Source organism: Hydrogenophaga sp. (assembly GCF_028698005.1).
GTDB lineage: Bacteria > Pseudomonadota > Gammaproteobacteria > Burkholderiales > Burkholderiaceae_C > Hydrogenophaga.
This window is the reverse complement of the sequence record NZ_JAQVEJ010000007.1, coordinates 1-40,566: the sequence shown is the minus strand read 5'-3', so window position 1 is coordinate 40,566 and position 40,566 is coordinate 1. Positions and strand designations below refer to the sequence as shown.

Genomic DNA, 40,566 nt, shown 5'->3' with positions numbered 1-40,566 from the left:
TGGTGCTGCCCGATCCGCCGCCGATGGACATGGGCGGCCATGGCCTGTACGCCACGGTGGGCGAGTACATGAAGTTCATCCGCATGATCCTGAATGACGGCGCCGGGCCGAACGGCCGTGTGCTCAAGGCCGAGACCGTGCAGCAGATGTCGCAGGACGGCCTCGCCGCCCTCGGGCTGTCGGTTGGCGGGTGGACCACGTCGATCCCGTCGCTCAGCAACACCGGCGAGTTCTTCCCGGGCACCGCCAAGGGATGGGCCTACACCTTCATGACCAACCGCGAGCGCACGCCCTCGGGCCGCCCCGCCAACTCGCTGATGTGGGCCGGTCTGGCCAACTGCTTCTACTGGATCGACCGCAGCAGCGGGATCGGCGGCTACTGGGCGACCCAGATCCTGCCGTTCCAGGACACGGCGTCGTACCCAGGCTTTGTGGAGTTCGAGACGGCCGTCTATCATCACCGGTGAGCCGCTGACTTCCGCGGCGCACGCCGTGAGGAGTACACCGGCATGGAAGCGATCCGCAACGTCCTGGTCACCGACGTCACCGGTGCCCCCAGCACCCGCCACCGTCTGGTGGCGTCGACGGATTGGGACGAGGTGCAGCACTGGTGCAAGCAGGTCTACATGCCGTATGACGCGGCGCCGGTCGGGCTCGTGCGGCAGCCCGACTCGGTGCTCGACGCCATCCGCATCGGGCACTTCACGCTCAGCCGCTTCAGCTACGGCGTGCCAGTGCACCTGACCGGTTTTGCCGCGGAGGCCGGCACCGGCCTGGTCCTCACGACCCTGCGTGGCGCCATTCGGCACTGGTCGAGCGGGCGGGAGTATGCGGACACGGGGGTTGGCGAAGCCTTCCTCGTGGACAACTCGCGCACCCACTACTGGCTCGATGCCGATCCGCATCATCTGCAGGTCAACCTGACCTTCCAGCATGATGCGATGGCCGCGCTCCACGAACGCTGGTTCGGCGCGCCGGCTGATGAGCGGATGTGGGCCCGCAAGTTCCGCTTCGGCGGTGCGCAGTCCAGCTGGATCAGCCTGTTGTCCTACGTGTGCCGCTGCATCACCGAGATGCCGGACGCGGTGGAGCAGGGTCCGCTGGGGCGACACCTGGAGGAGATGATCGGGCTGCACCTGTTGACGTTGTGGCGACAGCAGCTGGAGAGCCCTCAGGAGCCGACTGTGCACCGACTGGTGCCTCGCCATGTGCTGCTGGCCGAACAGCACATGCGAGACCATGCTCAGCACGCGCCCACCTTGAGCGAACTGGCGCGGAGTGCCGGCGTCAGCGTGCGCACCCTCAATGCCGCGTTTCGGGAGTTCAGGGGCTGCACGCCGATGCAGTGCCTGCGCGACATCCGCCTGAACGGCGTGCGCGCAGAGCTGCTGGTGGCCTCTCCACAGACCAAGGTTCGAGACGTGGCCGAAGCCTGGGGCTACGCCAACCTCGGCATGTTTGCCGCCAGCTACCGCAACCGGTTCGGCGAATCGCCCTCGACGACGCTTTCTCGGCGCTGAACGCATTCGGGGCGATGTCTGTGAGACGGAGCAGTTCGGCGGTAGAAGGTCGACGAGCCGACGGCAGGTCCCCGGGCAGGTAACTGCCGAGTGGCCGTTGTTCGGCAACCAGCCGGCCGTCCGCTCGTGGCCGAGCGCGGTCTTGCGGCGTGAGTGACTGACCGGCCGCTCCCGCTGCACTGCCGGCGCTGGGCCAGAAATTCTGAGCGGCTCTTGAGGGTCGTCCTGCGTCGATCAGGGTGGCGCTGGGCCTCCTACTTCAACGACTCAGAGCGTGCTCGAATTGAGCCTTATTACGTACAAAACTGTTAGTCTTGATTCTTGTTGAAGAATCAACGACTAAATACCTACTAACAGTTAGGGTCATTCAGAAACAACGATGGCTGTGCCATTGCCCGCTCGAACGAGGCCAAGGACCTCGGCATCCGCATGGGCGCACCCTGGTTCCAGATCCGCCATCTGGAGCAGCAAGCGGGACTGGTGGCCTTGTCGGCCAACTTCACCCTGTATGGGGACATGAGCGACCGGATGATGAGCCTGGCCGCCGGCCTGGGTCCCACCCAGGAGATCTACAGCATCGACGAGAGCTTCATCGGTCTGCAAGGGGTGCCGGGTGACCTGGTGCTCAGGGCACACAAGATCCGAGCCCGGATCCTGCAGTGGATCGGCATCCCGACCTGTATTGGCATTGCACCGACCAAGACCTTGGCCAAGCTGGCCAACCACATCGCCAAGACCGCCGAGCGCAAGCCGGGCAGCTATCCGGCGGAACTGGCGCAGGTGTGCAACCTGGCCGCGTTGCCGGCACAGGATCTGGATGATGTACTCAAAGCCACCGATGTCGGCGAGGTGTGGGGCGTGGGCCGGCGAATCGGCAAGCAGCTCAAGGAGCACGGCATCCAGACGGTGCTGGACCTGGTGCGCATGGATCCGGCCACCATCCGCCGTGGCTGGAACGTGACGCTGGAGAAGACGGTTCGGGAGCTGCAGGGGCAGCCCTACGTGGATCTGGACGATGCCCCAGAACCCAAGCAGCAGATTGCCTGCACCCGCTCCTTCGGCAAGCCGGTGACCGAACTGGAGCCGCTGATCGAAGCGGTCAGCGAGTTCGCCAGCCGGGCGGGAGAGAAGCTGAGGAAGCAGAACAGCCTAGCCCGTGAACTGCTGGTGTTCATGCACACCTCACCGCATCGGCAAGGACCCCAGCTCTCGCGCAGTGTGGTGGTGCCACTGCGCAGACCCACGGATGACAGCCGGCTGCTCGCAGGCGCCGCAGCCGATGCCATGCGACGGATGTACCTGCCGGGCTACCGGTTCATCAAGGCCGGGGTCATCCTCGTGGATCTTCAGCCAACAAGCGTCCAGCAGCAGGAGCTGGACTTGGAGCCTGAGCATGAGGCTGAGACACCACGGAACCGGTCACGGCTGATGGTGGCCATGGATGTCATCAACCAGCGCTACGGAAAAGGAACCGTCCATGTGGGGTCCACCGGGCAGACAGCACCGGTGCGGGCATGGGGCATGAAGCAGGAGAGGCGGACACCGCAGTACACGACGCGGCTGGAGGATGTGCCGGCGGTCAGGGCTTAGGACCGTCAATGGCCTCAAATCCCCTTGTGACGAGGTAGGGTCGACACAGCTTCAGCGCAAAAAGAGATGCCCAACGGTCACTAAATCTGCGACCTGTATCCATCTGCCCAAAGGTCACAAACCAAAACGGGCCTCTTGTGACGGCACAGACCTCGTCACAAACCTCGACACAGAAACAAAAAACCCGCCTTGCGGCGGGTTTTAAGACAAGCTAAGTGCTTGATTTTATTGGTTGCGGAGGCAAGATTTGAACTTGCGACCTTTGGGTTATGAGCCCAACGAGCTACCAGGCTGCTCCACTCCGCGTCAAGACTGAAATTATATCACGCTTTTTCGCCGTCTTCCGCCGGCGTTTCCTCTGCCGCACGATCGACCAGCTCGACCAGGGCCATCGGGGCATTGTCGCCCACGCGGAAGCCCATCTTCAGGATGCGGGTGTAGCCACCCGGACGGGCCTTGAAGCGCGGGCCCAGTTCGTCGAACAGCTTGACCACGACGTCGCGGTCGCGCAGGCGGTCAAACGCCAGGCGGCGGTTGGCCACGGTGGGCTCCTTGGCCAGGGTGATCATGGGTTCCACCACGCGCCGCAGCTCCTTGGCCTTGGGCAGGGTGGTCTTGATGACCTCGTGCGTGAGCAGCGAGTTCATCATGTTGCGCAGCATCGCCTGGCGGTGCTCGCTGGTGCGGTTCAGTTTGCGCAGACCGTGTCCGTGACGCATTTTCAGTTTCCTTTCAGTGTTTTGCCCCCAGCCGTGTCAGGTACTGGGAGGGGTCGTCAGACGTATTGACGGAGGGTTGACAATCGGCGGATCAGTGCTTGTCCAGACCGGCGGGCGGCCAGTTTTCCAGCTTCATGCCCAGGGTCAGACCGCGCGAAGCCAGCACTTCCTTGATTTCGTTGAGCGACTTGCGACCCAGGTTCGGGGTCTTGAGCAGCTCGTTCTCGGTGCGCTGGATCAGGTCACCGATGTAGTAGATGTTCTCGGCCTTGAGGCAGTTGGCCGAGCGCACGGTGAGTTCGAGTTCGTCCACCGGGCGCAGCAGGATCGGATCGAACTTCTCTACCGGGCGGGACGCCTGGTTATCGAAGTCGAGTTCGGCACCTTCAAGCTGCGCGAACACCGCCAGTTGCTCGACCAGGATCTTGGCCGAGGCGCGCACGGCCTCTTCCGGGCCGATGGAGCCATTGGTCTCGATTTCCAGCACCAGCTTGTCCAGATCGGTACGCTGCTCGACGCGCGCGCTTTCGACGGTGTAGCTCACGCGCTTGATCGGCGAGAACGAGGCGTCCAGCACGATGCGGCCCAGCGAACGGGTGTCGTCGCTGCGACGCAGGTTGCCCGGCACATAGCCACGACCCTTTTCCACCTTGATCTGCATGTCCAGCTTGGCGCCCTGCGACAGGGTGGCAATGACGTGCTCGGGATTGCCGATTTCGACGTCATGCGGCGTCTGGATGTCGGCTGCGGTGACGACACCCTCACCGTCCTTGCGCAGGCTCAGCGTGACCTCATCGCGGTTGTGGAGCTTGAACACCACGCCCTTGAGGTTCAACAGCATGTTGACGACGTCTTCCTGCACACCGTCGATCGACGAGTACTCGTGCACAACGCCCGCAATGGTCACCTCGGTGGGGGCATGCCCGACCATCGAGGAGAGCAGCACACGGCGCAGCGCGTTGCCCAGGGTGTGACCATACCCGCGCTCGAACGGCTCCAGGGTCACCTTCGCACGGTTGGCCGAGATTTGCTCGACATTGATGGTTTTGGGCTTGAGCAGATTGTTCAACATTCAGACTTCCTTCAGTTCCCTCGGCTCGTTACACCGATAAGGCAGACGGAGCATGGCCCGGACGCGCGGCGGCCGCGCGTGCCGGGAACGGAATTAACGCGAATACAACTCGACAATCAGCGATTCGTTGATGTCGGCACCGAACTCGTCGCGATCAGGCGTCTTCTTGAAGACACCCTCGGCCTTGTCGGCCGACACTTCCACCCAGCCCGGGAAACCGATCTGCTTGGCCAGATCCAGTGCCTCGATCACGCGGGTCTGCTTCTTGGCCTTCTCGCGCACGGCGACCACATCGCCCGCCTTGACTGCATAGGAGGGAATGTTGACGGGGTTGCCGTTGACCGTGATGGCCTTGTGCGACACCATCTGGCGTGCTTCGGCGCGGGTCGAGGCGAAGCCCATGCGGAACACCACGTTGTCCAGACGCGACTCCAGCAGGAACAGCAGGTTGGCACCGGTGTTGCCACGGCGGCGGTCGGCCTCGGCAAAGTAACGGCGGAACTGCTTTTCCAGCACGCCGTACATGCGCTTGACCTTCTGCTTCTCACGCAGCTGCAGACCGTAATCGGACGTGCGCTGGCCAGACGTGCGGCCATGCTGGCCGGGCTTGGAGTCGAACTTGGCCTTGTCGCTGATAGAGCGGCGGGCGCTCTTGAGCAGCAGGTCGGTGCCTTCACGGCGGGAAAGTTTGGCCTTGGGGCCGAGATAACGTGCCACGTTGGGTTCCTTGTCGTTTCTGCCGCGACCCGGGTCCGGCCAGCAGGCGGGACACCATCGCGGGAGCCTTCCGATGTCTCGGGGGCAGTGGGCTTAGCAAAAATGCCACCGCAGCGTGACTGCGGTGGCGCTCGAAAAAGCTTTTGATTTTACCGCGGGGGAATCCTCCACGGCAAGTGTCGCTTCAGATCAGATGCGGCGGCGCTTTTGCGGACGGCAGCCGTTGTGTGGCACCGGGGTCACGTCGGAGATGGACGTGATGCGGATGCCCAGGGCGCCCAGGGCGCGCACGGACGACTCGCGACCCGGGCCAGGACCCTTGATCTCGACGTCCAGGTTCTTGATCCCTTGTTCCATGGCGGCGCGGCCAGCCATTTCGGATGCCACCTGGGCAGCGAAGGGGGTCGATTTGCGCGAACCCTTGAAGCCCTGGCCACCCGACGACGCCCAGGACAGAGCGTTGCCCTGGCGGTCGGTGATGGTGATGATGGTGTTGTTGAACGAGGCGTGCACGTGGGCAATGCCGTCCGCAATGTTCTTGCGGACCTTCTTGCGGACACGGGCGGCGGCGCTGGATTGTTGCTTAGCCATGGAAATCCTTCAAACCCTTTTATTTCTTCAGCGACTGGGCAGCCTTGCGCGGACCCTTGCGCGTGCGCGCATTGGTCTTGGTGCGCTGGCCACGCACCGGCAAGCCGCGGCGATGGCGGAAGCCGCGGTAGCAGCCGATGTCCATCAGGCGCTTGATGTTCATCGTCGTTTCGCGGCGCAGGTCACCTTCGATGGTGAACTGGCCAACCTGGTCGCGCACCTTTTCGAGCTCGGCGTCGGTCAGGTCCTTGATCTTCCGGCTGTACTCGATGCCGGCAGCTTCGCAGATCTTGCGAGCACGGGTACGCCCGATGCCGAAGATGGCGGTCAGGCCGATCTCAGCATGCTTGTGTGGCGGAATGTTGATACCTGCAATACGTGCCATGTGGGTCCTCTAAAGGCTCAGCCTTGACGCTGTTTGTGACGCGGGTCGGTGCAGATGATGCGCACCACGCCCTTGCGACGGATGATCTTACAGTTGCGGCACATTTTTTTGACCGAAGCCGAAACTCTCATAGTCTTCTCCTAAATACTTCCAGATACGTTCGACAGATGACCTGTCACTTGGTGCGGAACACAATCCGCGCCCGGGTGAGGTCATAAGGCGTGAGCTCCACTTTGACCTTGTCCCCCGGCAGGATCCGGATGTAGTGCATCCGCATCTTGCCGGAAATGTGCCCCAGGACCACGTGCCCGTTTTCGAGCTTGACCCTGAAGGTGGCGTTGGGGAGGTTTTCGATCACCTCGCCCTGCATTTCGATAACGTCGTCCTTGGCCATGATGGCACTCAGAGGGTGGTTTTGAAATTCGCCTTCTTCAACAGTGATTCGTACTGTTGGGACATCATGTAATTTTGCACCTGGGACATGAAGTCCATCGTCACCACCACAATGATCAGCAGCGAGGTGCCACCGAAATAGAAGGGAACGTTGTACTTCAGGATCAGGAACTCGGGCAACAGACAGACAGCGGTGATGTAGATGGCACCAGCCAGCGTCAGCCGCAGCAGGATCTTGTCGATGTAGCGTGCCGTCTGGTCTCCCGGCCGAATACCGGGGATGAACGCGCCGCTCTTCTTCAGGTTGTCGGCTGTCTCCCGGCTGTTGAACACCAGGGCCGTGTAGAAGAAGCAGAAGAAAATGATCGCTGCAGCATAGAGGCCGACATAGATCGGCTGGCCAGGCGACAGCGCCGAGGCGATGTCACGCAACCACCGGGTCGAGTCACCGGAGCTCACCCAGCTGACGATGGTGGTCGGCAACAGGATGATGGACGAGGCAAAGATCGGCGGAATCACGCCAGCCATGTTCAACTTCAGCGGCAGGTGGGACGACTGGCCACCATAGACCTTGTTGCCCACCTGGCGGCGTGCGTAATTCACCAGAATCTTGCGCTGACCGCGTTCCACGTACACCACGAACCAGGTCACCACCGCCACCAGGACGATGATGAACAGGGCCACCAGGATGTTCATGGCACCGGTGCGCACCAGCTCCAGCAGACCACCGACGGCGCTCGGCAGACCGGCCGCGATACCCGCGAAGATCAGCAGCGAGATGCCGTTGCCCAGACCACGCTCGGTGATCTGTTCACCCAGCCACATCAGAAACATGGTGCCTGCCACCAGGCTGACCACCGCAGTGATACGAAAGCCCAGGCCGGGACTGATGACCAGGCCCGCCTGACCTTCGAGAGCCAGGGCGATGCCCATGGCCTGGAAGATCGCCAGTGCCAGCGTACCGTAGCGCGTGTAGGAGGTGATCTTGCGGCGCCCGGCTTCCCCTTCCTTTTTCAACTGCTCGAACGTGGGCACCACGTAGGTCATCAACTGCATGATGATCGATGCCGAGATGTACGGCATGATGCCCAGCGCAAAGACGGTGAAGCGCGAGAGCGCACCGCCCGAGAACATGTTGAACAGACTGAGGATGCCGCCCTGCTGCCCCTTGAAGAGCTGCTCGAGCTGGGCCGGGTCGATTCCCGGCACCGGGATATGCGCCCCGATGCGGTAGACGACCATCGCCATCAGCAGGAAGATCAACCGGCGACGCAGGTCGCCGTACTTGCCCGCCTTGGCCAGAGTCGTGGAGCCGGTTGCCACAGAGTGCCTTTGCGTCGTTAAGCCGATCAGGCAGCCACGGAGCCACCAGCCGCCTCGATGGCAGCCTTGGCACCTGCCGTCGCGGCGATGTCCTTGAGGGTGACGGCGCGGGTGATCTCACCGGTCTTGACGACCTTCACGCGCTTGGCCAGCTGGCCGACCAGGCCTGCCTGCTTGAGCGCCAGCACGTCGACCTCGGCCACGTCCAGGGCGTTCAATTGCGCCAGGGTCACCTCGGCGTTGAAGCGCAGGGTCTGCGACTTGAAGCCGCGCTTGGGCAGACGACGCTGCAGCGGCATCTGGCCGCCTTCGAAGCCCACCTTGTGGTAGCCACCGGAGCGCGACTTCTGGCCCTTGTGACCGCGGCCGGCGGTCTTGCCCAGGCCGGAGCCGATGCCGCGGCCGACACGGCGCGCAGCGTGCTTGGCGCCGGCTGCGGGTTGAATGGTGTTGAGTTCCATGGCTTGTGTGTCCTTACCGGGTGCCGTGTTCACAGCACCTTGACGAGGTAGCTGACCTTGTTGATCATGCCGCGCACGGCCGGGGTGTCCTGCAGCTCGCTCACGCTGTTGAGCTTGCGCAGGCCCAGGCCGCGAATGGTGTCGCGGTGCGACTGCTTGCAGCCGATGGGGCTGCGAACCAGCTGGATCTTGACGGTGGTTGGGGTGGTCATGGTCGCTCCAATCAGCCCAGAATTTCCTCGACCGACTTGCCGCGCTTGGCAGCGATCTCGGCAGGCGTGGTCGAATTCTTCAGTGCGTCCATCGTGGCGCGCACCAGGTTGTAGGGGTTGCTCGAGCCGTGGCTCTTGGCCACGACGTCGGTCACGCCCAGCACTTCGAAGACGGCGCGCATCGGGCCGCCGGCAATGATGCCGGTACCCTTGGAGGCGGGCAACATCATGACGCGCGAGGCACCATGCTCACCGTGAACGGCGTGGTGCAGGGAACCGCTCTTGAGCGACACCTTGATCATGTTGCGGCGGGCCTGCTCCATGGCCTTTTGCACGGCCACGGGCACTTCGCGGGCCTTGCCCTTGCCCATGCCGACACGGCCGTCGCCATCGCCGACCACGGTCAGCGCGGCGAAACCGAGGATACGACCACCCTTGACCACCTTGGTCACGCGGTTGATCGCGATCATCTTTTCGCGCAGACCGTCGTCGTTCGCTTCGTTCTTCACGTTAGCCTGAAATTTAGCCATTTTGTGTATCCCGTCTGATCAGAACTGCAGACCGGCTTCACGAGCCGCATCGGCGAGGGCCTTGACACGGCCGTGGTAGGCAAAACCGGCGCGATCGAAGGCGACCTTCTCGATGCCGGCGGCCTTGGCCTTCTCGGCAATGCGCTTGCCGATCAGGGCAGCGGCGGCGGTGTTGCCGCCCTTGCCGGCGGCGCCAATCTGGCTGCGCACCTCGGCTTCGACGGTGGAGGCAGTGGCCAGCACCTTGGTGCCATCGCCGGAGATGACGCTGGCATAGATGTGCAGGTTGGTGCGGTTCACGGTCAGGCGAACAGCTCCCTGCTGCCCGATACGGATACGCGTCTGGCGGGCACGGCGCAGGCGTTGCTCTTTTTTCGTCAGCATGATCCTGATCCTTACTTCTTCTTGGTTTCCTTGATCACGACCTTCTCATCCGCATAGCGGATGCCCTTGCCCTTGTAGGGCTCCGGGGGGCGCACGCCGCGCACTTCGGAAGCGATCTGGCCCACGCGCTGACGATCAGCGCCCTTGATGACGACCTCGGTCGGCGTCGGGGTCTCGGCCTTGATGCCGGCGGGCATCTCGATTTCGACCGGATGCGAGAAGCCGACGTTCAGGTTCAGCTTGTTGCCTTGAGCCTGGGCCCTGAAGCCCACGCCCAGCAGGGTCAGCTTCTTCTCGAAACCCTTGCTCACGCCCGTGACCATGTTGTTCACCAGCTGGCGCATGGTGCCCGACATGGCGTTGGCCTCACGCGATTCGTCGGCCGGCGTGAACGTGAGCACGCCAGCGTTGTTCTCGATCTTGACCAGGGCATTTTCGGCCAGGCTCAATGCGCCCAGCGAACCCTTGACGTTGACCAGCCCGTCCTTGACGGCTACCTCGACCCCGGCGGGGACGGCAACCGGTTGCTTACCAATACGTGACATTTCAGTTTCTCCTCAATGCCCGCATCAGGCGACGTAGCACAGCACTTCGCCACCGACGCCGTCGGCACGGGCCTTGCGATCGGTCATCACGCCCTTGGGGGTGGTGACGATGGCCACGCCCAGACCGTTCATGACCTGGGGCAGGGCGTCACGGCCGCGGTAGACGCGCAGGCCCGGCTTGCTCACGCGCTCGATGCGCTCGATCACGGGGCGGCCGGCATAGTACTTCAGGGCAATCTCGAGTTCGCTCTTGCCGCCCTCGTTCTTCACCTTGAAGCCATCGATGTAGCCTTCGTCCTGCAGGACCTTGGCAATCGCAGCCTTGAGTTTGGATGCCGGCATCGACACGGTGGTCTTCTCGACCATCTGCGCGTTGCGGATGCGGGTCAACATGTCAGCGATAGGATCACTCATGCTCATTTGTGGTTCTCCTAGGGCTTACCAGCTGGCCTTGGTCACACCGGGGATCTCGCCGGCGAAGGCCATTTCACGGACCTTGGCACGGCCGAGGCCGAAGTGGTTGAACGTGCCACGCGGACGACCGGTGATCTCGCAGCGGTTGCGCTGGCGGGTCGGGTTTGCGTTGCGGGGCAGCTTCTGCAGCGCCAGACGGGCGGCGTCGCGCTCTTCATCAGAACGCTTGGCATCGTTGGCGGTAGCCTTGAGTTCGGCGTATTTCTTGGCGAACTTGGCGGCGAGCTTTTCGCGCTTGAGTTCACGTTGGAGTAGTGCTTGCTTAGCCACGCGCCACCTCAGTTCTTGAACGGGAAACGGAAACCCGCCAGGAGTGCCTTGCACTCGTCATCGGTCTTGGCGGTCGTCGTGATGGAGATGTTCAGGCCACGCAGGGCGTCGACCTTGTCGTACTCGATCTCGGGGAAGATGATCTGTTCCTTGACACCGATGTTGTAGTTGCCACGGCCATCGAATGCCTTGCCGGAAATACCACGGAAGTCACGCACCCGCGGCAGGGCCACGGTGACGAAACGGTCCAGGAATTCATACATGCGGGCGCCACGCAGCGTCACCATGCAGCCGATGGGCTGCTGTTCGCGGATCTTGAAACCGGCGATGGCCTTCTTGGCCTTGGTGACGACAGGCTTCTGACCGGCGATCTTGGTCAGGTCGGCGACGGCGTTGTCCATCACCTTCTTGTCGGCCACGGCTTCGCTCACACCCATGTTCAGGGTGATCTTGGTGATGCGCGGCACCTCCATGGGCGACTTGTAGCCGAACTTCTCGGTCAGCGCGGGAGCGATCTTGTCGCGGTAGATGTCTTGAAAGCGTGCCATGGTCATGCCACCTTGATTTCTTCGCCGCTGGACTTGTAGACGCGGACCTTCTTGCCATCGGCCAGCGCCTTGATACCCACGCGATCAGCCTTGCCGGTGGCCGCATTGAAGATGGCCACGTTGGACTGGTGGATGGGCATGGTCTTCTCGACGATGCCACCGGTCACACCCTTCATGGGATTGGGCTTGGCGTGCTTCTTGACGATGTTCACGCCTTCGACGACCACACGGTCTTCGGCTGCACGCAGCAGCACCTTGCCGCGCTTGCCTTTGTCGCGGCCGGCGATCACGATGACTTCATCGCCCTTACGAATCTTGTTCATGATGATTCCTCAGAGAACCTCGGGGGCCAGGGACACGATCTTCATGAACTTCTCGGTACGCAGTTCGCGCGTGACCGGGCCGAAGATGCGGGTGCCAATGGGCTCCAGCTTGGCGTTGAGCAACACAGCGGCGTTGCCATCGAACTTGATCAGGGCACCATCGGGGCGACGCAGGCCCTTGGCGGTGCGCACCACCACCGCGTTGTAGACCTCGCCCTTCTTGACGCGGCCACGCGGCGCTGCTTCCTTGATGCTGACCTTGATGATGTCGCCCACGCTGGCATAGCGGCGCTTGGAACCACCCAGCACCTTGATGCACATCACGGACTTCGCACCCGTGTTGTCAGCAACATCGAGTCGAGATTGCGTTTGAATCATTTGATTTAAGTCCCAACTTGAATCCACCCGGCCACCACGGCCGGGAGCGATCAGTCTTGGGCCCGTCGTCGCAACCCGGATGCACGCTCCGGCTTGACGCCGGCCCGTTGACATTCCTGGCCACTTCGGTGGGCAGATAACTTCACTTTTGACAGCGAAGCCTGCTATTGTTGCGCAAAGAAACCGCCAAGTCAAGCGCTTTGTTTCAACCGCCCGTCGGGATCTGGTGGCCGCGGTAGTGTTCGCACAGGTCCAGGAAGGCATCGAGCCCCACCTGCGACAGGCCTTCGTCGACCAGAATGTCGGCCACTGCGGGTGCCATGGCGGCGGCTTCCCCGGCATCAAGGAAGAGTGAGCGCCAACGTCGCGCCAGCACATCCTCCACCGTGCAGGCGTATTCGGCACGCACCGCATGGCGCACCATCGCTTCGGTCAGACCCATGCCCAGTTCGCGCCCGGCACCCGCAAGGGCGCGCACGGCTCCCGCCTCGGTGCCGTACAGGTGCAGGCCCGGCGCCTGATGAATCGGCACCGCTTCCTGTCCGGCCGGTGGCGCACCGACCAGGCGGTGCCGCGCCGTCGTGCCACCGGCCCGGCGCGGCAGCAGGCCGGCCTCGAAGCAGCGCTCGAGCACGTCTTCGGCCATGGCACGGTAGGTCGTCCATTTGCCGCCCGTGACCGTGACCAGCCCGCCCGGATCGACCACGATGGTGTGTTCCCGCGACAGCGACTGGGTGCCGCCCTCGGCCGGGGTCGGCGCCGCCACCAGCGGCCGCAGGCCGACCCAGACGCTGCGGATGTCGGCACGGGTGACCGGTCGGGCCAGCACCTGGCCCGCCTCGCGCAGGATGAAGGCCAGCTCGCCGGCGAAGGCCTGCGGCTCGCGCGGCAGATCGTCGCGCGGCGTGTCGGTCGTGCCCAGCACCAGCTTGCCCAGCCAGGGCACGGCGAACAGCACGCGCCCGTCGCGCGTGCGGGGCACCAGCAGCGCGCTGTGGCCGGCCAGGAACGCGCGGTCAACAACCACGTGCACCCCCTGGCTGGGGCTGACCATGCGGGCCGGCGCCTGGCCACCGCCCGCCGCCTGCGCCCGCACATCGTCCACCCAGACGCCGGCGGCATTGACCACGCAGCGCGCCCGCAGGGCCAGGACCTCACCGGAAAAGCGGTCCTGCACCGTCACGACATGCCCCTGGCCGGGCGAAGCCACATCGGGCCGGATGGCCTGTACCGGCAGGTGGTTGAGAACCCGGGCCCCCGCAGCCTCGGCCGTGCGTGCCAGCGCCAGGGCCAGGCGGGCATCGTCGAACTGGCCGTCCCAGTACTGGACGCCGCCGCGCAGACCATCGGCACGCACGCCGGGCAGTGCCGCCATGGCCTGCGCCTTGTTCAGCCAGCGTGTGCGGCCCAGCCCGGCCCGGCCCGCCAGCAGGTCGTACATCGCCAGGCCAGCCCCGTAGAACGGGCTCTGCCAGCACGCATACGAGGGCATGACGAAGGGCAGCGGCTGCGCCAGGTGGGGTGCCAGGTGCAGCACGGTCGCGCGCTCGGCCAGGGCCTCGCGCACCAGCGCGATATTGCCCTGGGCCAGATAACGCACACCGCCATGCAGCAGCTTGGTCGAGCGCGACGAGGTGCCGCTGGCGAAGTCGTTCGCCTCGAACAGGGCCACGGAAAAGCCGCGCAGCGCGGCATCGAGCGCCACGCCCAGCCCGGTGGCACCTCCGCCGACCACCACCAGGTCGAGGCAGTCGGATGACCGGAGCGAAGCAAGCAGGTCCTGACGGGTCATGGCGATGGGTGGAAACGTGCCGGCACGACACGGCGACAACGGCCGGTGTTGTTGGCTATTATCCCGCCAGGCCCTCCACGGAGACAGGGGACAGACCATGAGTTACCTGCTGGCCCTCGACCAGGGCACGTCCAGCTCGCGCAGCATCGTCTTTGATGCCACCGGCCGCATCGTGGCCATGGCCCAGCGCGAGCTCCGCCAGATCTACCCCCAGCCGGGCTGGGTCGAGCACGACCCGCTGGAGATCTGGAACAGCCAGTTGGCCACCGCACGCGAGGCCCTGCACCGGGCCGGCCTGGCGGCGGCCAGCATCCGCGCCATCGGCATCACCAACCAGCGCGAGACCACGGTGGTGTGGGAGCGCCGCACGGGCCGGCCGGTCCACAACGCCATCGTCTGGCAGGACCGGCGCACTGCCCAGGCCTGCGCGGCACTGCGCGAGCAGGGTCTGGCCGAGACCGTGTTGCACAAGACCGGCCTGCGCATCGACCCCTATTTTTCCGGCACCAAGATCGCCTGGATCCTGGACCATGTGCCGGGCGCACGCGCGCGCGCCGAAGCGGGCGAGCTGGCGTTCGGCACCATCGACAGCTGGCTGATCTGGCAGTTGACCGGGGGCGCGGTCCATGCCACCGACCACAGCAACGCCTCGCGCACCCTGCTGCTGGACCTGCAGACACGCCAGTGGGACAGCGGGCTGCTGGCGGCGCTGCGGGTACCGGCGGCGATGATGCCCGAGGTACTGCCCTCCAGCACCCTGTTCGGCGACACCCTGCCCGAGCTGCTGGGCACGAGCCTGCCCATCGCGGGCGTGGCGGGCGACCAGCAAAGCGCGCTGTTCGGCCAGGCCTGCTTCAAGGCCGGCATGGCCAAGAACACCTATGGCACGGGCTGCTTCCTGCTCAGCCACACGGGCGAGCGCTTCCAGACGAGCAGCAACGGGCTGATCACCACGGCGGTAGCGCAGGTGGGTGCCGCTGCGCGTGGCTCGCTCCCCCCCGGGGGGGCTGGCCCCGCCTTGGGGCGGCCCGGCGGCGGGGCCGGTGCCCCCACGCTCCCCGCCACGGGGCTGGCCTCCCCGCCGCAGTTCGCGCTGGAGGGCAGCGTTTTCATGGGAGGGGCGGTGGTGCAGTGGCTGCGCGACGGCCTGAAGGCGATCCGCTCCAGCAGCGAGGCGCAGGCCCTGGCCGAGAGCGTGCCGGACGCCGGGGGGGTGGTGCTGGTCCCCGCCTTCACCGGCCTGGGCGCGCCGTACTGGCAGCCCGAGGCGCGTGCCGCCATCGTCGGCCTGAGCCGGGGCAGCACCATGGCCCACATCGCCCGCGCCGCGCTGGAAAGCATCGCGTTCCAGAGCGCGGCCCTGCTGCAGGCGATGAACCGCGACGCCATGGCCGCCGGCGGCGTACCGGTGTCCGAATTGCGGGTGGATGGCGGTGCCAGCGTCAACGACCTGCTGATGCAGATCCAGGCCGACCTGCTGGGCATTCCGGTGGTGCGCCCGGCGGTGACCGAGACCACCGCGCTGGGTGCGGCCTACCTGGCCGGCCTGCAGTGCGGCCTCTATACCGGGCTGCAGGAACTGGCCGGCCAGTGGCGTGCCGACCGCACGTTCTACCCCACGCTTTCGCGCGATCGCGCGGCCGAACGCATGGCCGAGTGGGAGCATGCCGTGCGCCAGACGGTGGCCGCCTGAGCAAACGCCACAATAGCGACCTCATCTGACCCGCAACACCCGCGCTCCCTCTTTCATGGCACCTTCCCACACCCCCCACCCCCTCATCACCTTCATCGGCGGCGGCAACATGGCCAGCGCCATCATCGGCGGCCTGGTCCGCCAAGGCCACCCGGGCAGCGCGCTGCAAGTGGTTGAACCCTGGGACGAGCAACGGGCCAGGCTGCAGGCGCAGTTCGAGGGCATCCGGGTGCAGGCGGTGGCCGACGCCGCGCTCGCGCCCGGCGCACTGGTGGTGTGGGCCGTCAAGCCCCAGGTCTTCAGGGAGGCGGCCACCGCCGCCGCGCCGTTCCTCGGGCAGCCGCTGCACCTGAGCGTGGCCGCCGGCATCACCAGCGACAGCCTGGCCGACTGGCTGGGCAGCCAGCGCATCGTGCGCGCCATGCCCAACACCCCGGCGCTGGTCGGGCTGGGCATGACCGGGTTGATGGCCCGCGCCGGCGTCTCGGACGAAGACCGCGCCCTGGTCGAACAGGTGATCCGCACCACCGGCGACCTGGTCTGGGTCGGCGCCGAGACCGACCTCGATGCGGTGACGGCGATTTCGGGCTCGGGTCCGGCCTATGTGTTCTATTTCCTGGAGGCGATGCGCGACACGGGTATCGCCATGGGACTGACGCCCGACGTGGCGCACCGGCTGGCCGTCGGCACTTTCGTCGGTGCCTCGACACTGGCCCAGCGTTCGGCCGAACCGCCGCAGGTGCTGCGCGAGCGGGTCACCTCCAAGGGCGGCACCACCCACGCGGCCATCACCTCGATGGACGCCTCGGGCATGAAGGAGCACTTCGCCCGGGCACTGAGGGCCGCACAGGCGCGCGCGGCCGAGCTGGGACGCGAGTTCGGTGCCTGAGTGCGGGAGCGCCTGACCTCAGGCCAGGCCGGCCACCACGCCGACAAAGACGGTAAAGCCGAGCCAGTGGTTGAGGCGAAAGGCCTTGAAGCAGTCGTCGCGGGCACGCCCCCGGATCAGGCGCCAGTGCCAGGCGACCTGGACCAGCGCCACCGCCAGCGTGGCCAGCCAGATGCCGTGATGCACCCGGCTCCAGAGGGCCGCGGTCCAGATGGCCAGAAACACGAGATAGAAGCCCACGATGGCGGGCACGTCGGCATCACCCAGGGTGATCGCCGCGGTCTTCATGCCGATCTTCAGATCGTCGTCGCGATCGACCATTGCGTACTCGGTGTCGTAGGCCAGCACCCAGAACAGGTTGCCCAGCAGCAGCGCCCAGGCCATGGCAGGGACGCTGTCCAGCAGGCCCGCACCGGCCCCGGCACGGGTCGGCGCAGTGGCGAACAGCTCCCATGCAGGGCCGCCCTGCACGGCCGAGAACGCCATCGGTATGCCGAAACTGAAGGCCACCCCCAGCACCGCCTGCGGCATCGACACATGGCGCTTGGCGTAGGGATAGACCAGCGACAGGAGCAGACCAACGACCGACCAGGCGATGGTCGCCAGGTTGGTGGTCAGCACCAGCACAAAGGCCACCAGGGCCAGCACGCCGCCCACGGACAAGGCTTCCCGGACACCGATGCGACCGCTGGTGACCGGACGCGCCACGGTGCGTTTGACGTGGCGGTCGAACTCGCGGTCGGCCACGTCGTTGACGCAGCAGCCGGCGCTGCGCATGAGGATGGTGCCGGCGACGAACACCAGCAGCAGGTGCCAGCCGGGGAAGCCGTCCGCCGCGATCCACAGCGCCGACAGCGAAGGCCACAACAGCAACAGCCAGCCGGCCGGCCGGTTCCAGCGGATCAGATCCAGGTACAGATTCAGGCGCGAAGGCGCCGTCATGGCAGCAGCATTCATCTTCAGGACAAGCGTTTGACGCCCGGCAGTTCGCAGGCATAGATGGCGTTGCGCAGCTCGGCGATGGCCTCGTAGCGCGTGAAGCTGCGGCGCCAGGCCAGCACCACGCGACGCGTGGGCGGATCGCCCCGGAAGGGCACGTAGCGCACGAAGGACGAGTCCCCGTAGTCCTGCTCGGCCGCGGCGGCGCCGTCCAGTGCGGAGTTCGGTACCGACAGCCGTGGCACCAGCGTCACGCCCATGCCGGCGGCCACCATGTGCTTGATGGTCTCCAGCGACGAGCCCTCGAAGCTCTTGCGGATGCCCTCGGCGTCGTTGGAAAAGCGCGCGAACTCGGGGCAGACCTCCAGCACATGGTCGCGGAAGCAGTGCCCGGTGCCCAGCAGCAGCATGGTCTCGCGCTTGAGCTCATCGGCCGTGACCGATCCCGCCTGGGCCAGCGGATGGCTGGCCGGCACGGCGGCCAGGAAGGGCTCATCGTACAGGGGCGCGATCGCCAGGTTGGTGTCGGGGAACGGCTCGGCCAGGATGGCGCAGTCGATTTCGCCCAGGCGCAGTTGCTCCAGCAGCTTGGTGGTGAAGTTCTCCTGCAGCATCAGCGGCATCTGGGGCGTGCGCTCGATCACCTGGCGCACCAGATTGGGCAGCAGGTAGGGGCCGATGGTGTAGATGACCCCCACGCGCAACGGCCCCGCCAGCGGATCCTTGCCGCGCTTGGCGATCTCCTTGATCGCCGCCGCCTCTTCCAGCACGATCTGCGCCTGACGCACGATCTCCTCGCCCAGCGGCGTCACGGTGATCTCGCTGGCGTTGCGCTCGAAGATCTTGAGCTCCAGCTCCTCTTCCAGCTTCTTGATCGCCACGGACAGCGTGGGCTGGGACACGAAGCAGGCCTCGGCCGCCTTGCCGAAATGCCGCTCGCGCGCCACGGCGACGATGTACTTGAGTTCTGTGAGCGTCATGAGCCGGATTATTACCCCCTGCCTAGGCTTTGAGGTATTCGGCCTTGCCACCGAGCCAGCGGGCGACGTGCTGGTCGGCCCGCGCAGGGTGGTGGTCGAGCAGTGCGCGGGCGGCGTCCCGCGCCCACCCGAGCAAGTGGGCATCGGTCGCCAGGTCGGCGAAACGCAGCAGGGGGGCGCCCGACTGGCGGGCGCCCAGAAACTCACCCGGGCCGCGAATCTCCAGGTCGCGGCGGGCGATTTCGAAGCCGTCGCTGGTGTCGACCATGGCACGCAGACGCGCGCGCGCCGTCTCGCCCAGGCGCCCGCCCTCGGGTGGCGTGTACATGAGCACACAGGCCGAGGCCGCAGCGCCGCGCCCGACACGGCCACGCAACTGGTGCAGTTGCGACAGGCCGAAGCGCTCGGCGTGCTCGATGACCATCAGCGAGGCATTGGGCACGTCCACCCCCACCTCGATCACGGTGGTGGAAACCAGCACCCCCATCACGCCTTCGCTGAACAGGGTCATCACCGCCTTCTTCTCGGCCGCGGGCATGCGCGAATGCAGCAGCCCGACCATCGCCTCGGGCAAGGCGGTGCTTAACTCGGCATGCGTGGCGGTGGCATTGGACAGGTCCAGTGCCTCGCTCTCCTCGATCAGCGGACAGACCCAGTAGACCTGCCTGCCCTGCGCCACCTGCGCGCGGATGCGCTCGATCACCTCGGCGCGCCGGCTGTCGGCCACCACCTTGGTGACGATGGGCGTGCGCCCGGGCGGCAGCTCGTCGATGGTGGAGACATCCAGATCGGCGTAGTAGCTCATGGCGAGCGTGCGCGGGATGGGCGTGGCGGTCATCATCAGCAGGTGCGGCTCGCCGGCCTGTGCCGGCGCGTCATCGCCCGTCTTGCTGCGCAACGCCAACCGCTGCGCCACGCCGAAGCGGTGCTGCTCGTCGATGATGGCCAGCGCCAGGCGCTGGAACCGCACCTGGTCCTGGATCACGGCATGCGTGCCCACGACCAGCGCCGCCTCGCCACTGGCGATGAGCGCCAGCATCTCGGTGCGCTGTTTCTTCTTCTGGCTGCCCGTGAGCCAGGCCACGCGCTTGCCCAGCGGTGCGAGCAGGGGTTCGAGCCAGCCCACCAGCTTGGCGAAGTGCTGCTCGGCCAGGATCTCGGTCGGCGCCATCAGCGCACACTGCCAGCCCGCCCCGATGGCGACCGCGGCCGCCAGCGCCGCCACCACCGTCTTGCCCGAGCCGACGTCGCCCTGCAGCAGCCGGTGCATGGGCACGGGCCGCGCCAGGTCGTGCGCGATCTCCTCCACCACACGGCGCTGGGCGGCGGTCAGGGCAAAAGGCAGGGCCGCCAGCAGCTGCTCGTGCAAACCGCCCGCCGGCGCGCCCAGCCGCGGCGCGCGCAGCGCGTCGCGCTCGCGCCGCGACATCTGCTGCGACAGCTGCTGGGCCAGCAACTCCTCGGCCTTGAGCCGCTGCCAGGCCGGATGGCTGCGGTCCTCCAGCGCCGCCAGCGACACGTCCGGTCCGGGGTGGTGCAGGAAATGCAGCGCCTCGCGCAAGCTCATCACCGGCGCGTGCTGCCCCTGGAGGGCCTGGCGCAGCGATGGCAGCAGCTCGGGTGGCAGCGTCTCCGACAGGTCGGCTCGCCGCAGACCGCTCGCCACCGCTTTGCGCAGATAGGCCTGCGGCAGCTGGGCGCTGCTCGGGTACACCGGTGTCAGCGCGTCCGGCAGCTCGCCGCCCGCCGCGTGGAAGCTCGGGTGCATGATGCTGCGCCCGAGGAAGCCCCCGCGGATCTCGCCGCGCACCCGCACGCGGGCGCCCACGGCCAGCGCCTTCTGGTGCGAGGGATAGAAAGTGAAAAAGCGCAGCGTGCAGGTGTCGGTCCCGTCATCCAGCGTCACCAGCAACTGGCGGCGCGGGCGGTAGGTGATCTCCTGCTGGGTGACCACGCCTTCGAGCTGCACCACCTCGCCCTCGCGGGCCTGCGCCAGCGTCGTGATGCGCGTCTCGTCCTCGTAACGCAGTGGCAGGTGCAGCGCCAGGTCGATGTCGCGCAGCAGGCCCAGCTTGCGCAAGGCCTTCTGGGCGGCCGACAGGGGCTTGTGGGGCGGGGCGGGTGCGGCGTCGGCGGACATGGGACAATTCTGCCTGCAAACGCTGTATTTCCATCCACCCTGTCCCCTCTTGGAACGGGCCCCGTCCGGCCCTCAAGCACCATGTCCCTCGCCACCTCCCGCGCATTCACCGTCGCGGATTTCGACTTCGAGCTGCCCCCGGAACTCATCGCCCAGCACCCGGCCGCCGAACGCAGCGCTTCGCGCCTGCTCGACGGTACCGGCGCCGCGCCGGCCGATCGCGTGTTCCGCGACCTGCCCGACCTGCTGCAACCCGGTGACCTGCTGGTGTTCAACGATACCCAGGTGGTCAAGGCGCGTCTGTTCGGCGAGAAGGCCACAGGCGGCAAGCTGGAGTTGCTGATCGAGCGCGTGCTGCTGCCGCACGAGGCCAGCGACGGCGCCAGCGCGCACGAAGTGGTGGGCCACCTGCGCGTGAGCAAGAAACCCCTGCCCGGCGGCCGTCTGCACCTGGCCGGCGGCCTGCGCGGGGGCGGGTTCGACGCGGTGTTCCTCGGCCGCTGGCCCGACGAACAGGGCCAGTTGTTCCGCCTGCGCCTTGAAGGCCCCGCCGGCGAAGACCCTTACACCCTGATGGAGCGCCATGGCCACGTGCCGCTGCCGCCCTACATCACGCACGGCGATACCGAGGACGACGCGCGCCGCTACCAGACCGTGTTTGCGCGCGTGCCGGGCGCCGTGGCCGCGCCGACCGCGGCGCTGCATTTCGACGGCGGCGTGCTGGCCGCACTGGAGCGGCGCGGCGTGCAGCGCGCCAGCGTCACGCTGCACGTGGGCGCCGGCACGTTCGCCCCCATGAAGACGGAGCGCATCGCCGACCATGTGATGCACCACGAGCGCTATGCCATCCCGCCGGCCACGCTGCAGGCCATCGCCGCATGCCGCGCGCGCGGCGGCCGGGTCGTGGCCGTGGGCACGACGACGGTGCGCACCCTGGAGAGCTGGGCGCACCGTGGCGAGACGGCCGGCGATACCAACATCTTCATCACCCCGGGCTTCGACTTCCGCGTGGTGGACGTGCTGGTGACCAACTTCCACCTGCCCAAGAGCACGCTGATGATGCTGGTCAGCGCCTTCGCCGGCCATGAGCGCGTGATGGCCCTGTACCGCCACGCGGTGGCGCAGCGCTACCGCTTCTTCAGCTACGGCGATGCCATGCTGCTGACGCGCTCACCCACCGCCGCTCACACCGACAGGTCGAGGTAAACCCGCCCCGCCTGCACCTTCACCGGCCAGCTCCTGACGGGCTCGGTGCAGGGCGCGCCGGTGGGCGCACCGGTGCGGATGTCGAAGCGGCCCTGGTGGAACGGGCACTCGATCTCGAAGCCCTCCAGGAAGCCGTCGCACAGCTTGGCGGCGCCGTGCGTGCACAGGTTGTCGGTGGCGTACACCTGCCCATCCTGCAGGTACAGCGCGATGTCGTGACCGCCGGGGGTCACGGGAATCCCCGCGCCCTCGAACAGATCGGCCTCGGCGGCCACGTCGGTCCAGTTGCTCATGGCGGTTTTCTCGTTCAGATCGGGTAGATGATGGAGTTGGGCACCATCTCGCTGTCGTAGATGCACAGACGCTGTGCGAACTTCAGACCGTCGGGCGTGCGCACGACGATGTCCAGGTAACGGCCGACGTTGAACACGGTGCTCGGGCCGTCCAGCTTGGTGCGGAACACCGCGTAGTTGGCCTCGCAGTGCAGCCGGCCCTGCACGTCCACCTGGCGCACGATGGGCGCGCCCACCACGTGACGCTGGTAGTACGGGTCGTGGAACAGCGTTTCCTTGATGCCGTAGACGCGGTCGCGCAGCATGGCCCGGCTGTCGAAGGCCAGCGTGGCCAGCGGCAGGCCGCGCTCGTGGTTCTCGCGCGGCTGCAGCTTGTAAACGCCGTCGGCGGTAAAGAAGTCCGGCCACAGGTCCCAGTTGCCGCTGTCAACGGCCGAGGCGTAGTCGCTGTTCAGCGCGAGCAGTGCCTGAAAGGTCTCGTTGTCCAGCACGTTCATTGCCCTGCCTCCGGCTGTTCCATCACCTGGCGCCAGTATGCGTACATGCCGCGGATCAGGGTCTCGGTCACCATGTGGTCGGTATTGCCCACGTCGCGCCCGCCCAGCTCCGCCAGCGCGCGGTGCTGCGGCTTGCTGTCGAAGGCCTGCTGCGAGAACTCGATCACCTCTCCATCGTCGGCACTGACAAAGCCGGCCGGGCCGAACAGGTTGGCCTGGCGCAGGCGGCGCTGCGTCATCTCCTCGGTGTCGTCCTCGAAGCCGAAGTGCGTCCAGACAAAATCGAAGGCGCCATGGCCGTCGGGCTGGATGTGGCGCGTGCTCACGCTGTTGACCTGCTGCTGCAGGATCACGCTGGGGAACAGCGTCATCATCACCGCGGTCGGCATCTCCTCGCCCATGCGCCACCAGGGCTCGGGCACGATGTCGAGAAAGCGCGGGTCCTCCAGTTGCATGCGGTCCTTGAAGCTGGACACCTGCGTCACCTGCGCCGCCGGACCGCTGGCCTGGCCGGCGCTGCCACGGGTGGAGATCATCGCCGCGTGCCGGTGGCGCGCATCCATGACCAGCCGGCTCTTGTTGTCCGCACGCCAGAGGCCGAAGGTCACGAACCAGGTGTGCAGCAGGCCCGGGTGATAGGGGTCCTTGATGTTCTCCTGCATCAGCTTCCAGTTGCCCGGGATGCGCTGGCGGTTGTAGCCCAGGATGGTGAGCTTGCGGCCGTTGAACAGGCGATCGAAGCAGGCGAGGATGGCCGGCCCCATGTAGTCCTCCAGCGACTCGACCTCGTGGTCGAAGCTGGCGAACACCACGCCGCCGCGCGTGGCCACCTTGAGCCGGGTCAGCGCGTGGTCCCCGGGGTCGAAGTCGGCCGGCATGCCCCCGTTGACCTTGCCGTCCTGGCGCACGCCGCGCCGGAAGGGCACGCCCTGCAGCGTGCCGTCGAGCTGGTAGCTCCACTGGTGGTAGGGGCAGACGAACGCCTTCGCGTTGCCATGGCGCTGGCGACAGAAGCGCATGCCCCGGTGCGCGCAGACGTTCTCCACCACATGGATGGCGCCGTCGGCCGCGCGCGTCATGATGACCGAGCGCTCGCCCACCACGGTGCGCTTGAAGTCGCCCGGGTTCGGGATCTCGGCCTCCAGGCCGACGTAGCACCAGTGGCCCCGGTAGAAGAACCGTTCCAGTTCGCGCCGGTGGCGTTCCTCGTCGGTGTAGACGGCAAAGGGAATGCGGCTGGTGCCACCCAGCTCCCATGCCAGGGCATCCGGGCCGGCGCCGGCCGTCGGGGCCTCAGGGTTCATGTCTCGTCTCCGTTGTTGTGCATCGCGGGGCCCATCATGGCGTCCTGGTGCATATCGCACAACGGAATTCCCGTGATAATTCAAATTCATATCATGAATATCGATGCATGGACCTCGGCGACATCGACCTGAACCTGCTGGTGGTGTTCGACCGCCTGATGCGCGAGCGCAGCGTCTCGCGCAGCGCCGACAGCCTGGGCCTGAGCCAGCCCGCCATCAGCAACGCGCTGCGGCGTCTGCGCACGCTGCTGGGTGACGAGCTGTTCCTGCGCACCCCCGCCGGCATGGCGCCCACGCCCTATGCCCTGCAACTGGCCGAACCGGTGGCCCAGGCGCTGGATACCTTGCACGGCGCGCTCAACGTGCGCGCCTCGTTCGACCCGACCGGCAGCGAGCGGCGCTTCACCGCCGCGATGACCGATGTGGGCGAAACCTATTTTTTGCCCGTGCTGATGGAACTGCTGGCGCGTGAGGCGCCGGGCGTGACGCTGCGCTGCGTGACGGTGGCCGAACCCGACCTGCGCGAGGCCATGGCCACCGGCCGCGTGGACCTGGCCCTGGGCTCCCTGCCGCAACTGCAGGCGGGCTTTTTCCAGCAGGCACTGTTCCGCCAGCGCTACGTGCTGCTGATGCGGCAAGGGCATCCACTCGCCAGGGCGCGTCAGATCACTGCCGCGCTGTTCCGGCAGGCGCAGCACGTTCAGGTCGAGTCCATCGGCACCGCGCACCAGCGCGTGGAAGAATCCCTGGCCCGTCTGGGCATCCGGCGTGCGGTGTGCCTGACCGTACCCCACTACGTGGCGCTGGGCCATGTGCTGGCCGGCACCGACCTGGTCGCCACCGTGCCCGAGCGCTTCGCCGACCGCGTCACCGGCCCGCTGCAACTGGTCAGCCGCCCGCTGACGCTGCGGCTACCCACCAGCACCATCTGCCAGTACTGGCACGCCCATCTGCACCGCGACCCGGGGCACCAGTGGCTCCGGGAACTGATCGCCCGCCACTTCGGCCGCCCCGGCCAGCCCGAGCGGGGCCCATAGGACCGTCGGCGAAAGGCCACACCGCCCGGCGGATTGGCACATCCGTTCAGCTTTCGTAACAATTTGGGCGATCCGTGCGCGGGACCGGCGCCGGAATTCCCGCACAATCGGCGGCGTTCCTGCCACCCGCCAGACTGCCAACGTGATCGAAATCCTCACCCGCCTCGGCTTCGCCCTCCTGCTGTCCGTCGGCCTGGCCCTGCTGCTCGCCTGGGGGTGGGACCATTCGGACGGCGCACCGGCCCAGCCGCTGCCCGTGGCCGGCAGCACCATCAGCGCATAAGGGTCTTCGCCGACGGCGCCTGCGCGCTCAGCCGGTCGGGCCAATACCCCGGGCCAGAAACACCGCCGCCAGCGGAATCAGCATCAGCAGGTGCGCCTCGATCATCACCAGTCGGCGCGTGCTGCGCACCTGGGCCTCGGGCGGCAGGGCCCCGGTCTGGCGCAAGGCCCGGCGCCAGCGCACGAAGCGCATGGTGGGCCCGATCGACAGCAACCCGATCACCACGAACAGGGTGAGCTTGATGTGCAGCATCGGCTGCAGCCAGTACCAGACCGGCCCCTTCATGCCCCACCAGGTGCGCGCCAGACCGGTCAGCAGCACCGCCACGGCCGAGAGGCCGTAGATCAGGTCCACGCGCGCCAGCCGCTCCACCACGGCCGCGCTCATCCATTCCTGGCGACACAGCGCCGCTTCGCTGGACAGGAACACGACCATCGCCAGGATGGCGGTGAAATGGGCATAGGCCAACAGGGCTTCGGTGGTCATCGGCATCTCCTTGTGCGCCAGCCAGGGCGGTAGCGCCATTGTGCCCCGGGCGCCACCCGCGCGGCCACTTTGAGACAATGCGCCCCATGCTCCAATTCGACCTGCTCAAGACCGACGGCCATGCGCGCCGCGGCCGGCTCACGCTCAACCACGGTGTGGTCGAGACGCCCATCTTCATGCCCGTGGGCACCTACGGCACCGTCAAGGGCGTGATGCCCGCCAGCCTGCAGGACATGGGCGCCCAGATCATCCTGGGCAACACCTTCCACCTGTGGATGCGCCCGGGCCTGGACATCATGAAGGGCTTCGGCGGCCTGCACGGCTTCGAGCAGTGGCACAAGCCCATCCTCACCGACTCCGGGGGTTTCCAGGTCTGGAGCCTGGGCGAGATGCGCAAGATCACCGAGGAGGGGGTGCACTTCGCTTCCCCCGTCAACGGCGACAAGCTGTTCATGTCGCCCGAGGTGAGCATGCAGATCCAGACCATCCTCAACTCCGACATCGTGATGCAGCTCGACGAATGCACACCCTACTGGCAGGGTGCCAGGGGCAGTGGCCACATCACGACCGAGGCCGAGGCACGCCAGAGCATGGAAATGAGCCGGCGCTGGGCGGTCCGCTCCCAGGCCGAATTCGAACGCCTGGGCAACCCCAATGCCTTGTTCGGCATCGTGCAGGGCGGCATGTTCGAGCACCTGCGCCAGGAATCGCTGGAAGCGCTGGTGGAGATGGACTTCCCCGGCTACGCCATCGGCGGCGTCAGCGTGGGCGAACCGAAGGAAGAGATGCTGCGCATCATGGCGCACACCCCGCACCGGCTGCCGGCCCACAAGCCGCGCTACCTCATGGGCGTGGGCACACCGGAAGACCTGGTCGAGGGCGTGGCCTGCGGCGTGGACATGTTCGACTGCGTCATGCCCACGCGCAACGCGCGCAACGGCCACCTGTTCACGCGATACGGCGACCTGAAGATCCGCAACGCCCGCCACAAAAACGACCACCGGCCCCTGGACGAGACCTGCACCTGCTACACCTGCGCCGGACGCTCGGGCGTGGCCTGGGCCGATGGCGGGCGCGACGGTTTTTCCCGCGCCTACCTGCACCACCTGGACCGCTGCGGCGAAATGCTCGGCCCCATGCTGGCCAGCATCCACAACCTGCACTACTACCTGAACCTGATGCAGGAAGTGCGCCATGCGCTCGATGCCGGCGAATTCGCCGCCTTCCGCGCCCGCTTCAAGGCCGACCGCGCCCGCGGCGTGTGAGCGATCAACCCGACACCATGACCTCCGACAACACCCCCTCGAAAGCCCGCCAGCGCCAGCGGCGGCCCCAGGCAGCGCGCCCGGGCAACCAGCCGGCCCGACAACACCCCGTGCTGACGCGCCTGGCCGAGCTTTACCCTGCGCTGTTCGGTGAAACGCTGCGACCGCTCAAGCGCGGCATCTACCAGGATCTGCTGGCCGCCCACGGCAGCGAACTGGACAAGGACGGCCTGAAGGCGGCCCTGGCCCTGCACACGCGCTCCACCCGCTACCTGAATGCCGTCGCCAGCGGTGCGCAGCGCCACGACCTGAACGGGCAGCCGGTGGAAGCCGTGGCCCCCGAGCACGTGCACCACGCCCTGGTCGAGGTGTTCCGCCGCCGCCAGCAGCGCAGCGCCGAAGACCTGCGCCCCAAATTGCTGCGGCGCCTGGCGCAGGCCTTCGAGGCCTCGGGTCTGAGCCGCGAGGCCTATGTCGAGAAGGTGCTGGGCCGCGACGAGGCGATCAACACCCTCACGCTCGAGGCACTGGCCGAGGCGGGCAGCCGTGCCGCCCGCGCCGAAGCGCTGCGGCGTGCCTTCGCCGCCAGCGGCATGAGCGTCGAGGACTTCGCCGGCAGCTACGGCCTGCCCCTGGACGAGGTGCGACGCACCCTGGCCTGACCAGGGCGACACCGGCGAAGGCGTTCTTCGCCGCACAATGCGCGGGTGACGACGACACCTCCACCCACCTCCGCCGCCGCCCCTGCCCGCGTTCTGCCGGTGCTGGTCATCGCGCAGTTCGCCGGTACCTCGCTGTGGTTCGCGGTCAATGCCGTCATGCCCGACCTGCAGCGCGCCTTCGGCTGGCCGGCCACGGCGGTGGGCACCCTCACCTCCACGCTGCAGACCGGCTTCATCGCCGGCACGCTGTTCTTCGCGCTGCTGGCCATCGCCGACCGATTCCCGGCCCGTGCCGTGTTCCTCGTCTGCACGCTGGCCGGCGCCGCGTGCACCGTCGGGGCCTGGGCCACCATCTCGCACTATGGTGCCCTGCTGGCCTGGCGCTTTGCCTCCGGCTTCTTCCTGGCCGGCATCTATCCGGTGGGCATGAAAATCGCATCGCAATGGTTTCCGCGCGGGCTGGGCCCGGCCCTGGGCATGCTGATCGGCGCGCTGATCCTGGGCTCGGCCAGCGCCCATGCGCTGCGCGCGATCGGCGGCGACACCCTGCCCTGGCAGTCGATCATGATCGGCGTGGCCGCCCTGGTGGCGGCCGGCGGCATCCTGCTCTACGCCGCGCTGCCCGAGCCGCCACACGCCGTCGCCCACGTCAGCACGCTGCAGTGGCGGGCACTGGCCGCCATCGGCACCGACGCACGCGTGCGCAGCTCGGTGCTGGGCTACTTCGGACACATGTGGGAGCTCTACACCATGTGGGTGCTGGTGCCCATGGTCCTGGCCACGCGGCTGGAAGGGCTTGCCCTCTCGTGGACCGCGTTTGCCGTGCTCGGCGGCGGCGCCATCGGCTGCGTGGTGGGCGGCGCCCTGGCGCCGCGCTGGGGCAGCGCCCGCGTGGCCGGCACGCAACTGGCGATCAGCGGCCTGTGCTGCCTGCTGGCGCCCTGGCTCATCCAGGCGACCGACGTCCTGTTCTACGCCTGGCTGCTGCTGTGGGGCATCACCGTCTCGGGCGATTCACCCCAGTTCTCGGCTCTCACGGCCCGCAACGCACCGCCGCACGCCGTCGGCAGTGTGCTGACCCTCACCAACAGCATCGGCTTCGCCATCAGCAGCCTCAGCATCGTGCTGTTCGTGCAGTTGAGCGAACACATGCCGCTGGGCTGGCTGATCACAGGCCTGGCCATCGGCCCGGCACTGGGGCTGTGGGCCCTGCGCCCGCTGTGGCGCGAACGCGCCTGAGCGCGTTCAGTCCCGCGCGTCCGCGGCCGTGCCGCACGAGAAACAGTAACGCGCAAAGGCGCTCTTGCGGGTCTGGCAGTGGCCGCAGCGGTCGAACAGGCACAGGCCGCAGTGCGGGCAGAAGTCGGTCTTGCCATCCTTCAGATCCACCGCGCGCTCACAGCCGGGACAGACGTTCTTGGTCAGTCGCGCCTGCGCCAGGTCGTAGTCCAACTGCCTGCGGCGCTGGTTGTCGGGCTGGGCCTCGGCCTGCTGCTGGCGCTCCAGGTAGCGCTGCAGGGCCTGGATGGCGTAGCGCCCGCCGATCACCGTGAGCACGATGCCGACGATATAGCGCACGTAGCCGCCGTAACTGGGCAGGTAAGGCACCAGTTCGACAAAGAAGGCAAACAGCGCAAAGAAGATGAAGCCCCACACGAAGGGCCACGACGCGCCCTTGCGGTGCCGCTTGAACAGCCAGCCGGCCACCAGCAGCAGCGGCAGGGTCAGCGCCAGCCGATAGCCGAACACGCGCAACTCCTGCGCGCGCCGGGCGCGCTCGTAGGCCTCGCGCGCCTGCCTCTCGAGCTGGCCCAGTTCGGCCTGCGCACGCTCCAGGCGCTGACGCGCATCCAGCCCGGCCTGCTGCTGTTGCTGCACGGCCGCCTGGGCCTCGCGTTCGACCTGTCGCAGCGCATCGAGCTCGCGCGTACGCCGCACCAGTTCGTCATCGTGCTCGCCCTGCGCCGTGGCGCGCCGGGTCGCCAGCCAGTTGCTGAAGGTCTCGCGTGCGGCCTGGTTGTCGGCACGCGCCACCTGCAGCTTGAGCTGGGCCTGGTCCAGCGCGGCACGCGCCTCGTCGTCCGCCTGGCCGGCGTCCTGGATCGTCTGGCGCAGTGCGGGCGCCCGGCTGGCGTCCATGAAGTCGTTCAGCGAACGCTGCTGCTCGACCTTGGGCAGATCGCCAACGATGGTGCTGCCCAGCCCGGTCAGGAACCATGCGAACAGGAAGGCGACCAGCCACAGGCCGCGGCGGAACCATTTTTCAGACAGCCGCAAGGCATTGCTCATGATGTGTTTTCTCCTCCAGCGCGCACGATACACCGCCCCGGGGTCACCCTGGCGGCGGCGCAGCCCTACGCCACGAACACCGTCAGCACACCGGTGTAGCCGTACAGGTGGTGGCGCGCGATTTCGCCACCGGCGAAGAAGCCCACCAGCGGTACATCGCCCAGCGCCCGGCGCACGATCTGCAGTTCGGCGCTGTCGCCGCCGAAATGGGGACCACCCCGGCCGGAGCAGCTCACATAGACCGCCCCCCGCATGCGCCATGGTGCCGCCGTGCCGCCATCGGTGCCGCCGGCCAGCAGCGAAGAAACCGCGTCCAGACCGACGGCCTCGGGCTCGAGCTCCTCGCGGATCTCGGTGCAGATGCGCACCAGATCGGCCCGTGCCGCGGCCACGTGACGCTCGCAAAAGGCCAGGCGCATGCCCTCCTCGGGCCGGTGGGCGATCGCCACGCCACGGCGCGCCGGGTCCAGACCGATGATGTGGCGCACCTCGACCTCGTCACCAAACTGGCCGCGCACCTGCGGCATGCCGTCGGCGTGGCGGGCCATCGGCCCTGACAGGCCCACCAGCACCTCACGCAGCCGGCCGACGGCCACCTGGGGTTGACCCAGGTCGATACCGGCCTCGGCCAGCAGCAGATCCAGCGCCGGCTGCCGATCAAGTTCGAGGACCACGTTGCTCTCGGCACGGGTGATGGTGTGCGACGGGCCGATCGGCTGCGCTCCCTGCGTCACACGCGAAAAGACCTCGACCTGCGGCCCGAAGGCCACGCCGCTGAGGCCACCGTCCAACACGCCGCCGGCCACGCGCTGCCCGGGCTGGCCACGGTCACCGCGGGCAAACTGCACCGCACCCCAGCGGCTGCTGGGCAGGCCCCCGAACAGGTAACCGGTGCGGGTGCGGTCGGCCAGGTCGGTCAGCAACTCGGCCAGGTCGGGCGTGGCGCCGTCGGCATGCACCAGCGCCGTGTGGGCCTGGAAGCCCGCGCCGTCGTGACCGCTGGCCGGCAGCGGCGCCACCCCGCTGAACACGCGGTACTGCTCGGGGGGCAGGTCACAGGCCAGCACGGCCATGGCCGGTTCGTCGACGTACTCCACCCCCGTGGCGCAGATGCCGACGCCGACCGTCCCGACCCAGTCCCTGATCCCGGGCAACTCGTCGGACAGGTAGTCCAGGATGTCCTGCGCGTGTGGCGCATAGCGGTCGGTGATGTACAGCAGGCCCAGCGGCGGATCGGCGGCGTACCCGGGCAAGGCCATCTGGGCATGCAACTGGGCCACCACCAGCGCGGCGGCCATGCGCCACTGCGGGTGCGTGGCGTGGGCGAGGGGGAAGCGCCGCATGGCTCTAGGAAGCGGAGCGCCGCCGGGTGGCAGACCGGCCCTTTGCCGGAGCCGGTGAGGATGGCGCGCGGCCCTTGCGTGCGGCGGCCTGGCCACGGCCCGGCGCCGGTGCATCGGCCGTCTGGCCGGGCGCGGCCTTCTGGGCCACGTCCTGCATGGCCTGGGACGCGATCTGCTGGAATTGCTGCGTCAGGGCGCCCCACCATTGCATCGGATCGACCGCCGCCGCCTCGCCGGTGGCGGCCTGGGCCGCCGCCTTGCGGGGCGCCGCCTTGCGCCGTGCCGCAGGCTTGGTGGCCGCCTGGCCGTAGGTACGCTCGGGCACCTCCAGCCCGGCGAACGGCGTCTTGCCGCCCGGTGCCGCGGCGCCGGCCGCCGCGCCCGCCGGCTTGACCTGGAGTGCCTCGGCCACGTCGCCCAGGCTGACATTCATGGTCTTGAGCGTGGCCAGGGTCATCTTCTGGACCTCCAGCGCCTGGATGGTGGCCGCCAGCGCCTTGGCATTGTTGTCGAGCCAGAAGTGCACCGCCCTGAGCTCGCCAATGCGTTTTTCCAGCTCCTCGACGTTGAAGGTCGGTGCGACCCAGCTCGACAACTGGGGCAGTGACGGCAGACCCTGGCCGAACCCCTGGGCCACGCCCGAGGTGGCCTGGCCCGCCAGGTTCTGCAGGAAGTCGAAACCGGGGATGAACTTGCCGAATTCGCTGGCCTGGGTCATGGGCGTCTCCTGTGAGGGTGGTTGTGCCGTTTCACCGGCCCCGCAGCGCGGGGGCCGGCGTTCACACAAGGATGCCACAGCTTCGCGCACGCCGGGGCTGGCGTTTTGCTATGCTGATCCGATGAGCGACGACACCCACGCCACGCTGCCGGCGCGCAGCCTGTTCCACCTGGCCTTCCACGTCAGCGACCTGGACGAGGCGCGCCGCTTCTACGGCGGCGTGCTGGGCTGCCGTGAAGGCCGCAGCACCGACACCTGGGTGGACTTCGACTTCTTCAGCCACCAGATCTCACTGCACCTGGGCCAGCCGTTCCAGACCAGCCGTACCGGCCGGGTCGGCGAACACCTGGTACCGATGCCGCACTTCGGGCTGGTCCTGTTGCTGCCCGCATGGCAGGCGCTGGCGCAGCGGCTGGAGGCCGCCGGCACCGATTTCGTGATCAGGCCGCACGTGCGCTTCCCGGGCGAGGCCGGCGAGCAGTGGACGATGTTCTTCTGCGACCCCTTCGGCAACCCGATCGAGGTCAAGGGCTTTGCCAGCCTGGCGGGCGTCTTCGCCGGCTGAGGCCGTCCCTCCGTGCCCGGTCACGGCATGGGGCCGGACCGACCTGAGGCCGTCTCAGGCGTCGTCGCCCGGCGTCTCGTCCGCGTGCGCCCCGGGCCGCCCCGACACGATGGTCTGGTCGATGGCGCCGAACACGCTCTGGCCATCGCGGCCCTTCATCTCGATGCGGATGGTGTCACCGAACTTCATGAAACCGGTGCCGGGCTGGCCATCAAGGATGGTTTCGATGGCGCGCTTTTCGGCGATGCACGAATAGCCCTTGGGCCATGTCTTGCGGCCGTCGTCCGCGACCACCGGCGGGTTGCTCACCGTCCCCGAGCCCACGATGGTGCCGGCGCGCACATGGCGCGTCCTGCAGATGTGGGCGATGAGCTGGCCGAAGTGAAACGTCATGTCGGGGCCGGCATCGCACATGCCCACGCGGCGGCCGTTCCAGGTGCTTTGCAGCGTCAGGTGCACGCGCCCACCCTGCCAGGCCTCGCCCAGCTCGTCGGGCGTGACCGCCACCGGGCTGAAACTGGTGGCGGGCTTGCTCTGGAAGAAACCGAAGCCCTTGGCCAGCTCGGCCGGGATGAGGTGGCGCAGCGACACGTCGTTGGCCAGCATGAGCAGGCGCACGCCCTCCAGCGCCTGCTCGGGCGATGCGCCCATGGGCACGTCGCCGGTGACGACCGCGATTTCGGCCTCGAAGTCGATGCCGAAATCCTCGCTGGGCACCACCACCGGGTCGCAGGGGCCGATGAAGTCGTCGCTGCCACCCTGGTACATCAGCGGGTCTTCGTAAAAGCTGGCCGGCACCTCGGCGCCACGCGCGGCGCGCACCAGCTCCACGTGATTGAGGTAGGCCGAGCCGTCGGCCCACTGGTAGGCGCGCGGCAGCGGCGCCATGCACTGGGCCGGATCGAAGGGGAAGGCGTGGCGCGCCTTGCCGCTGTTGAGCGCCACCGACAGGTCCTGCAACTGCGGTGCCAGGAAGTTCCAGTCGTCCAGCACCTGCTGCAGCTTCTGGGCCACACCCGTCGCATAATGGGCAGTTGAAAGGTCGCGCGAGACCACCACCAGTTGTCCGTCGCGCGAGCCGTCCTTGTATGTGGCGAGTTTCATGCCGGCCTCCTGATGCCGCGAGCGGGGTCTGGTCATGGCCATGCTCAGACCCGAATGACACATGGTGAAATTTAACACCGACACGCCCACGCCCCAGGACAGCGAACCGCAGCGCGCGGGCATCCAGTCGGTTGAAGTGGGGTTCGAGTTGCTGAAAGCCCTGTCCGAAGTGCCTGGCGCCCTGATGCTGCGCGACCTGGCCGCGGCCGCCGGCATGAGCGCGGCCAAGGCGCACCGCTACCTGGTCAGCTTCCAGCGTCTGGGCCTGGTCGTCCAGGACCCGGTGAGCACACGCTACGACCTCGGCCCGGCCGCGCTGCGCATCGGCCTGGCCACGCTGGCGCGGGTGGATGCCGTCAAGCTGGCGCGGGCGCGCATGCCGGCCCTGCTGCAGGAGACCGGGCACACGCTGGCGATCGCCGTCTGGGGCAACCAGGGGCCGACCATGGTGCACTGGGAGGAGGCGCCGCAGGCCGCGCCCGTGCCGCTGCGCCTGGGCGACGTGATGCCCTTGCTGACTTCGGCCACCGGCCGCTGTTTCGCCGCCTTCATGCCGGGTGACGGCCGCGATGGCGAGCGCATCCGCCGCATGATCGATGACGAACTGGCCCGCCTGCGCCGGATGCCGCCCACCGGGCTCCCCCTGACGGACGTCCCCCTGGACCTGCCCGCCGTCGATGCCATGCTGGCCGAGGTGCGGCGCCAGGGCATGGGACGCGTGGTGCATGGCATGGTGCCGGGCGTCGGCGGCTTTTGCGCGCCGGTGTTCGACGCCCAGGGGCGTCTGGCACTCGCCCTGGTGGCACTCGGCTCGGCCGCCACCTTCGAGACCCGCTGGGATGGCGCGCCCGCCACGGCGCTGCGTGCCTGCGCCCGGCAGTTGAGTGAAGACCTCGGGTACCGGGCCCCATCGTGACCCCCGCCTTCGACCATCGCCCACCCCGGGGCCGCCTGGCGGCATTGACGCTGGCGGTGATGGTGGCGCACGTGCTGGTGCTCAACGGCGGCCTGCCGAACTGGCGCTTCGGCCTGCGGGGCGAAGACCCCGCGGCCTTGGACCCGGCCCGCGACACGCCCTCGCCGGCGCAGGCCGCCCATGACGGCACCGCCGGCGCCACGGACCTTCCGGAGCCCCCACCCGTGGCCCGCAGCAGCGTGCGCTGGATCCAGCTCGTGCCGCCGCCTCCGCCACCACCACCACCTCCTCCTCCTCCACCTCCTCCTCCACCTCCTCCTCCACCACCGGCTCCACCGCCGGCGCTGCCACCGCCGCCCCCGTTACCACCCGAACCACTGCCGGAGCCATTGCCGGAGGCGACGCCGATGCCATGGCCCGAACCGGCGCCGGCCCCACCGGTCACCGATGCAGCACCGGCGCCGGACACGGAGCCGCCCGCCGCCGGCGACACGGCCGGTACCGGACCGGCACCCACCGAAGCGGTGCCCGAGCAGATGGCGCGCGAGTCAGCCACCCCCCCGCCAGCCGACGTACCTGCCCCGGGCGAGGCCGACGTCAGGCTGCCCCCCGCCCGGCTGCCGCCGGAGATCGACCTGCGCTACGCCGTGACCGGCCAGGCCAAAGGCTTCAACTACCACGCCAGCGGCACCATGACGCTGCGACACGACCATCAGCGCTACGAGGCCCACGCCAGCGTCAGTGCCTTCCTGCTCGGCAAGCGCCAGCAGCACAGCGAGGGCCGCATCGACGCGCACGGCATGCATCCGGAGGTCTTCGTCGACCAGAGCCGACGCGAGCGCCGCGCCACGCTGGATGCGGCCAGCCAGCGCATCCGCTTCCACCACGGCGGCGAGGCGCCGCTGCAGGCGGGCACGCAAGACCGTCTGTCGGTGGCGCTGCAGTTGAGCGCGCTGTTCCTGGCGCGGCCCGATGCCTACCCCGCGGGCAGCACGATCCGGCTGCCGGTGGCCGACGTGTCCGGCGTGGAACTGTGGGACTTCGTGGTCCAGGGGCCCGATGAACTGCACCTGGAGGGCGGGAGCCTGCCCGCGATCCGGCTGGCCCGCCAACCCCGCCGCGAACGCGACCGCCAGGTCGAGGTCTGGCTGGCCCCCGACATGAGCTACCTGCCGGCCCGCATCCGCGTCAGCGAAGCCAGCGGCGACTTCGTCGATCAGACCATCGACACCCTCCCACCGCCCGCACAGTGACCCCGCGCCAGCGGCGGAGCGTGGGGGCCATGGATTCAGCGCGTGGCCACCCCCCACCCCACATCTGTCCGAAAAAAGACACACCGCTTGAACCTGGGCCCGGCATCCCTATCTAAATGGCAAGGTAGCCGGGTCTTGTACGGGTTTTGCCGATATAAGTGCCACAGGCACCACCGATTTGCTCAATGAAGGATATTGAAGTCATGCACATGCTCTACGACTCGGATTCCTTTGCGGTCGTCCACATCCTGGCCAATGCTGCCGATGCGCCGACGCCCGGCCAGGAAGACCTGCCCCAGATGCCGCGCCACGGCTTCGAGATCGTGGACAAGCGCTCGGGCAAGGAGGTCTACCTGGACGGCTCGTGGGCCGAGCTGTTCCAGCAGCGGCTGCAGGCCTGGCAGCAAAACGCCCCCTCGCAAGAGGAAGTGGAAGACACGCTGGAGGGTTATGCCTGCCTGGCGCAGATGCCCGTCGTCATGCACTGAGGGGCACTCCCCCCTGCGCCGCTGATGCGGCTTCCCCCCTCTCTGGCGCGCCCTGCGGGCGCTTGGAGGGGGGACGCACCCGACGGCCCGGCGAAGCCGGTTCCGTGGGTGCCCACGCTGGAAGACACGTTGTTCGCCGCGGGTTTTCGCTCCCTCTCCCTCCGGGAGAGGGTCGGGGTGAGGGGGCTCGCGGCTACGACGGCAACTGGCGCGCCGCCCACCAGCGGTACAGGGGTTCGGACAGCATCAGCACCGCCACCAGGCGGCAGACCTGGAAGGTGGTGACCACGGGCACACCGAGTTGCAACACCTTGGCCGTGATGGACATTTCGGCGATGCCGCCGGGCGCGCCGGCCAGAACCAGGGTGGCCGCTGGCAGGCCGGTCAGGTGCGACAGGATCCAGGCAAACACCACGCACAGGGCCATCATGGCCAGGCTGGCCAGCGCCACCGAAGCCAGCCAGCGCGGCGCGGCATGCACGAACGCCGGCGTGAAGCGCACCCCCAGGCTGATGCCGATGACCAGTTGGGCGGCGTTGCTCAGGCCCGCCGGAACCGCCGACAACGTCACACCCGAGAGGGTCAGGACCATGGCCACCGCCAGCGCGCCGATGAACCAGGGGTTCGCTCCCCCGAAGCGCAGCATGGCCACGATGCCGGCCAGCGTCAGCGCCGCCAGCACGGCCAGGCCCGCGGGATCGACCTCCCGCACGCCAGGCGGGCTGGCATCCAGCCCGGTGACGCCCCAGGCCTGCAGGCCGAAGGGAATCGCCACGGCCACCAGCAGCACCCGCAGGCTGTGTGCCGCCGCCACCAGATCGGTGCGCGCGCCATAGCGCTCGGCGATCAGGGTCATTTCCGAGGCAGCGCCGATCGAGCCGGCAAAAAACGCCGTCCCGCGCCACTGGTCGGGCCTCACCCCGGGCACCCGCCCCGCATGCAAGCGGTGCAGCCAGACGCCCATCGCCCACCCCAGTGCGAGCGCCCACACGACACCCCAGGCAATCACCCACCACAGTTGCGCCACCAACACGCCCACCGCGGGCGTGAAATGCAGCCCCAGCGCCGCGCCGATCACCCATTGGCCGGCGTTGCGCAGCACCACCCAGCTCTCGGTGGGCGCGCCCAGCATCGAGCCCAGCGCGGTGGCCAGCAAGGGGCCGATCATCCAGGGCAGGGGCGTGCCCAGCCACACGCACAAGCGCGCGGCAGCATAGGCCAGCACCAGCGTCCCCAGCACGCGGGACCACGGTACCGGCCGACCAGGTGGTCGGGACATGAACATCATCGGTGTCGGCCGTTGCACGGCGGCAAAGGGCGTAGTATCCCTGCATGAGCCATCGACCGTCTGCCACGCCAGCCCTGCTGGCCGGCCTGCTGATGCTGGCAGCCTGCGCCACCGCCGCGCCGCTGGCGCTGGCGCTGCCCGAGGCGCCGGTGCTGTTGCTGGGTGAGCAGCACGATGCCGATGAGCATGCCGTGCTGGCCCGCGCAAGCGTGGAGCATCTGGCCGCCGCAGGCCGCCTGGCGGTGCTGGTCCTCGAGATGGCCGAGTCCGGCCACGACACCCATGGCCTCCCGGACAGCGCCAGCGAGACCGAGGTCCGCCAGCGCCTGGCCTGGCATGAGCCCGGCTGGCCCTGGGCGCGCTATGGCCCGGTCGTGATGGCCGCCGTGCAAGCCGGCGTGCCGGTGGTCGGCGGCAATCTGCCCCGCGCCCGCATGCGCGACGCGCTGCAGGATCACAGCCTGGACGACCGGCTGGATGCCGACGGCCTGGCACGGCAGCGCCAGGCGGTTGACGACGGGCACTGCCGCCTGCTGCCGGCCGCGCAATTGCCCGGGATGACGCGCATCCAGATCGCACGCGACCTGAGCCTGGCGCAGACGGCCACACGCGAACTGCGGGCCGGTCAGACCGTGTTGCTCCTGGCCGGCGCCGGCCACGTGCGGCGCGACATCGGCGTGCCCCGCCACTGGCCCGCAGCGCTCGCCGACCAGGCCCATGTGGTCTGGCTGCGCGCCGGCCCAACCGGCCCCGCCGATGTGGCCGGCGTCGCGGACGCCGTGTGGCCGACCCCGCCGGTACCCGAGAAAGACCATTGCGCCGAACTGCGCCAGCACCTGGCCCCGGACCGGCGCTGACGCGGCCGCGCCGGCAGGGCCGTCAGCCCTGGTCCAGCCAGATGATGGCCGCCAGAACCACCAGGGCCAGCAGCACCGCGATCGTGATCTTGACCCAGCTCTTGGGGTACTCACCGGCGACCTGACCGGTCGCGCCGTTGACCAGCACCTGGTAATCGCGGCTGCCGTAGCGGTAGCCCACCAGCCAGACCGGCAGCAGCACATGTTTGAAGGTCTGGCGCTCGAACTGGGCCGACACCTGCAGGTTGCGGTGGGTATCGGCACGGATGTCCTGTGCACACATCCGGCGGATCGCCGCCATCATGCGCTCGCGCCCGCGCTGGGCGGCGCCCACCAGGTCGAGCTGGTAGCGCTCCACCGTCCAGCCGCTCAGGTAACCCGGGTCGTAGGGCTTGAGGCGCTCGGAGGTGGTGGGAAACGGCTCCACCGCCTGGATCAGCCGCGGGTGCACGCCGCGCGAGGCGCACACCAGGGTGTCGTCGAAGAAATGGCGCACCTGGCCCGACACCGGGAACCAGCGCACCTGCCGCTTGCCGTCACGGTCCTGGTAGTACTCGCCCCCCTGGGCCGTGTAACGGGCGCTGACATCGGCATCGAAGGTCCAGTAAGGCAGATAAACGCCGTGCAGGGTATCGGTCAGCGCCTTGCTGCCCAGGTTGTTCGGCGCCCAGAAGCGCGAGCCGTACCACTGGCGCACCCGGTCGCGTGCGCGCGGCTGGTCGATATCGAACGGCAGCAGGCTCTCGGGCCGGATGATCTCGTCCGCCTCGTCCTCAAACGGCACCAGGGCGGTGGAGCCGCAGAAGTCGCAGGCCTTGCCCTGCTGGGCGGACGAAAACACGCTGATGGCCTGGCAGTGCTGGCAGCGCACCGAGCGCCGCTCGTCGCGCCAGCCCCGGGCCGCCTGTGGAATGGACTGCAGGGCCGCCACGAGATCGTGCTCGACGATCGCGCCGTCGGTCTTGAGCTCGTAGGGCGACTCGGTGCCGCAGTAGGCACAGACCAGCGCCCGTTTGGCCGGGTTCCACTGCGCCTCGCCGCCACAGGCCGGGCACGCCAGTTTCTGCCCGGCAGAGACCTCGCTCAGTTGCATACGCGCCGGACCGCTCAGCCTTTCAGGAACTCATCCAGCGCCGCCCGCGGCACACGCCACTGGGAGCCGATCTTGCGGCCCTTGAGGGTGCCGGCCTCCAGCTCCTGCAGCACGTCGCTGGGCGCCACGCCCAGCGCCTCGGCCACCTGTTCGGGCGTCATGAGCGCGATGGGCGCGGCGCCGGCCGCCGCCGCGGCGGCGGGTGCCGTGGCCCCCGGCACGAAGCCCGGCTGCGCCGGGGGCGCCCCCACACCCATGCCGCCCTGCAACATGGACTGCCCCATGGCCAGACCGGCCGCCAGCTCGGCACCGATGCCGGCAGCGCCGGCCTTGCCCTCGGCCAGCGCGGTACCCATGTTGTACTTGACGAAGTCGTTGAGGTCGCCGATGGCGGTCATGGCGCCACGCTTGTCGATCGCCTGCTCCAGCTCGGGCGGCACCGAGACGTTCTCGACCACAAAGGCGGTGAATTCCAGACCATAGAGCTCGCGCATCACCACGTTCAGTGGCTCCAGCAGGGCCGCACCGAGCTCGCCGTAGCGCGTGGCCACGTCCAGCGCCGGCACCTTGGCCTTGGCCAGGGTCTCGCTGAACACGCTGACGATGCGCGAGCGCATCACGTCATTGAACTCGTCCAGGCGGAAATGGTGGTCGGTGCCCGCCACCTCCTTGAGGAACTTGACCGGATCGACGATCTTGAAGTCGTAGGTGCCGAAGGCGCGCACGCGCACCACGCCGAAGTCGGCGTCGC

The 40,566-nt window shown here is 67.9% G+C and carries 47 protein-coding genes, 1 tRNA gene and 2 pseudogenes; 16 read left to right on the top strand and 34 right to left on the bottom strand.

Annotated elements, in window-relative coordinates; genetic code table 11:
* From PHQ87_RS01755 to PHQ87_RS01745, 3 genes and pseudogenes are all read left to right on the top strand, one after another.
* Positions 1–467: pseudogene (locus PHQ87_RS01755) on the top strand (serine hydrolase); the annotation flags it as partial.
* A gap of 42 nt (positions 468–509) precedes the next feature.
* A complete protein-coding gene (locus PHQ87_RS01750) occupies positions 510–1,520 on the top strand; it encodes an AraC family transcriptional regulator (RefSeq protein ID WP_087864358.1) in 1,011 nt (336 codons plus the stop codon).
* Positions 1,521–1,910: 390 nt separating this feature from the next.
* A complete protein-coding gene (locus PHQ87_RS01745; protein WP_366524425.1) occupies positions 1,911–3,110 on the top strand; it encodes a Y-family DNA polymerase in 1,200 nt (399 codons plus the stop codon).
* A 229-nt stretch (positions 3,111–3,339) separates the two neighbouring features.
* Here the strand turns inward: PHQ87_RS01745 and PHQ87_RS01740 are convergent.
* The 20 genes from PHQ87_RS01740 to PHQ87_RS01645 all read right to left on the bottom strand — a co-directional run bounded on the left by PHQ87_RS01740 (position 3,340) and on the right by PHQ87_RS01645 (position 14,227).
* Positions 3,340–3,416, bottom strand: a tRNA-Met gene (locus tag PHQ87_RS01740).
* Positions 3,417–3,433: 17 nt separating this feature from the next.
* The gene (gene rplQ / locus PHQ87_RS01735; RefSeq protein ID WP_300230570.1) at positions 3,434–3,829 is read right to left on the bottom strand and encodes a 50S ribosomal protein L17; all 396 of its coding nucleotides are present in this window, start codon (positions 3,827–3,829) and stop codon (positions 3,434–3,436) included.
* 91 nt (positions 3,830–3,920) lie between these two features.
* Positions 3,921–4,901, bottom strand: coding sequence for a DNA-directed RNA polymerase subunit alpha (gene rpoA / locus PHQ87_RS01730; RefSeq protein ID WP_300230568.1), 981 nt, complete (start codon positions 4,899–4,901; stop codon positions 3,921–3,923).
* A gap of 93 nt (positions 4,902–4,994) precedes the next feature.
* The gene (gene rpsD / locus PHQ87_RS01725) at positions 4,995–5,618 is read right to left on the bottom strand and encodes a 30S ribosomal protein S4 (RefSeq protein WP_300230566.1); all 624 of its coding nucleotides are present in this window, start codon (positions 5,616–5,618) and stop codon (positions 4,995–4,997) included.
* 189 nt (positions 5,619–5,807) lie between these two features.
* Positions 5,808–6,209, bottom strand: coding sequence for a 30S ribosomal protein S11 (gene rpsK / locus PHQ87_RS01720; RefSeq protein WP_300230564.1), 402 nt, complete (start codon positions 6,207–6,209; stop codon positions 5,808–5,810).
* Between the two features lie 19 nt (positions 6,210–6,228).
* Positions 6,229–6,594 carry a 30S ribosomal protein S13 gene (gene rpsM, locus PHQ87_RS01715; RefSeq protein WP_300230562.1) on the bottom strand — a complete coding sequence of 122 codons (366 nt, stop codon included), beginning with the start codon at positions 6,592–6,594 and terminating at the stop codon, positions 6,229–6,231.
* Between the two features lie 17 nt (positions 6,595–6,611).
* Positions 6,612–6,725 carry a 50S ribosomal protein L36 gene (rpmJ, locus tag PHQ87_RS01710; protein ID WP_300230560.1) on the bottom strand — a complete coding sequence of 38 codons (114 nt, stop codon included), beginning with the start codon at positions 6,723–6,725 and terminating at the stop codon, positions 6,612–6,614.
* A gap of 44 nt (positions 6,726–6,769) precedes the next feature.
* On the bottom strand, positions 6,770–6,988 hold the full coding sequence (infA, locus tag PHQ87_RS01705) for a translation initiation factor IF-1 (protein WP_300230558.1): 219 nt from the start codon (positions 6,986–6,988) through the stop codon (positions 6,770–6,772).
* Positions 6,989–6,996: 8 nt separating this feature from the next.
* Complete coding sequence (gene secY, locus PHQ87_RS01700; protein WP_300230556.1) at positions 6,997–8,310, bottom strand: preprotein translocase subunit SecY; 1,314 nt, start codon at positions 8,308–8,310, stop codon at positions 6,997–6,999.
* A gap of 26 nt (positions 8,311–8,336) precedes the next feature.
* Positions 8,337–8,771 carry a 50S ribosomal protein L15 gene (gene rplO / locus PHQ87_RS01695; protein ID WP_300230554.1) on the bottom strand — a complete coding sequence of 145 codons (435 nt, stop codon included), beginning with the start codon at positions 8,769–8,771 and terminating at the stop codon, positions 8,337–8,339.
* 29 nt (positions 8,772–8,800) lie between these two features.
* A complete protein-coding gene (gene rpmD, locus PHQ87_RS01690; RefSeq protein WP_300230552.1) occupies positions 8,801–8,983 on the bottom strand; it encodes a 50S ribosomal protein L30 in 183 nt (60 codons plus the stop codon).
* Between the two features lie 11 nt (positions 8,984–8,994).
* The gene (gene rpsE / locus PHQ87_RS01685; protein ID WP_300230550.1) at positions 8,995–9,513 is read right to left on the bottom strand and encodes a 30S ribosomal protein S5; all 519 of its coding nucleotides are present in this window, start codon (positions 9,511–9,513) and stop codon (positions 8,995–8,997) included.
* Between the two features lie 18 nt (positions 9,514–9,531).
* Entirely contained in the window at positions 9,532–9,897 is a 366-nt protein-coding gene (gene rplR, locus PHQ87_RS01680) for a 50S ribosomal protein L18 (protein WP_300230548.1), read from the bottom strand.
* A gap of 11 nt (positions 9,898–9,908) precedes the next feature.
* A complete protein-coding gene (rplF, locus tag PHQ87_RS01675; RefSeq protein ID WP_300230546.1) occupies positions 9,909–10,442 on the bottom strand; it encodes a 50S ribosomal protein L6 in 534 nt (177 codons plus the stop codon).
* A 24-nt stretch (positions 10,443–10,466) separates the two neighbouring features.
* Positions 10,467–10,862 (bottom strand): 30S ribosomal protein S8, encoded by a 396-nt coding sequence (gene rpsH, locus PHQ87_RS01670; protein WP_300230544.1) that lies wholly within the window; start codon positions 10,860–10,862, stop codon positions 10,467–10,469.
* Between the two features lie 18 nt (positions 10,863–10,880).
* Positions 10,881–11,186, bottom strand: a complete 306-nt coding sequence (rpsN, locus tag PHQ87_RS01665) for a 30S ribosomal protein S14 (protein ID WP_300230542.1) — start codon at positions 11,184–11,186, stop codon at positions 10,881–10,883.
* A gap of 8 nt (positions 11,187–11,194) precedes the next feature.
* Entirely contained in the window at positions 11,195–11,734 is a 540-nt protein-coding gene (rplE, locus tag PHQ87_RS01660; protein WP_300230540.1) for a 50S ribosomal protein L5, read from the bottom strand.
* Between the two features lie 2 nt (positions 11,735–11,736).
* Positions 11,737–12,057, bottom strand: a complete 321-nt coding sequence (gene rplX, locus PHQ87_RS01655; protein ID WP_300230538.1) for a 50S ribosomal protein L24 — start codon at positions 12,055–12,057, stop codon at positions 11,737–11,739.
* Positions 12,058–12,066: 9 nt separating this feature from the next.
* A complete protein-coding gene (gene rplN / locus PHQ87_RS01650; protein WP_300230536.1) occupies positions 12,067–12,435 on the bottom strand; it encodes a 50S ribosomal protein L14 in 369 nt (122 codons plus the stop codon).
* A gap of 205 nt (positions 12,436–12,640) precedes the next feature.
* Positions 12,641–14,227 carry a glycerol-3-phosphate dehydrogenase/oxidase gene (locus PHQ87_RS01645; RefSeq protein ID WP_300230534.1) on the bottom strand — a complete coding sequence of 529 codons (1,587 nt, stop codon included), beginning with the start codon at positions 14,225–14,227 and terminating at the stop codon, positions 12,641–12,643.
* 97 nt (positions 14,228–14,324) lie between these two features.
* Between PHQ87_RS01645 and glpK the strand changes: the two genes are divergently transcribed.
* Both glpK and proC read left to right on the top strand, forming a co-directional pair.
* Positions 14,325–15,920, top strand: a complete 1,596-nt coding sequence (glpK, locus tag PHQ87_RS01640; RefSeq protein WP_300230532.1) for a glycerol kinase GlpK — start codon at positions 14,325–14,327, stop codon at positions 15,918–15,920.
* A gap of 55 nt (positions 15,921–15,975) precedes the next feature.
* Entirely contained in the window at positions 15,976–16,809 is an 834-nt protein-coding gene (gene proC / locus PHQ87_RS01635; RefSeq protein ID WP_300230530.1) for a pyrroline-5-carboxylate reductase, read from the top strand.
* 18 nt (positions 16,810–16,827) lie between these two features.
* On the opposite strand, the gene PHQ87_RS01630 is transcribed toward proC, so the two are convergent.
* From PHQ87_RS01630 to recG, 3 genes are read right to left on the bottom strand one after another with little or no spacing between them, the layout of a single operon-like run.
* Positions 16,828–17,751, bottom strand: coding sequence for a 4-hydroxybenzoate octaprenyltransferase (locus PHQ87_RS01630; RefSeq protein WP_300230528.1), 924 nt, complete (start codon positions 17,749–17,751; stop codon positions 16,828–16,830).
* A gap of 17 nt (positions 17,752–17,768) precedes the next feature.
* Positions 17,769–18,728, bottom strand: coding sequence for a hydrogen peroxide-inducible genes activator (locus tag PHQ87_RS01625; RefSeq protein ID WP_300230526.1), 960 nt, complete (start codon positions 18,726–18,728; stop codon positions 17,769–17,771).
* Between the two features lie 22 nt (positions 18,729–18,750).
* A complete protein-coding gene (recG, locus tag PHQ87_RS01620; RefSeq protein WP_300230524.1) occupies positions 18,751–20,868 on the bottom strand; it encodes an ATP-dependent DNA helicase RecG in 2,118 nt (705 codons plus the stop codon).
* 81 nt (positions 20,869–20,949) lie between these two features.
* Here recG and queA point away from each other — a divergent pair, with 81 nt between their 5' ends.
* On the top strand, positions 20,950–22,074 hold the full coding sequence (queA, locus tag PHQ87_RS01615) for a tRNA preQ1(34) S-adenosylmethionine ribosyltransferase-isomerase QueA (protein ID WP_300230523.1): 1,125 nt from the start codon (positions 20,950–20,952) through the stop codon (positions 22,072–22,074).
* On the opposite strand, the gene PHQ87_RS01610 is transcribed toward queA, so the two are convergent.
* Genes PHQ87_RS01610 through PHQ87_RS01600 form a run of 3 tightly spaced genes read right to left on the bottom strand, consistent with a single transcriptional unit; the run spans position 22,053 to position 24,168 of the window.
* Entirely contained in the window at positions 22,053–22,367 is a 315-nt protein-coding gene (locus PHQ87_RS01610; RefSeq protein ID WP_300230521.1) for a non-heme iron oxygenase ferredoxin subunit, read from the bottom strand. The genes queA and PHQ87_RS01610 overlap by 22 nt on opposite strands.
* 14 nt (positions 22,368–22,381) lie before the next feature.
* Positions 22,382–22,864: an aromatic-ring-hydroxylating dioxygenase subunit beta gene (locus PHQ87_RS01605; RefSeq protein ID WP_300230519.1), complete on the bottom strand. Its 483-nt coding sequence runs from the start codon at positions 22,862–22,864 to the stop codon at positions 22,382–22,384.
* Complete coding sequence (locus PHQ87_RS01600; protein WP_300230517.1) at positions 22,861–24,168, bottom strand: aromatic ring-hydroxylating dioxygenase subunit alpha; 1,308 nt, start codon at positions 24,166–24,168, stop codon at positions 22,861–22,863. The genes PHQ87_RS01605 and PHQ87_RS01600 overlap by 4 nt, the downstream gene beginning before the upstream one ends.
* Positions 24,169–24,275: 107 nt before the next feature.
* Here PHQ87_RS01600 and PHQ87_RS01595 point away from each other — a divergent pair, with 107 nt between their 5' ends.
* Positions 24,276–25,205 (top strand): LysR family transcriptional regulator, encoded by a 930-nt coding sequence (locus PHQ87_RS01595; protein WP_300230515.1) that lies wholly within the window; start codon positions 24,276–24,278, stop codon positions 25,203–25,205.
* A gap of 142 nt (positions 25,206–25,347) precedes the next feature.
* Entirely contained in the window at positions 25,348–25,488 is a 141-nt protein-coding gene (locus PHQ87_RS01590) for a hypothetical protein (protein WP_300230513.1), read from the top strand.
* A 27-nt stretch (positions 25,489–25,515) separates the two neighbouring features.
* Here the strand turns inward: PHQ87_RS01590 and PHQ87_RS01585 are convergent, their stop codons facing one another.
* Positions 25,516–25,974: a DUF2214 family protein gene (locus tag PHQ87_RS01585; RefSeq protein WP_300230511.1), complete on the bottom strand. Its 459-nt coding sequence runs from the start codon at positions 25,972–25,974 to the stop codon at positions 25,516–25,518.
* A gap of 86 nt (positions 25,975–26,060) precedes the next feature.
* Here PHQ87_RS01585 and tgt point away from each other — a divergent pair, with 86 nt between their 5' ends.
* The 3 genes and pseudogenes from tgt to PHQ87_RS01570 all read left to right on the top strand — a co-directional run bounded on the left by tgt (position 26,061) and on the right by PHQ87_RS01570 (position 29,140).
* Positions 26,061–27,239: a tRNA guanosine(34) transglycosylase Tgt gene (gene tgt, locus PHQ87_RS01580; protein WP_300230509.1), complete on the top strand. Its 1,179-nt coding sequence runs from the start codon at positions 26,061–26,063 to the stop codon at positions 27,237–27,239.
* Between the two features lie 80 nt (positions 27,240–27,319).
* Positions 27,320–27,901 (top strand): annotated as a pseudogene (locus tag PHQ87_RS01575) (ProQ/FINO family protein); the annotation flags it as partial.
* A 45-nt stretch (positions 27,902–27,946) separates the two neighbouring features.
* The gene (locus tag PHQ87_RS01570; RefSeq protein WP_300230507.1) at positions 27,947–29,140 is read left to right on the top strand and encodes an MFS transporter; all 1,194 of its coding nucleotides are present in this window, start codon (positions 27,947–27,949) and stop codon (positions 29,138–29,140) included.
* 6 nt (positions 29,141–29,146) lie between these two features.
* Here PHQ87_RS01570 and PHQ87_RS01565 read toward each other — a convergent pair whose 3' ends face one another.
* The 3 genes from PHQ87_RS01565 to PHQ87_RS01555 form a co-directional block, all read right to left on the bottom strand.
* Complete coding sequence (locus PHQ87_RS01565) at positions 29,147–30,190, bottom strand: serine endopeptidase (protein WP_300230505.1); 1,044 nt, start codon at positions 30,188–30,190, stop codon at positions 29,147–29,149.
* Positions 30,191–30,255: 65 nt separating this feature from the next.
* Positions 30,256–31,533 carry an FIST N-terminal domain-containing protein gene (locus PHQ87_RS01560; RefSeq protein WP_300230503.1) on the bottom strand — a complete coding sequence of 426 codons (1,278 nt, stop codon included), beginning with the start codon at positions 31,531–31,533 and terminating at the stop codon, positions 30,256–30,258.
* A gap of 4 nt (positions 31,534–31,537) precedes the next feature.
* The gene (locus PHQ87_RS01555; RefSeq protein ID WP_300230501.1) at positions 31,538–32,251 is read right to left on the bottom strand and encodes a PhaM family polyhydroxyalkanoate granule multifunctional regulatory protein; all 714 of its coding nucleotides are present in this window, start codon (positions 32,249–32,251) and stop codon (positions 31,538–31,540) included.
* Positions 32,252–32,372: 121 nt separating this feature from the next.
* On the opposite strand from PHQ87_RS01555, the gene PHQ87_RS01550 reads away from it, so the two are divergent.
* Positions 32,373–32,816 carry a VOC family protein gene (locus PHQ87_RS01550; RefSeq protein ID WP_300230499.1) on the top strand — a complete coding sequence of 148 codons (444 nt, stop codon included), beginning with the start codon at positions 32,373–32,375 and terminating at the stop codon, positions 32,814–32,816.
* A 54-nt stretch (positions 32,817–32,870) separates the two neighbouring features.
* On the opposite strand, the gene PHQ87_RS01545 is transcribed toward PHQ87_RS01550, so the two are convergent.
* Positions 32,871–33,920 carry a fumarylacetoacetate hydrolase family protein gene (locus PHQ87_RS01545; RefSeq protein ID WP_300230497.1) on the bottom strand — a complete coding sequence of 350 codons (1,050 nt, stop codon included), beginning with the start codon at positions 33,918–33,920 and terminating at the stop codon, positions 32,871–32,873.
* A gap of 61 nt (positions 33,921–33,981) precedes the next feature.
* On the opposite strand from PHQ87_RS01545, the gene PHQ87_RS01540 reads away from it, so the two are divergent.
* The 3 genes from PHQ87_RS01540 to PHQ87_RS01530 all read left to right on the top strand — a co-directional run bounded on the left by PHQ87_RS01540 (position 33,982) and on the right by PHQ87_RS01530 (position 36,577).
* The gene (locus tag PHQ87_RS01540; protein ID WP_300230495.1) at positions 33,982–34,836 is read left to right on the top strand and encodes an IclR family transcriptional regulator; all 855 of its coding nucleotides are present in this window, start codon (positions 33,982–33,984) and stop codon (positions 34,834–34,836) included.
* Entirely contained in the window at positions 34,833–36,089 is a 1,257-nt protein-coding gene (locus tag PHQ87_RS01535) for a DUF3108 domain-containing protein (protein WP_300230493.1), read from the top strand. Before PHQ87_RS01540 ends, PHQ87_RS01535 begins: the two co-directional genes overlap by 4 nt.
* Before the next feature lie 203 nt (positions 36,090–36,292).
* Complete coding sequence (locus PHQ87_RS01530; RefSeq protein WP_300230576.1) at positions 36,293–36,577, top strand: DUF3567 domain-containing protein; 285 nt, start codon at positions 36,293–36,295, stop codon at positions 36,575–36,577.
* Between the two features lie 193 nt (positions 36,578–36,770).
* Here PHQ87_RS01530 and PHQ87_RS01525 read toward each other — a convergent pair whose 3' ends face one another.
* On the bottom strand, positions 36,771–37,856 hold the full coding sequence (locus PHQ87_RS01525; protein WP_300230491.1) for an AbrB family transcriptional regulator: 1,086 nt from the start codon (positions 37,854–37,856) through the stop codon (positions 36,771–36,773).
* 53 nt (positions 37,857–37,909) lie between these two features.
* On the opposite strand from PHQ87_RS01525, the gene PHQ87_RS01520 reads away from it, so the two are divergent.
* Entirely contained in the window at positions 37,910–38,722 is an 813-nt protein-coding gene (locus PHQ87_RS01520) for a ChaN family lipoprotein (protein WP_300230490.1), read from the top strand.
* A 22-nt stretch (positions 38,723–38,744) separates the two neighbouring features.
* Here PHQ87_RS01520 and PHQ87_RS01515 read toward each other — a convergent pair whose 3' ends face one another.
* Positions 38,745–39,815, bottom strand: coding sequence for a zinc ribbon domain-containing protein (locus tag PHQ87_RS01515; RefSeq protein ID WP_300230488.1), 1,071 nt, complete (start codon positions 39,813–39,815; stop codon positions 38,745–38,747).
* A 14-nt stretch (positions 39,816–39,829) separates the two neighbouring features.
* Positions 39,830–40,566 (bottom strand): SPFH and helix-turn-helix domain-containing protein (locus PHQ87_RS01510; protein ID WP_300230486.1); only part of this gene is annotated, 737 nt, incomplete at its 5' end.

Excerpts from the sequence above, each read along its gene's own strand:
- PHQ87_RS01750 (WP_087864358.1), top strand. The coding sequence starts at position 510 with ATGGAAGCGATCCGCAACGTCCTGGTCACCGACGTCACCGGTGCCCCC.
- rplQ (WP_300230570.1), bottom strand. The coding sequence starts at position 3,829 with ATGCGTCACGGACACGGTCTGCGCAAACTGAACCGCACCAGCGAGCAC.
- rpoA (WP_300230568.1), bottom strand. The coding sequence starts at position 4,901 with ATGTTGAACAATCTGCTCAAGCCCAAAACCATCAATGTCGAGCAAATC.
- rpsK (WP_300230564.1), bottom strand. The coding sequence starts at position 6,209 with ATGGCTAAGCAACAATCCAGCGCCGCCGCCCGTGTCCGCAAGAAGGTC.
- rpsM (WP_300230562.1), bottom strand. The coding sequence starts at position 6,594 with ATGGCACGTATTGCAGGTATCAACATTCCGCCACACAAGCATGCTGAG.
- rpmJ (WP_300230560.1), bottom strand. The coding sequence starts at position 6,725 with ATGAGAGTTTCGGCTTCGGTCAAAAAAATGTGCCGCAACTGTAAGATC.
- infA (WP_300230558.1), bottom strand. The coding sequence starts at position 6,988 with ATGGCCAAGGACGACGTTATCGAAATGCAGGGCGAGGTGATCGAAAAC.
- rplO (WP_300230554.1), bottom strand. The coding sequence starts at position 8,771 with ATGGAACTCAACACCATTCAACCCGCAGCCGGCGCCAAGCACGCTGCG.
- rpmD (WP_300230552.1), bottom strand. The coding sequence starts at position 8,983 with ATGACCACCCCAACCACCGTCAAGATCCAGCTGGTTCGCAGCCCCATC.
- rpsE (WP_300230550.1), bottom strand. The coding sequence starts at position 9,513 with ATGGCTAAATTTCAGGCTAACGTGAAGAACGAAGCGAACGACGACGGT.
- rplR (WP_300230548.1), bottom strand. The coding sequence starts at position 9,897 with ATGCTGACGAAAAAAGAGCAACGCCTGCGCCGTGCCCGCCAGACGCGT.
- rplF (WP_300230546.1), bottom strand. The coding sequence starts at position 10,442 with ATGTCACGTATTGGTAAGCAACCGGTTGCCGTCCCCGCCGGGGTCGAG.
- rpsH (WP_300230544.1), bottom strand. The coding sequence starts at position 10,862 with ATGAGCATGAGTGATCCTATCGCTGACATGTTGACCCGCATCCGCAAC.
- rplE (WP_300230540.1), bottom strand. The coding sequence starts at position 11,734 with ATGGCACGCTTTCAAGACATCTACCGCGACAAGATCGCTCCCGCGCTG.
- rplX (WP_300230538.1), bottom strand. The coding sequence starts at position 12,057 with ATGAACAAGATTCGTAAGGGCGATGAAGTCATCGTGATCGCCGGCCGC.
- rplN (WP_300230536.1), bottom strand. The coding sequence starts at position 12,435 with ATGATTCAAACGCAATCTCGACTCGATGTTGCTGACAACACGGGTGCG.
- PHQ87_RS01645 (WP_300230534.1), bottom strand. The coding sequence starts at position 14,227 with ATGACCCGTCAGGACCTGCTTGCTTCGCTCCGGTCATCCGACTGCCTC.
- glpK (WP_300230532.1), top strand. The coding sequence starts at position 14,325 with ATGAGTTACCTGCTGGCCCTCGACCAGGGCACGTCCAGCTCGCGCAGC.
- proC (WP_300230530.1), top strand. The coding sequence starts at position 15,976 with ATGGCACCTTCCCACACCCCCCACCCCCTCATCACCTTCATCGGCGGC.
- PHQ87_RS01630 (WP_300230528.1), bottom strand. The coding sequence starts at position 17,751 with ATGACGGCGCCTTCGCGCCTGAATCTGTACCTGGATCTGATCCGCTGG.
- PHQ87_RS01625 (WP_300230526.1), bottom strand. The coding sequence starts at position 18,728 with ATGACGCTCACAGAACTCAAGTACATCGTCGCCGTGGCGCGCGAGCGG.
- recG (WP_300230524.1), bottom strand. The coding sequence starts at position 20,868 with ATGTCCGCCGACGCCGCACCCGCCCCGCCCCACAAGCCCCTGTCGGCC.
- queA (WP_300230523.1), top strand. The coding sequence starts at position 20,950 with ATGTCCCTCGCCACCTCCCGCGCATTCACCGTCGCGGATTTCGACTTC.
- PHQ87_RS01610 (WP_300230521.1), bottom strand. The coding sequence starts at position 22,367 with ATGAGCAACTGGACCGACGTGGCCGCCGAGGCCGATCTGTTCGAGGGC.
- PHQ87_RS01605 (WP_300230519.1), bottom strand. The coding sequence starts at position 22,864 with ATGAACGTGCTGGACAACGAGACCTTTCAGGCACTGCTCGCGCTGAAC.
- PHQ87_RS01600 (WP_300230517.1), bottom strand. The coding sequence starts at position 24,168 with ATGAACCCTGAGGCCCCGACGGCCGGCGCCGGCCCGGATGCCCTGGCA.
- PHQ87_RS01595 (WP_300230515.1), top strand. The coding sequence starts at position 24,276 with ATGGACCTCGGCGACATCGACCTGAACCTGCTGGTGGTGTTCGACCGC.
- PHQ87_RS01585 (WP_300230511.1), bottom strand. The coding sequence starts at position 25,974 with ATGACCACCGAAGCCCTGTTGGCCTATGCCCATTTCACCGCCATCCTG.
- tgt (WP_300230509.1), top strand. The coding sequence starts at position 26,061 with ATGCTCCAATTCGACCTGCTCAAGACCGACGGCCATGCGCGCCGCGGC.
- PHQ87_RS01565 (WP_300230505.1), bottom strand. The coding sequence starts at position 30,190 with ATGAGCAATGCCTTGCGGCTGTCTGAAAAATGGTTCCGCCGCGGCCTG.
- PHQ87_RS01560 (WP_300230503.1), bottom strand. The coding sequence starts at position 31,533 with ATGCGGCGCTTCCCCCTCGCCCACGCCACGCACCCGCAGTGGCGCATG.
- PHQ87_RS01555 (WP_300230501.1), bottom strand. The coding sequence starts at position 32,251 with ATGACCCAGGCCAGCGAATTCGGCAAGTTCATCCCCGGTTTCGACTTC.
- PHQ87_RS01550 (WP_300230499.1), top strand. The coding sequence starts at position 32,373 with ATGAGCGACGACACCCACGCCACGCTGCCGGCGCGCAGCCTGTTCCAC.
- PHQ87_RS01545 (WP_300230497.1), bottom strand. The coding sequence starts at position 33,920 with ATGAAACTCGCCACATACAAGGACGGCTCGCGCGACGGACAACTGGTG.
- PHQ87_RS01540 (WP_300230495.1), top strand. The coding sequence starts at position 33,982 with ATGGTGAAATTTAACACCGACACGCCCACGCCCCAGGACAGCGAACCG.
- PHQ87_RS01530 (WP_300230576.1), top strand. The coding sequence starts at position 36,293 with ATGCACATGCTCTACGACTCGGATTCCTTTGCGGTCGTCCACATCCTG.
- PHQ87_RS01525 (WP_300230491.1), bottom strand. The coding sequence starts at position 37,856 with ATGTCCCGACCACCTGGTCGGCCGGTACCGTGGTCCCGCGTGCTGGGG.
- PHQ87_RS01520 (WP_300230490.1), top strand. The coding sequence starts at position 37,910 with ATGAGCCATCGACCGTCTGCCACGCCAGCCCTGCTGGCCGGCCTGCTG.
- PHQ87_RS01515 (WP_300230488.1), bottom strand. The coding sequence starts at position 39,815 with ATGCAACTGAGCGAGGTCTCTGCCGGGCAGAAACTGGCGTGCCCGGCC.